We start from the raw sequence: 55,839 nt of genomic DNA on the forward strand, positions 1-55,839 counted from the left end.
CTGCTGGAACTGAGTGAAGAGGTGTGCAGGCGAAGCCGAAACGCTGGGGTAATGGGGCAGACGGTGTCAGTGAGCTGCCGGGGTGCTGATTTTGATTGGCCAACGGGCTTCAACCGGCAAGTGAAGCTGGCGGAGCCGACGAATTCTACCCAGGATGTATATGAGGCTGTATGCCGGCTGTTTCTTACGTTTTGGGACGGGAAGCCTGTCCGCCGCCTCGGGGTCAATCTGTCTCAGCTCTCATCTGATGACATATGGCAGCTCAATTTATTTCAGGATTATGCAAAGAAAATGAGCCTTGGCTATGTGATGGACGGCATTAAAAACCGGTTCGGCGACACAGCCATCATCAGGGCGGCGTCACTGACAGCGGCAGGCCAGGCATTTGAACGTGCGGCTAAAATAGGAGGGCACTATAAATGAATGACCATTTAAAAAGAGGCAACCTGCTGTGGGAAGGGAGCAGGATGTTTCTGCCGGAACATAAACAAAGCCTGCTTGAGAGAAAGCGCCATAAACAGAAGCTGCAAAAGCCGATCCTTGATCCTGATAAGCTGGAGGAAATGAATCAAACGCTTTGCACCGCGATGGAGTTTGCTCAGAATGTCACTGTCAGCTGCTTTCAGGACGGTGAAATTGTCCGCTGCACCGGGAAAATCTGCCGTTATGAAGAGTTTGAAAAAACAGTATGGATAAAAGGAGACGAGGATCAGCTTTATAAGCTGAAACTTAATCAGGTGCTTGATATTGTGCTGTAACGTTTCTCCCTCCTGCATTGGGGGGAGAAATATGTGTAAAAATACCAAACATTGTTCCCTCGGCAATCTGGAAACGTATGATACAGGAAAGAAGGCATTTACAATTCCAGTCAGGCAAAATATAATTTTTATATTGTGAGAAAAAAAGAGCTGACATTCGTTTTGCCAGACGGAGGGAGATCAAATCGTAATGGATATTCGAACAATCACGTCTTCAGATTATGAAATGGTAACGTCTGTAATGAATGAATGGTGGGGCGGCAGACAGCTGAAAGAAAAATTGCCGAGACTATTTTTTGAGCATTTTCAGGACACAAGCTTTATTACATCTGAAGATAACAGCATGACCGGATTTTTAATCGGGTTTCAATCGCAATCGGATCCTGAAACGGCATACATCCATTTTTCCGGTGTGCATCCGGATTTCAGAAAAATGCAAATTGGAAAACAATTATACGATATCTTTATTGAAACGGTAAAACAAAGAGGCTGCACCCGGGTAAAATGCGTCACTTCACCTGTGAATAAGGTATCAATCGCGTATCACACAAAATTGGGATTTGACATTGAAAAGGGCACCAAAACGGTAAATGGCATCTCAGTGTTTGCAAACTACGATGGCCCGGGCCAAGATAAGGTACTGTTTGTCAAAAACATATGAGGAGGAAATATGATGGATTTTTTATCAAAAACACCTGAGCCACCTTACTATGCAGTCATTTTTTCATCTGTCAAAAGCGAAAATGACATAGGATATGGAGAAACAGCGGAGCGGATGGTATCGCTTGCGGCGGATCAGCCGGGATTTTTAGGCGTCGAAAGTGTTCGTGAAGCGGATGGAAGGGGCATAACTGTTTCCTACTGGGACAGTATCGACGCCATTAACCACTGGAAGCATCACAATGAACATCAAGCGGCAAAAGAAAAAGGAAAAAGCGTTTGGTACGAGTTGTATGCAGTCCGCATCGCAAAAGTCGAGAGGCAGCGGCTGTTTTCAGGAGAAGAGAAATGATTGAATTTCTTGAGCATAAGGGAGACATCACAGCGCGTGAGATTATTGCCGTGCAGCAGCCCGCGTACATAAAAGAAGCGGAGCTTATCGGTTTTGACGGTATTCCTGCCTTACAAGAGAAGCCGAAGGATATTCAAGCATCTCATGAACAGTTTGCGGGATATCGGAAAGACGGCAAACTGATCGGTGTCATTTCATATGAGATAAACATGCATCATCTCACCATTTGCAGGCTTGTGGTGCATCCCGACGGTTTTAGAAAAGGGATTGGACGAGCACTTCTGCACTTTGTCATCGATCAAAACGAAGACGCTGAGAAAATCGAAGTAGTCACAGCTGAGAAAAATACACCGGCCGTATCGCTCTATACACAGGCGGGATTTCAAAAGGCAGAAACCGTCAAAGCCGCGGAGGGTCTATTGCTGTCTGTCTTTCATTTGTATCCGGAACGAAAAGTTGAAGTCGTTCTCTACAATGAAAAATGGACGGAATGTTTCGATGAAGAAAAAGAACGGCTGAAGCTTGTGTTCGGACCGGAGATCATTGCTGTTCATCATATCGGAAGCACATCAATCCCGAACATGGCAGCAAAGCCAATCATTGATATATTAATTGAAGTCAGAAGCATTGAAGCGGTGAGCCAATATGATACACAAATGAAGGCTATCGGCTATACACCGAGAGGAGAAAACGGCATAGCTGGCAGACGTTATTTCCAAAAGGGCGGAAATAAACGCACTCATCATGTCCATATGTACGAAAAGGGAAACCCTGCTATTGAAAGGCACCTGTTATTCAGAGATTATCTCAGAGCTCATCCAGAAATAGCGGAAGAATATGCCGTTCTCAAAAAACAGCTGGCTGCCCAGCATCCGGACTGCATCAATCTATACATACAGGGGAAAGATGATTGGATCAAGACTGCAGAAGAAAATGCAAAGCGATGGAAAGAAGGCAGAAACAATGCGAATGGAAGCGTTGTATGCTACAATTGCGAAAATGATGAAAACGGGGGTCTCACCTTATGAACATACATGTGACAGATGCAGCAAAACAGGCACTGCAGCAGGCGTTTGACGCCAACCCGGGAAAAAAAGCCCAGCTTCGTTACGATGCAGAAGGATGCGGCTGTGCGGTAAGCGGTGTACCGACAATCTGGCTGGCTGAAGAATTAACGGGACAGTGCGAGCAGCTGGAAACGAATGGCATCCCGCTGTATATCCAATCATCGCAAAAAGTGTTTTTTGACGATCAAATGACGATCGATTACAATGAAAAAGCCAAAACACTGGCGCTGAAAAGTCCAGCTGAAATGCTCAGCCCCAGAATGAGCATATTAGTAAAGTAGGGAGACACGAAACGTGGAACAAAAGCTGAAGGCAATGAAGAACACAGCACAAAATAAAACGTGGGTATCCTTCCTAAATCAAAACCATCCCTATACTTTGCTCCACTGGTCAATTGGAGGAGCAGAATCCGTCAAAAAAGATGTTTGGCTATTGCAGGATGAAATGACATTCGAAACGCAGGAGTTTACAACGATAGATCTTGCGATTGAATGGATCAGAGAAAATATGGATGGCATTACCGACGTTTTGTGAAATAAAAAAGCGAAGAGCCCGAAGAGGCCTTTCGCTTTTTTATTATGGACAGAAAACCCCGGGCTAGGTCTAAGGTTCCGAGTAGCTTCCAGCGTGGTGCTAGCGATGTTTGCTTAGCCAACCAAAATATCTGCCGTAGGAGTTGTGAAAGAAAAGTTATCGAGATTATCGAAGTAACAGCGTGCAAAGCCACATCCATATGTTCATGGGCACTCTGCCAAAAGAAGAAAAATCATTGGAGTGTCGTAAAAAACTAAGAGGGTTTTGACGTTATAGAGGAAGGAGTGAGAGTTATGGCTCACTCTTTTTTTGTTTAATTGTCAACAACTTCATAGTGGGAAACACTAGGTGTTACGGGCTGTTATGGTTATTCGTTGACATTATGACAACACTTCTATATCATTATACCGTCTTAGTCTTTAGGCTGATAGATTGATAAGTTTTTAGTGTGAAAGGAGAACAGGATTGTGGAGGAACAAAAGAAAAATCAGCTAGGAGCGCTGCTGAAAGAGCATTTACGAAAAAGGTCTTTATCATTAAGGGAATTGAGCGAACGCACACAAATTGATAAAGCGACCATTTCGAGAATCATCAATGGCAAAAGAAAAGCAAACCTGAACCATTTACAAAGGTTTTCAGACAGTCTTGGCGTTTCTTTTGATGAGCTGATGACGGCTGCAGGCTATACAATGGAGAAGAAGCAGGACAACGACCGTCCGGATATTCACTCATCAATTGACGAAATTGAAGACGTTTTGCAAACCTCAAATGTCTATGACCGGTCTTTTACGATGGAAGAGCTGAAAAGCAAATTGATTGAGTACCAGCAATATTCTCAGACAGAGGAAGGGAAGCGTACGATTCAGGACGAGTTTGAACATAAAGTCGAGAAAGTCAGCGGCATCGGTCCTTTCCTGACCCGTTTGCAAGACATGTATTTCAGATTTACTACGGGTTGCGGGACGCCGCGTGAAATGCTGCTGATAGGCGGTGCTTTGCTGTATTTCATTGCTCCTGTTGATGTTATACCGGATTATATTTTTCCGATTGGCTATATCGATGACGCCGCAGCGATTCAACTCGTCTTCAACCAATTGTCACCTAAATCGTAATGGAGCATGTTAAAGATGAAACAAAAACAAACCAACATTGACATCAGTCTTCTGCTCATTTTATTTAGTCTGTTTTGTATCAGTTTACTGGCTGTTTACAGCGGATCGGGGCAGTATGAAACACAGGACCCTTTTTATTTTGCCAAACGGCAGGTCATTTGGTATCTTGTCGGGTTTGGCATAATGGCAGGAACAGCTTATATCGATTACGAGCTGCTCGAACGATTGGCGCTCAGGTTATTTGTAGGAACTGTTTTTCTCCTCATTCTCGTTCATTTTTTTGGAACGTATAAAAATGGTTCACAAAGGTGGATAAGCTTCGGGGTGTTAGAAATCCAGCCTACAGAATTTATGAAGATTATTTTGATTCTTCTGTTGGCTTCGGTACTCAATCAATATCAGCATAAAAGGTTCTCCTTCACAGAGAGCATCATTCCGACGGGTAAAATCATGGTGTACACAATGATTCCGTTTTTCTTCATATTGATTCAGCCTGATTTAGGCTCTGCATTGGTGATTTTGTCGATTGCATTCACGTTAATGCTGGTCTCGGGGATTTCGGGCAGAATGATCATGTCCCTGTCACTTGGATTCATAGCATTAATCGCCTTTTTGACGTTTTTGCACAATTATTACTTTGAGATGTTTTCAAAGATCATTAAACCTCATCAGCTTGATAGGATATATGGCTGGCTCAGCCCTCATGAACATGCATCTACATATGGATACCAGCTGACGCAGTCGTTATTGGCGATAGGATCGGGTCAGCTGACAGGAAGCGGCTTTACCCATGGAGTCCAAGTTCAAGGAGGGAAAATTCCGGAGGCTCATACCGATTTTATATTCGCTGTGATTGGTGAAGAGTTCGGTTTTTTGGGTGCCGTAACATTAATCTGTCTGTATTTTCTGATGATCTACAGAATTATTAGGATTGCAATGCGATCCAACAGTCTGTTCGGTGTTTATATATCTGCGGGGGTTGCAGGTTTAATTATATTCCAAGTGTTTCAAAATATTGGGATGACAATCGGATTAATGCCGGTGACAGGGCTCGCTCTTCCGTTTATCAGCTATGGCGGCAGTGCGCTGTTGACCAATATGATTGCTTTAGGTCTCGTTTTCAGTGTGAATATCAGATCTAAGCATTATATGTTCGGCAGGGGGTGGGATTGAAGATGCTTAAGGTGATTCTTTCCCATCTAAAAAAGCTTGATTATGTTTTGATCGCATCGGTTCTGTTTTTATCTTCGCTTGGTTTGCTGATGGTTTACAGCGCCGGCTACCCCCTCGGATATATAAAGTACGGTAATGGCAGCTATTTTTTTGTGAAGCAGCTGCAATGGCTGCTCATCGGTTTGACCTTTTTTTCGGCTGCCGTCTTTTTCCCTTACAAAGCTTACGGCAAACTCATCCGGTTTTTAGTGAAGCTTTCTTTTTTGATGCTGATTCTCGTTTTGTTGCCGGGGATTGGGGTGGAGAAAAACAATTCTCAAAGGTGGATTCATTTCGGTTCGCTCATCATTCAGCCGTCTGAGGCCGTGAAGCTTGTGATGGTTATTTATTTTGCTTACGTGTATGCAAAAAAGCAGAGATACATTGCCAATTTCGGAAAGGGCGTCATGCCCCCGCTGCTCATTTTGGCGGCCGTGTTCTTTCTAATCTTAAAACAGCCGGACTTGGGCACCGCCGTTTCGATCCTATTAAGCTGCGGAGCTGTTCTGCTGTGCGCCGGCATCAGAAAACGGCATTTATTGCTTCTCGGGACAATGGCCGGGGCCGGCATCGCATATTTTGCTATGACGGCGCCGTACCGGTTAAGAAGGCTGACATCGTTCAGGGATCCTTTTCAGGATGAAAACGGAGACGGCTACCAGTTAATCAATTCCTACCTTGCCATCGATTCGGGCGGGTTCTGGGGAAATGGATTGGGGAACAGCGTTCAAAAGCTGGGATTTCTTCCTGAAGCCCATACGGACTTTATTATGGCGGTCATTACCGAGGAACTCGGCGGGGCCGGGCTCTTGATGATCATCGGGGCTTACCTGTTAATGATGTTCAGAGGCGTGCGGATCGCTGTGCAAATCAATGATCCGTTTGGAAAGCTGCTGGCGATCGGCCTTACCTTCCAGATCATGATTCAAGCGTTATTTAACCTTGGCGCTGTTTTAGGCCTTCTCCCCATTACCGGAATTCCTCTTCCGTTTGTCAGTTATGGCGGTTCTTCGTTAATGTTCATGCTGATTTCAGCCGGGATACTGGTCAACATCTCATCACACGTTAAGCGAAGTAAAAAAAGTGAGGCCTATCTTTTATAGAAGGCCTCATTTTTTGTTAAAAAAACTAGGTAGGGCCTAAGACTTGGGCATTTTTATTTTGTCTAAAAATTCCTGCACCGTTTTTCGGTATGTGTCCCGGTTTTTCGTATACGACATGGCGTGTTCACCGTTATCGGCAATATACAGTGCCTTCGGTCCGGGTTTCTTTTCATAAAGCCGCTCGGTTGAAGAAACGGGAATATAGTCATCATCCTTACTGTGAATAAAGAGGACCGGTTTTTTGATTTTTTCAATGACAGCAAGCGGAGATACTTCGCGTGCGCGATAGCCGCCCCTCAGCTTCAAAAAGAAGTCGGCGATGGGGAGCAGCGGCCAAGACGGGAGCCTGTATTCTGCTTTCAGCCGATAGGCAAGCTGTTCATCAAAACGTGCGAAGGGGCAATCGGCAATATAAAAATCAGCGCCATCATCATGGTGTTCACCAGCGTAAAGCAGGGCAGTCGCAGCTCCCATTGATTCACCGTGAACTCCAATCAATCCGCGATGGCCTGTTTTATTCTTGGCCCAGCTGACAACCTCGCTGAGATCATCCTTTTCATAAAACCCGTAGCTAGTCGTCTTTCCGCCGCTTTGTCCGTGTCGGCGATGGTCATAAACAATCACATTCCAGCCGAGATCAAGAAATAAATGCATATATTTAAGAGAATTCAGCACATTCATCGTCACCCCGTGGCAGATAATAATGGTGTTTGGTGTGTCATGTGGTGCGACATGGTAGCCTTTTATATCATACCCGTAAGCGGATGGTATCACAAAAGCGGTTTTCTTCATTCGTTCAAAGGATTCAAACACATCATGTCCGTCGTCTGTCTCTCTTTTGATAATGTCTTCATCTGTCTTTTTCTTGATAAAGAGAATGATATTTGAAAAAACAATTCCGATTGCGATAACAGCGGTTAAGAGAGCGCCAATGGCCAAAAGGATTTTCTTCAAAAGTCACAGCACCTTTCAACTAAATACAGGAAATTTATACTTGGAATCATTATACCTAAACAGTGCTGTGCTGATCAAAAAAGTTTTCAGAAGAGAGTCCGCTTGTTCGGTCTATATGCTCCGTGATAAACTGGCCTCAAAACAAAACATGGGGGAAGCGTACATGAAAAAACAAAAATCCACTGACAAACATCAGTTAAAAGACGACCTTCAATCCGACATCAAAGCAAAGCTTATGGAGATGAAGAGCCAATTGAAGGAAGAGGATGAAAAGAGGCAAGAAAGAGAAAAAGCAGAACAGATCAGAAAGAAAAAAGAGATAGAAAAAAACAAAAGCTTTGAAGAGCTCCTTAATGAAAGCCAAATAGATTGGCATCAATATAAATAAACCAGCACCCATACAGGTGCTGGTTTTTCTGTTATGAGCGATGTGCTTCGTAAACGTCTTGTTTCGTATGAGATTGGAGCGCTTTGATTTCTTCTTCGCTTAAACGCCGTGCGTTTGCAGCCTGAACGTTTTCCCGTAACTGCTCAATCTTACTGGCGCCTGTAATGACTGAGGTGACAGCCGGTTGTGCTAACAGATATTGCAGCGACTTTTCTGTCAAAGACAGATCGGGCGCGACATTCTCGATCGCTTTGCGGGCATTTGTCAATTCCTCAAACGAATAGGATAAGTACCCGTTTTGTTTGATGCTGTCCGCCACTTGTTTAAGCGGTTTTTCAGTTAAGAGCCCTTTGGCAACCGGACCTCTGGCGACTACGCTGATTTGATGTTCCTCTAAAAACGGAAGCCATTCCTCGGGGCGTCTGTCAAACAGGCTGAACTGCATCATAATACTGACGATGTTTGATTTTTTCACATATTCTTTTATCACATTTGGGCGGATGGAAGAAATACCGTAGTAACGGATCACACCTTCTTGTTTTAATTCCTCAAACGCTTCGATCGTTTCATCAATGTTGTCCTCTATCGTGCCGCCGTGAAGCTGATAAAGGTCGATATAATCCGTTTTCAGCCGTGCAAGACTCTTTTTTACGGCTTCTTTTATGTAAGCTTTTGAAGGGTCCCAATACCAGCCTTCGCTTTCGTCATTCCAGCGGTTTCCCGCTTTCGTTGCCAAAATAATATCTTGGCGTCTGTTTTGGATCGCATCACCGACGATTTCTTCGTTGCGTCCGCGGTCATACAAATCCGCTGTGTCCAAATAGTTGATGCCAAGCTCGATCGCTTCATCCAGGATGGACAAGGCTTTGTTTTTTTCAGTTCCAAGAGACATACAGCCGAGCCCGACTTCGCTTATTTCTAAATCAGATGTACCCAGTTTGCGCTTTTTCATGTGCACACTCCTTTTTTAGGCTTTGTATTGACCGTAATATAAAGGAGCTAAAGTTTCAACTTTTACGGCTTAGAGACCCAATCCTTCACATATTGGAATGTGCGTCCGTACTCCTTTAACTTCGCCCGAATCTCCCATGCTTTTCCGACTAAGACAACACCTTTTGGCATGCGGTGCACTTTCACGAGGAAGCCCCCTTTTTTCTAGTATGATAAAATGTATGGGGCATCATATAGAGACAGAACGGGAGATGAAGAAATGAAATCATTAGAAGAAAAAACAATTGCCAAAGAACAGATCTTTTCAGGTAAAGTCATTGATCTTTATGTAGAGGACGTTGAGCTGCCAAACGGGATAACGAGTAAACGTGAAATTGTAAAACACCCTGGAGCTGCAGCCATATTAGCTGTCACAGATGAAGGGAAAATCATCATGGTGAAACAATTCCGCAAGCCGCTTGAGCGGACGATCGTTGAAATTCCTGCCGGAAAGCTTGAAAAAGGGGAGGAGCCGGAGTACACGGCACTTCGGGAGCTTGAAGAGGAAACGGGGTATACAGCGAAAAAACTGACAAAAATCACTGCGTTTTATACATCGCCCGGCTTTGCTGATGAAATAGTTCACGTGTTTCTTGCTGAAGAGCTTTCTGTACTCGAAGAAAAACGGGAGCTTGATGAGGACGAGTTTGTTGAAGTGATGGAGGTGACGCTTGAAGATGCGCTGAAGCTGGTTGAGTCGCGTGAAGTATATGATGCTAAAACAGCCTATGCGATTCAGTATCTTCAGCTGAAAGAAGCGCTCCAAGCACAAAAATGAAGAAGATTTACGCGGATTTGCACATTCATATCGGCCGGACCTTTACAGGAAGGGCTGTCAAAATAACAGGCGCCAAAACGCTAACGCTAGACCGAATTTTGGTTGAAGCCAGTGAACATAAAGGAATTGAACTTCTTGGTATTATCGACTGTCATTCTCCGGAAGTCATCCTAGAGCTTGAGGAAGGCATTTCATCTGGAAGATATCACGAGCTTGACGGCGGGGGGATTCGTTATCGCAGCACGACTCTTTTATTAGGAAGCGAACTGGAGATTTATGATGAAGCCTGCAGCGGGCCGATCCATGTGCTCGTCTTTATGCCGACGCTGGCTGATATGAAGCTGTTTTCAAACTGGCTGTCAGCGCGGCTGAAAAATATTCACTTAAGCTCACAACGGATTTATGAAACGGGCTTGAAGCTGCAAAAAAAAGTGAAGGAAATGGGCGGGCTGTTTATCCCCGCCCATATCTTTACACCGCATAAAAGCTTATATGGAAAAGGGGTTAAATCAAGTTTAACCGAGGTTTTTGATCCCACTATGATAGATGCGGTGGAGCTCGGATTAAGCTGTGATACAGACATGGCTTCACACGTATCTGAGTTGAATCAGTATACTTTTTTAACAAATTCTGATGCACATTCGTTAGCCAAAATCGGCAGAGAATATAATGAACTATATGTACAGTCAGCTGATTTTACTGAATTTGCTCTTGCATTAAGGGGGCAGGGTGAAAGGACAATTACCGCAAATTACGGCTTGGACCCGCTATTGGGGAAATATTATCAGACGGCTTGCGAAGCGTGCGGGGAACCTGCTGTGAGCGGAGAAACGGCGTGCGCGAATTGCGGAAATGCCAGATTTACTAAGGGAGTCAGCGAAAGATTGCGTGAATTGAGTGATCAGACTGAAGTTCGCGTCTCGCGTCCGCGATATGTTCATCAGATCCCGCTGCAATTTGTTCCGGGTGTCGGTCCGAAAACGCTGGACAAACTAAAAAAAGCCTTCGGAACAGAAATGGCTGTTCTTCATGAGGCTGCAGAAGAAGAGTTGGCTCGCGTTGTCCCGCCGAAAACCGCGGCTCTTATTGTAAAAGCGAGATCCGGAAAGCTGGAGTTGAAAGCCGGAGGAGGAGGAACCTACGGGAAAGTTAAACGGTGAGTTAAAGATTAACTAAGTTCCTCCTGCACTTTTCTTTTTGTCCGGATAAAGGTGATCAGCTGGATGATTTCGTCTTCACTCAGCGGCTTGCCATCAACAGAAATGTTAAAGTCAAGGCTGCTCCACGTGGTCAATTCAATGGTCTGAGGAGCAGTCTGCTTTTGTTTCTCGCGGCCCAAAAGTTCATCGCAGGTTGTGTCAAAGAGGTCAGCCAGCATGGCAAGTGCCTCAAGCGAAGGCCGGCGGTAGCCTGACTCGTAGCCGGCATATGTGCTTTTTGCGATACCCAGAAGGTCAGCTGTATATTGAAGCGACCAATTTTTCTTTTTTCTCAATTCAGTTAAACGATCTAGATTCATGAACTTCCGCTCCTTTTTCACCTTGAGCTGATTATATCATATAGGTATTAGGAAGTGTACGCGAATTGAATAATAATGTCTTGCGTATTTTATTTTCCGTGTCTATAATTGCATTAAAAGTATGCGAAAAGCGAATGCCTTCTCGCAACCCATCTTTAGATACAGTGAAGAGGTGCATGGTATGAAAAAATTATTGATGTTGACAACTGGGGGAACGATTGCTTCAGTTGAAGGGGAAAATGGGCTGGCTCCCGGAGTCAAGGCTGATGAATTATTAAGTTACGTATCAAAACTTGATAACGATTACACGATGGAAACTCAGTCACTTATGAATATAGACAGCACCAATATGCAGCCTGAATACTGGGTGGAAATAGCGGAAGCCGTTAAGGAAAATTATGATGCCTATGACGGATTTGTTATTACACACGGTACAGATACAATGGCCTATACATCTGCCGCACTCTCATATATGCTGCAGCATGCCAAAAAGCCGATTGTCATCACCGGCTCGCAGATTCCGATCACATTCCAAAAAACTGATGCCAAAAAAAATATTACAGACGCGATTCGCTTTGCCTGTGAAGGCGTGGGCGGCGTTTATGTTGTGTTTGACGGCAGAGTCATCCAAGGAACGCGTGCGATCAAATTAAGAACGAAAAGCTACGACGCATTTGAAAGCATCAATTACCCATATATCGCTTTTATCAATGAAGACGGGATCGAATACAACAAACAAGTAACGGAACCTGAGAACGACACCTTCACAGTTGATACTTCACTATGCACTGATGTATGTCTGCTGAAGCTGCATCCAGGCTTAAAGCCTGAAATGTTTGATGCCCTGAAAAGCATGTACAGAGGAATTGTCATTGAGAGTTATGGCAGCGGGGGCGTGCCATTTGAAGGCAGAGACATTTTGTCAAAAGTGAATGAACTGATCGAAAGCGGCATTGTCGTCGTGATCACAACTCAATGTCTGGAAGAAGGCGAAGACATGAGCATTTACGAGGTCGGCCGCAGAGTCAATCAAGACTTAATTATCCGATCCAGAAATATGAACACAGAAGCAATCGTGCCAAAATTGATGTGGGCACTCGGCCAGTCTTCGGATCTTCCAGTCGTCAAGAGAATTATGGAAACACCGATTGCTGATGACGTTGTCCTGTAAAATCACAGAAACTATGACCAACAAAGAGAAAGTGGGTTAAAGATTATGTTAAACGGCCAAAAAGAATACCGCGTGGAAAAAGACTTCCTTGGAGAAAAACAAATTGAAGCTGATGTTTATTACGGAATCCAGACGCTCCGTGCTTCTGAAAACTTTCCGATTACGGGATACAAGATCCATGAAGAAATGATTAACGCGCTGGCGATTGTAAAAAAAGCTGCGGCTCTTGCCAACATGGACGTGAAACGGCTGTATGAAGGAATTGGCCAAGCTATCGTACAAGCAGCTGACGAGATTCTGGAAGGCAAATGGCACGATCAGTTTATCGTCGATCCGATTCAGGGCGGTGCCGGAACTTCTATGAACATGAATGCGAATGAGGTTATCGGAAACCGGGCGCTTGAAATCATGGGACATAAAAAGGGAGACTATATCCATTTAAGCCCAAACACACATGTGAATATGTCACAGTCTACAAACGATGTATTCCCGACCGCTATTCATATTTCTACATTGAAGCTGTTGGAAAAACTGCTGAAAACAATGGAAGATATGCATAGTGTGTTCAAACAAAAAGCACAGGAATTTGATTCTGTTATTAAAATGGGCCGGACACACCTTCAAGACGCTGTTCCGATTCGTCTTGGCCAGGAATTCGAAGCGTACAGCCGTGTTCTGGAGCGTGATATCAAACGGATCAAGCAATCACGCCAGCACCTGTATGAAGTCAACATGGGCGCAACTGCTGTAGGTACAGGCCTGAACGCCGATCCTGAATATATCAAACAGGTTGTAAAGCACCTTGCTGATATCAGCGGTCTTCCCCTTGTCGGAGCTGATCATCTCGTTGATGCGACACAAAATACAGATGCCTATACAGAGGTATCGGCTTCATTAAAGGTCTGCATGATGAACATGTCTAAGATCGCAAACGACCTTCGCTTGATGGCATCAGGCCCGCGCGCCGGACTTGCGGAAATTTCTCTGCCAGCACGTCAGCCGGGATCATCCATTATGCCGGGGAAAGTCAATCCGGTTATGGCCGAGCTAATCAACCAAATTGCATTCCAGGTCATTGGAAACGATAATACAATCTGCCTTGCTTCAGAAGCCGGCCAGCTTGAATTGAACGTTATGGAGCCAGTGCTTGTCTTTAACTTGCTTCAATCCATCAGCATCATGAACAACGGCTTCCGTTCGTTCACTGACTATTGCTTAAAAGGCATCGAAGCCAATGAAAAACGCTTGAAACAATACGTGGAAAAAAGCGCAGGAGTGATCACTGCAGTCAATCCGCACCTTGGGTATGAAGCGGCAGCCCGGATTGCCCGGGAAGCAATAATGACAGGCCAATCAGTCCGTGATCTATGCCTGCAGCATGATGTGCTGACAGAAGAAGAGTTAGATCTTATTCTAAACCCATATGAGATGACAAAACCAGGTATTGCAGGGAAAGAACTATTAGAAAAATAAAATTTAAACAAAATACAGCTTATTCATCTCCGTATAGCCCGGATGAATAAGCTGTTTACAACATAGGGATGAGGAAGTATAGTATACGTGTTGCACTATTTATTGAAAGCGTTTTAGCTTTTTACATGAAGGGGGACTTCTTTTGAAGGATGTAAGACTGCCAACACTATTCGAAATTATTATTGTCCTAGGATCATTTTTAGCACTTGTCATGTCGTTTACAGTCTTTTTAGACTTGCCGATACAGCTCGCGCTCTTCATTTCCTGGTTTATCGCAATGATTCTCGGAATCAGACTCGGTTATTCTTATAAAGATATGCAAAATGCCATCCTGAATGGAATATCAAACGGTCTTGAAGCCGTTCTGATTCTTGTTTCAGTAGGAGCACTTATTGGAACATGGATCGCCGGAGGGATTGTACCGACTCTGATTTACTATGGTTTAGAATTTATTCACCCTAGCATCTTTTTACTTGCAACGTTAATTATTTGTTCAATTATGTCTGTAGCAACAGGAACGTCATGGGGAACAGTCGGAACTGCCGGCATTGCCATGATTGCAATTGGAGAGGGATTAGGCCTTCCGCTTCCTCTTGTAGCTGGAGCTATTCTATCAGGCGCTTATTTCGGGGACAAGCTGTCTCCTCTGTCTGACAGCACAGTTCTGGCTTCTTCGCTATCAAAAGTGGATGTCTTAGATCATGTCAGAGCAATGCTTTTTTTATCTGTGCCAGCATATGTGATTACAGCAATTTTATTTACAATTACCGGCTTTATGTACGGCGGGAAAAATATTGACCTTGATAAAGTTGAATTCTTGAAATCATCTCTGCAAAATACGTTTGACATTCATATTTGGATGCTGATCCCAGCTGTTGTCGTGATTATCTTATTGGCGATGAAAAAGCCGTCAATGCCGGTTATCGTAATTGGCGCTTTGCTTGGCGCTGTCTGGGCTGTTGTTTTCCAAGGCATGAATCCAGCGGATGCGATTGCAACTGCCTACAACGGATTCTCGATTAAAACAGATGTTGAATTCTTGAACGGCCTGTTAAATCGCGGAGGCATCGTTGGAATGCTCGGTTCCCTTGTCGTCATTATCTTTGGTCTCGGATTTGGCGGACTGCTTGAAAAGCTTGGCGTCTTAAAAGTGATCGTCTCTATGTTTGAAAAGAAATTAACATCACCGGGCAACGTCACTTTATCTACGCTGATTGTAGCGTTTTTAGCGAACATTTTCGGCTGTGCGATGTATGTTTCTCTTATTTTGACACCGAAGATTATGGAAAACAGCTATGATCGATTAAATCTCGACAGAAGAGTGCTATCCCGTAATTCAGAGGTCGGAGGAACATTAACTTCAGGTATGGTTCCTTGGTCTGATAACGGTATTTACATGGCGGGGATACTAGGAGTTTCTACCTTCTCTTATCTGCCGTTTATGTGGCTCAGTTTTGTTGCAATAGGTCTTGCTATTATCTATGGTTATACAGGAAAATTTATATGGTATACGAAAAACAATACAGTTAAAGCCGAAAAACTAGGCTAATAGGGGAGGATCACTGAATGATAGCGAAACACATGATTCGGACACTGATGATCGAAACGCCTTCGGTTCCCGGAAATCTTGGAAGGGTAGCTACGGCAATCGGCCTTCTGGGCGGGGATATTGGTGAAGTGGAGACGGTAAAAGTCGGACCCAATTACACAATGCGGAATATTACCGTTCAAGTGGAGAATGAAGAACAGCTTCAGGAAGTGATCGCGGCTGTACAGGCCTTGGGAGAAGGGATCAGGCTTCACACCGTATCTGATGAAGTCCTGTCCGCACATGAAGGCGGAAAAATCCAAATGAAAAGCAAAATGCCGATCCGCTCACTGGCAGAGCTCGGACGTGTCTATACACCAGGTGTAGCAGACGTGTGCAGGCTGATCGAAAAAGAACCTGAAAAAGCGTCTATTTATACAACGATCAGCAATTCTGTGGCGATTGTAACGGATGGAACGGCAATTCTCGGTCTTGGGAATATTGGCTCTGTGGCAGGCATGCCTGTCATGGAAGGAAAGGCTGCTCTGTTTGATCAGCTGGCGGGTATTAGCGGTATTCCGATATTGCTGGATACGAGTGATCCTGAAGAAATCATCAAAACGGTAAAGCATATTTCTCCGGGTTTTAACGGCATCCTGCTTGAAGATATCGGCTCGCCGCATTGCTTCGAAATCGAGGACCGCCTAAAAGAGGAGCTGAACATCCCTGTTATGCATGATGATCAGCACGGTACAGCTGTTGTCACGCTGGCAGCTGCCATCTCGGCATGCAGGAGTGCGGGTGTTGACCTGAAAGAAGCGAAAGTGGGACAAATCGGCCTGGGCGCAGCAGGCGTTGCCATCTGTCGGATGTTTATGGCCTACGGTGTGAAAGCTGTGTACGGAACAGACAAATCGGAGGCAGCAATGAACCGTCTCGAACAATACGGCGGACAGGCAGTTGCCAGCATTGAGAAGCTCATGGAAACGTGTGACATTGTCATTGCCACAACGGGCGTTCCAGGGTTAATTAAACCAGCATTTGTGCGTTCTGGCCAGGTGATTTTGGCTTTATCGAATCCGAAGCCGGAAATTGAGCCGGAGGCCGCGCTGCAGGCTGGCGCCGCATATGCCGCTGACGGGCGTTCTGTTAATAATGTACTCGGTTTCCCGGGGATTTTCAGAGGAGCGCTCAACGCAAAAAGCAAGGAGATTAATCATGATATGCTTGTCGCAGCAGCAGAGGCCATCGCAGCCTGCACAAAACAAGGCGATGTAGTCCCTCAGCCGCTTGATTCAAAAGTCCATCATGAGGTAGCGGCTGCGGTTGAGCACGCCGCTCTTACAGCAGTAAAATAAATGTAGGAAAACAGCACCTGGCATAAACAGGTGCTGTTTTTTCTCATCATATGATGATCTTTGCTATAATTGTTGTGAAAATAAATAAGGGAGTGATCAGAATGGCAAAAAGCCGAGCGAAAAAGAAGCGGGAGCATCTGCTTAGAAATGGCGGACGTGACGTCATATTATCAAGAGGCAGTACACCATCGTTCAGCACACATGAAAGATTGGCAAAAAGCAAAAAAGAGATTTTGAATAAACGGAAGCATAAGAATCCTTATGATCATACGGCAGTTGATGATAAGGATTTTTTTGTGCTCCAAAAAGCCGCCTAGCATTCTTCTCTATCGTTTCTTTTTTGAAAAAGGGCATGTTTTTCCGTTTCTTTCATACAATCTATTAAATCAAATCACTAGAGCGGGCGGGAGGAAACGGTATGCGAAAAATCTCTTATAAGGACATGTTTCTCCGACATGTCAAAGATCATCTCTCTCTTTATATATTTGTCTCAGTCCTGTTTTTCATGGGTGTCATCTTTGGCGCGATTATTGTCAACAGCATGACCATCAGCCAGAAAGAAGATTTATACTACTATTTAAGCCAATTTTTCGGACAGCTTTCGGATGGAAAACAGGCAAGTTCATCTGATATGTTTGGGCAAAGTATCTTTCATAATGCAAAGTATTTAGGGTTGATGTGGATATTGGGAATTTCCGTTATTGGGATGCCGATTATTTTTATCATGATCTTTCTAAAAGGCATCGTCGTCGGCTTTACTGTCGGGTTCCTTGTCAATCAGATGGGAGTCAGCGGTTTTTTCTTATCCTTTGTCTCCGTTTTGCCCCAAAATGTGCTGCTGATTCCGGCTTATCTCATTATGGGTACGTGTGCGATTGCGTTTTCTTTAAAGTTAATCAGGCAGCTGTTCGTGAAACGAAGCCTTCATGACGCGCCGATTCAGTGGTTCGGGCGGTATGCCTTTGTGCTTCTGGTCATTCTGTTTTTAGCGCTGATCTCATCACTCTTTGAAGCATATTTATCTCCAGTTTTAATGGAAAAGCTTACATCGAGACTTTTTTAAAATGATTATTAAAAGAAAATCGTTTTATTTATCAGTTTATAATAATTATAGTTGGAACTCTGCGCGTATTTTGTTATAATGAGTCATGGAATGCGGCGTAGGAGGGAAAGACATGGAAAACCGTATTGATCGAATTAAGAAACAACTGCACTCATCCAGCTACAAACTTACGCCTCAGCGTGAAGCGACAGTAAGAGTGCTGCTTGAAAACGAAGAAGACCATTTAAGCGCAGAAGATGTATACCTCCTCGTAAAAGAGAAATCTCCTGAGATCGGTCTCGCAACAGTATACCGTACGCTTGAATTATTAACTGAATTAAAAGTCGTTGATAAAATTAACTTTGGAGACGGCGTGTCCCGTTACGACCTTCGGAAAGAGGGCGCAGCTCACTTTCATCACCACTTGGTGTGCATGGAGTGCGGAGCCGTTGATGAAATTGAAGAAGATTTGCTTGAAGACGTGGAAGAAATCATTGAACGTGATTGGAAATTTAAGATTAAAGATCATAGATTGACGTTTCACGGCATATGCCACCGCTGTAACGGAAAAGAAACTGAATAAACGGTGCCGAGCGCGAACCTTTTCTCATGGGGAAAGGGTTTTTTGCTGTTTCTATGTATAAAACCTTTCTGATTTGGCATATGGTTTAAATAACTGGAACCATAGGGAAAGGATCGATTAGGACATGGGAAGATTCCTAAAAACAGCTCTCGATGCATTGAAAGTTTTCATCCTGTTTACCGGTTTTACCGCTCTGTTCTATTATGCTATGATATGGGTGAATCAAGAGTATGAAAACTATCATCGGTACGATAAACCGGAAGGCTCCGCTGTAAAAGTTGTTGAAATGGATCAGGATGAAAAAGGCGGATGGTTCGACCGGTTGATCTTTTTTTACCAAAACGGGGAGTAGATCAAGAGTGAAAGATCAAATAAAGGATTTCATCCACTACGTCATGGTAGAGAGAGGGCTTTCCCAAAACACGGTGGTATCCTATGAACGTGACTTGAAAAGCTATTCTCTCTATTTAACAGAAACCCTTCATGTTACAGATTGGAATCACGTAACCCGCATACATATTATCCAATATTTAAAGCACTTGAAGGACTCGGGGAAATCCGGCAAGACATCGGCGCGGCATTTGGCATCGATTCGCTCTTTTCACCAATTTCTGCTCAGGGAAAAGGTGACGGACAAGGATCCTTCCGTTCATATCGAAACACAAAAGACCGAACGGGCGCTTCCGAAGGTGCTCGCGCTCAATGAGGTCGAGCGATTATTGGACACGCCTAAGCTGACAAGCCCTTTCGGCTATCGGGATAAAGCGATGCTAGAGCTGCTTTATGCGACAGGCATACGAGTCAGTGAGATGATTGAATTGAAAACGGCAGATGTTCATTTATCCATGGGTTTTGTCCGCTGCTTCGGGAAAGGAAGAAAAGAACGGATTGTGCCAATCGGAGAAGCCGCCGCTTCCGCTATTGAGGAATATATGACAAAAGCCAGGGGAAAACTGTTAAAGAACAATGTGTCTGACGCTCTCTTTTTAAATCATCACGGCAAACAGATCAGCCGCCAGGGATTTTGGAAAAACCTGAAGAAAATCGCGCTGGAAGCTGGGATCAAAAAAGAGCTGACCCCGCATACCCTCAGGCATTCCTTTGCGACCCATCTGCTTGAGAACGGTGCTGATCTTAGAGCGGTGCAGGAAATGCTCGGCCATGCGGATATATCCACGACGCAAATTTATACGCATGTGACGAAAACAAGGCTGAAGGATGTGTACAAGCAATTTCATCCGCGCGCCTAGCCGCAGGTGGCTGCGGCTTTTTTGTTTAGGGCGACAGAAAATATTGAAGTTTCTCATTATTTCCGAATGCATTGTCAACGGGAATGAAAACGGTTTATACTTGAGTTGTCTGACCTCTTAGCGATACAATAGACGTATAGAAAAAAAGGAGGCTTTCAGGAGATGCCTGCATACAAATATAATCGTGTGTTTTTAATTGTGATGGACTCAGTCGGAATCGGCGAAGCGCCGGATGCCGCTGACTTTAATGACGAAGGCGCCAATACGCTCGGGCATATTGCCGAGCATATGAATGGATTACATATGCCGAATATGGCAAAACTCGGCCTTGGTCTCATCGGAGATATCAAAGGTGTAGAAAAAACAGAACATCCGCTTGCGTATTTTGGAAAAATGCAAGAAGCGTCTAACGGTAAAGATACCATGACTGGCCATTGGGAGATCATGGGCTTGTATATTGATAAACCGTTTAAAGTGTTCCCGGAAGGCTTTCCTGATGAACTGCTTCAGGAGCTGGAAAAGAGATCTGGACGCAAAATTATCGGAAATAAGCCGGCTTCCGGCACAGCGATTTTGGATGAACTTGGCCAGGAGCACATGGAGACAGGGGCTTTAATTGTATACACATCTGCTGACTCTGTTCTGCAAATTGCCGCTCACGAAGAGGTTGTGCCGCTTGAAGAGCTGTACCGCATTTGTGAAACGGCGAGAGAGCTGACGCTTGATCCGAAGTATATGGTAGGCCGCATTATCGCACGGCCGTTCGTCGGAGAGCCGGGACAATTTAAACGGACACCAAACCGTCATGACTATGCGCTTAAGCCATTTGACCGCACTGTCATGAATGAATTGAAAGACAGCGGCTTAGATGTGATCTCAATCGGAAAAATCTCTGATATTTATGACGGAGAAGGCATTACATCTTCACGGAGAACAGTTTCCAATATGGACGGAATGGACAAGGTGATCGATACGCTGGGAGAAGACTTTACTGGTCTGAGCTTTGCGAACCTTGTTGATTTTGACGCTTTATTCGGACATCGCCGTGACCCAGAGGGCTACGGACGTGCGCTTGAAGAATTTGATGCACGTCTTCCGGAAGTGTTTGAGAAAATGAAAGAAGACGATCTGTTAATCATTACAGCTGACCACGGCAATGATCCGATTCATCATGGGACAGACCATACACGCGAGTACGTGCCGATTCTTGCTTACAGCAAAAAACATAAGAAAGCGCAAATGCTGCCGCTTGCAGATACATTTGCTGATATCGGCGCAACGATCGCTGATAATTTCCAAACGAATAAACCGAAATACGGGAAAAGCTTTTTATCTTTATTACAATAGGGGGACTGTTTCTTGAAAGACAGAATCGAACGCGCAGCCGCTTTTATTAAGAAAAACCTGCCGGAATCTCCGAAGATCGGCCTTATTTTAGGCTCAGGTCTTGGTATTTTGGCGGATGAAATCGAAAATCCGGTCAAGCTGAAATATGAAGATATACCTGAATTCCCGGTATCCACTGTTGAGGGACATGCTGGCCAGCTTGTGCTTGGCACCCTTGAAGGAGTTTCCGTCATAGCTATGCAGGGCCGTTTTCATTTTTATGAAGGCTATTCGATGGAGAAAGTCACTTTCCCTGTACGCGTGATGAAAGCGCTCGGCGTGGAAGCATTGATCGTGACAAATGCCGCTGGCGGTGTCAATACTGAATTCCGTGCGGGAGACTTAATGATCATTACTGACCATATCAACTTTATGGGAACAAACCCGCTGATCGGGCCAAATGAAGCCGATTTCGGCGCCAGATTTCCAGATATGTCTTCAGCCTATGACAAAGACCTTTCTAGCTTGGCTGAAAAAATTGCGAAAGACCTTAACATTCCAATTCAAAAAGGCGTTTATACCGCTGTGACAGGACCATCTTACGAAACACCGGCAGAAGTCCGTTTCTTAAGAACAATGGGTTCTGACGCAGTCGGCATGTCTACTGTTCCGGAAGTCATTGTGGCGAATCATGCAGGAATGCGTGTCCTTGGCATTTCCTGCATCTCTAACGCGGCAGCCGGAATTCTGGATCAGCCTTTAAGTCACGATGAAGTAATGGAAGTGACGGAAAAAGTAAAAGCAGGATTCTTGCAGCTTGTAAAAGCAGTCGTCGCTCAGTACGAATAAAAATGGAGTGATAGCAAGATCAAAAGACAGCTGTGTCTGATATGACGCAGCTGTCTTTTTTTATGCCCAAAAAAGATACGAAACATTTTCCATCAGTGGCGTATAAAACCATCCGGCTTGGAAAAAATAAAAAGGATTATGAAATGGAGGGCTTTTGAGATGAAACGTCTTTTATCCACTTTGTTGATTGGTATAATGCTACTTACATTTGCACCGTCTGCATTTGCAAAACAAGACGGAAAAGGCACATCGGAGCTTGCTCATGAAGCGAAGTCTGCGGTGCTGATAGAACGTGACACGGGAAAAGTGCTTTACAACAAGAACAGTAATGAGAGACTGGCGCCTGCAAGCATGACGAAAATTATGACGATGCTTTTAATTATGGAAGCTTTAGATGAAGGCAAAATCAAAATGAGTGATAAGGTCCGTACGAGCGAGCACGCGGCTTCAATGGGCGGCTCGCAGATTTTCCTTGAACCCGGTGAGGAAATGACTGTCAAAGAAATGCTGAAAGGCATCGCAATCGCATCGGGAAATGACGCTTCCGTTGCGATGGCTGAATTCATTTCCGGCTCTGAAGAAGAATTTGTGAAGAAAATGAACAAAAAAGCAAAAGAGCTGGGCTTGAAAAATACATCCTTCAAAAACCCGACCGGACTGACCGAGGAGGGACACTACAGCTCTGCGTATGACATGGCAATCATGGCTAAGGAATTATTGAAATACGAATCAATAACGAAGTTTACCGGCACGTATGAAGACTATTTGCGCGAAAATACAGATAAAAAGTTTTGGCTTGTCAATACGAATCGGCTTATCAAATTTTATCCTGGCGTAGACGGTGTAAAAACAGGCTATACAGGAGAGGCCAAATATTGTCTGACAGCTTCAGCTAAAAAAGGAAACATGCGGGCCATTGCGGTTGTGTTCGGAGCGAGCACACCTAAAGATAGAAACGCGCAAGTGACAAAGATGCTTGATTTCGCTTTTAGTCAATATGAAACACATCCTTTATATAAACGAAATGAAATAGTAGCAAAAGTAAAGGTCAAAAAAGGCAAACAAAAATTTATCGAACTCACTACTTCTGAGCCGATTTCAATATTGACGAAAAAAGGCGAGGATATGAAAAATGTGAAAAAAGAAATCAAATTGAATGACAATGTAAGTGCTCCTGTTCAAAAAGGCCAAGAGCTTGGGACACTCGTTCTGAAAAAGGATGGAGAAGTGCTCGCTGAAAGTCCTGTTGCTGCTAAAGAAGATATGAAGAAAGCCGGGTTCATAACATTCTTGAAGCGGACGATGGGAGACTGGACAAAATTTAAATAATTATGCCGAATGATCACTAGTTTTGTCACGGTGAAGGAATTCATTCCGTCGAAATCGAAACACTCATTATCCGATCATATCAAGGAGGAATGAGCATGAGCCTTGGAATTGACATGCATGTCAAAGAATCTGTGCTTTGTATTCGATTAACAGGCGAACTCGATCACCACACGGCTGAAACCCTGAAACAAAAAGTGACTCAATCATTGGAGAAGGATGATATTCGCCATATCGTGCTGAACCTGGAGGACCTTTCCTTTATGGACAGCTCGGGGCTTGGCGTCATTTTAGGAAGATACAAGCAAATTAAGCAAATTGGCGGGGAAATGGTCGTTTGCGCTATCTCGCCTGCGGTGAAGCGGCTGTTTGATATGTCGGGTCTGTTTAAAATTATCCGTTTTGAACAATCTGAGCAGCAGGCGCTGCTGACGCTGGGGGTGGCATCATGAAAAACGAAATGCATCTTGAATTTTCTGCCCTCAGCCAGAATGAATCGTTCGCCCGTGTCACAGTTGCTTCGTTTATTGCCCAGCTTGACCCGACAATGGACGAACTGACCGAAATCAAAACAGTCGTGTCAGAGGCTGTGACGAATGCTATTATCCATGGATATGAAGAGAACTGTGACGGAAAAGTTTACATTTCAGTGACGCTGGAAGATCATGTCGTATATATGACCATTCGTGATGAAGGCAGGGGCATTACAGATCTTGAAGAAGCCCGCCAGCCTTTATTCACGACTAAGCCTGAGCTTGAGCGTTCTGGAATGGGCTTTACTATTATGGAAAATTTCATGGATGATGTCAGTATCGATTCATCACCTGAGATGGGCACAACGATTCGCTTAACAAAGCACTTATCAAAAAGCAAAGCGCTTTGTAATTAAGGAGATTTGTTATGGATGTGGAGGTTAAGAAAAACGGCAAAAACGCTCAGCTGAAGGATCATGAAGTAAAGGAATTAATCAAACAAAGCCAAGATGGCGACCAGCAGGCAAGAGACCTCCTCATAGAAAAAAACATGCGTCTTGTTTGGTCTGTCGTACAGCGGTTTTTAAACAGAGGATACGAGCCTGACGATCTCTTTCAGATCGGCTGCATCGGGCTGTTAAAATCTGTGGACAAATTTGATTTAACCTATGATGTGCGTTTTTCAACGTATGCAGTGCCAATGATTATCGGTGAAATCCAGCGTTTTATTCGTGATGACGGAACCGTAAAGGTGTCAAGGTCATTAAAAGAGCTCGGAAACAAAATCCGGCGCGCGAAGGATGAGCTTTCAAAAACACTAGGCAGAGTGCCGACGGTGCAGGAGATCGCCGACCATTTGGAAATTGAAGCAGAAGATGTCGTACTCGCCCAAGAGGCGGTAAGGGCTCCGTCTTCGATTCACGAAACCGTTTATGAGAATGACGGAGATCCGATTACCCTGCTTGATCAAATCGCTGACAACTCAGAAGAAAAATGGTTTGAGAAGATTGCGCTGAAAGAAGCGATCAGCGATTTGGAGGAAAGGGAAAAACTAATCGTCTATCTCAGATATTATAAAGACCAGACGCAGTCCGAGGTGGCTGAGCGGCTTGGGATCTCTCAAGTTCAGGTTTCCAGGCTTGAAAAGAAAATATTAAAACAGATCAAGGTTCAAATGGATCATACGGATAGCTAGTCTGCAATGCAGGCTAGCTTTTTTGTGTGCAAAAGCATGGTAATTTATGGTCTTTTCGAGCAGATGAATGAGAACAAAATCGAACCACATACTACATATATAACCACCGAAAGATGGTGATCAATGATGGAACGACGTATATTTATCCGACTTCGCCACAGGGTGCTGGCCCATCCGGGAGATATCATCACGGTTGGAGATGCCGCGCAAATTGAAGGACAGCTTCAGCTGAAAAAAAAACTGTCGGCTATGCCGCTTTATCAGGTGAGCGAAAAAGATAAAAATATTGTAATTCTGGATATCATACAAGTCCTCAAAGCCATTCATTTACAAGATCCGACACTTGATGTTCAAACGGTAGGAGGAGCAGAAACCATTGTTGAAATTCAGTATCGGAAACGGCAGTTATCAACGGTTCTGTTTATCGGTGTCTGGCTGCTTCTGTTTATCGGATCGTGTCTTGCCATTATGAACTTTCATGAGGATGTAAGCATGAGAGATGTTCATATCGCACTATATGAAATCATAACCGGAGAGAGAAATGACTATCCATATTTGCTTCAAATCCCATACAGCATCGGTTTGGGACTGGGGATGATTGTGTTTTTTAACCACATATTTAAAAAGCGCCTTAATGAAGAGCCCAGCCCGTTGGAGGTTGAGATGTTTAACTACCAGCTTGATCTCGACCAATATGTGGCCATGCATGAGAATCAAGAAACAATAAAGGACTTGCATGATCGTTAGTATATTGTTCATTATTTTTGTCGGGCTCGGCGGAGGCATCACGGTAGGGGCTGGCTTCGTTGCTTTTTTAACCGTAATGGGAATCATTCCGCGGCTGATGCAGCTCACCAAAACGATGAGATTTGTTCAAGCTTATGAAGCGGCTGTTATTCTTGGCGCGGTATGCGGGGGATGGGAGACGCTTCATATGAACCATCTTTTTTTAACAAAATGGATTGCCGTGCCGGTCGGGCTGCTGGCAGGTTTGTTTGTCGGGATGCTTGCAGCTGCCCTTACAGAGGTTTTAAATGTCTTGCCGATTTTAGCAAAACGAATCGGACTCAGAAGTAAAATCATTATTCTCTTAATGGCCATCGTGATTGGGAAAATCGCGGGATCTTTATTTCACTGGCTGTATTTTATTGATCATTCATAAGGAGGTTTCAAGATGACAAACATAAAAGAAAACTACAAATCAAAAGTGAAAACATATCAGCCTAAGCCGCCTTACGTCTGGAACTGTGTAAAAGCCTTTCTGGTAGGCGGTCTGATCTGTGCGATCGGGCAAGGTCTGCAGAATTTTTATATCCATTTTTTTGATTTTAATGAAAAAACAGCGGGAAATCCAACGGCGGCAACACTGATATTAATTTCAGCCCTGCTGACCGGGTTCGGTATCTATGACAGAATCGGACAGTTTGCAGGCGCCGGTTCAGCTGTACCGGTCACAGGTTTCGCCAACAGCATGGCAAGCGCGGCTCTTGAATATAAAAGCGAAGGGTTTGTGCTCGGAGTAGCGACAAATATGTTTAAACTGGCGGGAAATGTCATCGTTTTTGGTGTTGTGGCTGCTTACATCGTCGGAATGATTCGGTTTGCTTTTGAGAAACTGATGTCATAGGAGGAGAAGAAAATGAAATTAACAGGAAAGCAAACCTGGGTATTTGAACATCCCTTATTTGTCAACTCGGCGGGAACGGCAGCCGGACCAAAGGAAAAAGACGGGCCGCTCGGCTCTTTATATGATAAAACCTATGACGAGATGCACTGTAATCAAAAAAGCTGGGAAATGGCTGAACGCCAGTTAATGGAAGATGCTATTACTTCAGCGCTTCAAAAAAATAATCTGACAAAAGATGATATTGATCTATTGCTGGCAGGCGACTTGCTGAATCAAAACGTGACGGCCAACTATGTGGCAAGACACTTGAACATTCCGTTTCTTTGTATGTTTGGCGCCTGTTCAACATCAATGGAAACAGTGGCTGTCGCATCAGCCCTAGTTGACGGCGGGTTTGCGAAGAGGGCGCTCGCTGCCACCAGCAGTCATAATGCCACAGCGGAAAGACAGTTTCGTTATCCCACAGAATACGGAGGCCAAAAACCGGACACTGCCACCTCTACTGTCACCGGAAGCGGAGCAGTTGTCATCAGCCAGACACCGGGTGATATCCAAATCACAAGCGCGACTGTCGGAAAGGTTTCTGACTTAGGAATTACAGATCCGTTTGATATGGGATCGGCCATGGCTCCGGCTGCAGCTGATACGATTAAGCAGCACTTTAAAGACCTCAACCGGACAGCGGATGACTATGATCTGATCCTGACAGGTGACCTATCCGGCGTCGGATCTCCCATCGTAAAAGACATCTTAAAAGAAGATGGCTATCCGGTCGGCACAAAGCATGATGATTGCGGGCTTCTGGTTTATACGCCGGATCAGCAGGTCTTTGCCGGAGGGAGCGGCTGCGCATGTTCAGCGGTCGTTACTTACTCTCACATTTTTAAGCAGCTGAGAGAAGGAAAATTAAACCGTGTATTTGTCGTGGCGACCGGGGCGCTGTTAAGCCCGACAATGGTCCAGCAAAAAGAAACCATCCCTACCATCGCCCACGGGGTTGTATTTGAGCGTGCAGGAGGTGCATCTTAACATGGACTACCTTTTGGCTTTTGTATGCGGCGGGGCCATTTGTATTGTTGGCCAGCTGCTGTTAGACGTATTTAAATTGACGCCAGCCCACGTCATGACGTCCTTTGTCGTTATAGGGGCGATTTTAGATGGTTTCGGGATTTACGATAAATTTATTGAATTTGCCGGAGGGGGCGCCACTGTTCCGATCGTCAGCTTTGGCCACAGTCTTCTGCATGGTGCCATGCATCAGGCGCATATACACGGATTTATCGGGATCGGCATGGGGATTTTTGAGCTGACATCTGCCGGTATCTCAGCCGCCATTCTCTTCGCCTTTCTCGTAGCTGTTATTTTCAAACCGAAAGGATAATGTCAACATGACGACAAAGCGAAAGGTCATACTGGTAACAGACGGGGACGTGTATGCCGCTAAAACAATTGAATACGCCGCAAGCCAAGTGGGAGGCCGATGTATTTCACAATCAAAAGGCAACCCTTCCATCCGCAGCGGCGCGGAGCTTGTCAAGCTGATCACCTCTGCACCGTATGATCCTGTCTTTGTCATGTTTGACGACTCAGGCCTTCAAGGAGAGGGTCCGGGAGAAGCCGCTCTTACCTATGTCGCCACCCATCCGTCAATTGAAGTGCTCGGTGTGATTGCGGTCGCGTCAAAAACACATCAGGCTGAATGGACCAGAGTTGATGTAAGCATTGACCGCAATGGAGAAATAACAGAATACGGCGTGGATAAAGTCGGAGAAAGGGAATTTGATGAACACAGAATGAGCGGAGATACTGTCTATTGCCTTGATAAACTTGATCTCCCGCTTATTGTCGGCATCGGGGATATCGGCAAAATGGGCAGAAAAGACGATATCTCAAAAGGGTCGCCAATCACCATGAAAGCGGTCGAGTTTATTTTAGAAAGGAGCGGGTATCATGCCGGACCAAAAGGAAGAGAAAATCCGGGTTTATCGAGATCCAGCCAAAAATGAAGCGTATTTTAAAAATCGGGTCGGAATGGGAATTAGCTATGATGTGGGGGTTCGCAAGCTTAATATCTTAGACAAGGAAATACAGCTTTACTATCTGAATGGATTATCCGACACCGCTTATATCATTCATTTAATGAGAGAACTTGTTTTCATTAACAATCGGGATGAGGATCCAGATAATCTGGTTGATATTGTCGAAAACAGGCTTCTTAATGCCCAGGTTGAAAAAGTAAAAACGCTGGATGAAACAACTGACCAAGTGCTGTCCGGATTAGTTGCAGTCATTGTTGAAGGCGCAGGCTTCGCATTTATTATTGATGTCAGAAGCTATCCGGGCAGAAATCCGGAAGAGCCTGATACAGAAAAGGTGGTCAGGGGAGCCAGAGACGGATTTGTTGAGAACATCGTTGTCAATACGGCGCTTCTCAGACGGCGGATCAGAGACGAACGTCTTCGCATCAAGATGACAAAGGTTGGCGAGCGATCAAAAACGGACCTGAGTATTTGTTATATAGAAGATATTGCAGATCCGGATCTGGTTGACATCGTGGAAAAAGAAATTGCTGCCATTGATGTTGACGGATTAACAATGGCAGACAAAACAGTAGAGGAATTTATCATTAAACAAAGCTACAACCCGTACCCGCTCGTCCGCTATACAGAAAGGCCGGATGTGGCGGCTAATCATGTACTTGAAGGGCATGTCATCATTATGGTTGATACATCACCGAGTGTGATTATCACCCCGACGACTTTGTTCCACCATGTTCAGCATGCTGAAGAATACAGGCAGGCGCCTGCAGTCGGCACTTTTTTAAGATGGGTAAGATTTTTCGGTATCATTGCATCCACTATATTTCTTCCGATTTGGTTTCTCTTTGTCCTGCAGCCGGACCTGCTTCCTGAGAATATGGAATTTATTGGTTTGAATAAGAATACGCATATTCCGATCATCCTGCAGATATTCTTAGCTGATTTAGGGGTCGAGTTTCTCAGAATGGCTGCCATTCATACCCCGACAGCTTTATCCACGGCGATGGGTATCATTGCCGCTGTGCTGATCGGACAAATTGCCATTGAGGTCGGCCTGTTTTCGCCAGAGGTTATTCTTTACGTTTCACTTGCAGCAATTGGAACCTTTGCCACGCCTAGTTATGAATTAAGTTTGGCAAACAAAATGGGCCGTCTCACTCTCATGATACTCGTTGCTATATTTCATGTAAAAGGGCTCGTTATCGGATTTACAGTGTTAATTATTGCCATGGCCAGCATCAAATCTCTCCAGACACCGTACTTGTGGCCGCTGATTCCCTTTAACGGCAAGGCGCTGTGGCAGGTGCTGATCCGTACAGCGAAACCTGGTGCAAAAGTAAGACCAAGTATCGTTCACCCAAGAAATCGCTTAAGACAGCCTACCAATTCATAATCGCATTGAAACTGCCTGAAGAGTATGATAATGTATGTCTTAATTATGAAGGGACAGTCCATAAAACTGTCCTTTTCACCCATAAGCGGAGAAAGAGGGAATGACATTGTTCTTACATGGCACAAGCAGACAAAATCAACATGGGCATTTAGAAATCGGAGGTGTGGACGCTCTCTATTTAGCAGAAAAATATGGCACACCTCTTTACGTATATGATGTGGCTTTAATACGTGAGCGTGCTAAAAGCTTTAAGCAGGCATTTATTACTGCAGGGCTGAAAGCACAGGTGGCATATGCGAGCAAAGCGTTCTCATCAGTTGCAATGATTCAGCTCGCTGAGGAAGAGGGACTTTCTTTAGATGTTGTGTCCGGGGGAGAGCTTTATACAGCTGTTGCCGCAGGCTTTCCGGCAGAACGCATTCACTTTCATGGGAATAACAAGAGCAGGGAAGAACTGCGGATGGCACTTGAGCATCGCATCGGCTGCATTGTGGTGGATAATTTCTATGAAATTTCGCTTTTGGAAGACCTATGTGAAGAAACGGGACATTCCATCGATGTTCTTCTTCGGATCACACCCGGAGTAGAAGCGCATACGCATGACTACATTACAACTGGTCAGGAAGATTCAAAGTTCGGTTTCGACCTTCATAACGGACAAACTGAACGGGCGATTGAGCAAGTATTGCAATCAGAACACATTCAGCTGCTCGGTGTCCATTGCCATATCGGTTCGCAAATTTTTGATACGGCCGGTTTTGTGTTAGCCGCGGAAAAAATCTTCAAAAAACTGGACGAGTGGAGAGAATCATATTCGTTTGTATCCAAGGTATTGAATCTTGGAGGAGGTTTTGGCATCCGTTATACGGAAGACGATGAACCGCTCCACGCAACTGAATACGTTGAAAAAATTATCGAAGCTGTGAAAGAAAATGCTGCCCGTTACGGTTTTAACATTCCGGAAATTTGGATCGAACCGGGACGCTCTCTCGTGGGAGACGCGGGCACAACCCTTTATACGGTTGGTTCTCAAAAAGAAGTGCCGGGCGTCCGCCAGTATGTAGCTGTAGACGGAGGCATGAACGACAATATTCGTCCTGCACTTTATCAGGCTAAGTATGAAGCTGCGACAGCCAACCGTATCGGAGAAGCGCATGACAAAACGGTTTCGATTGCCGGAAAGTGCTGTGAAAGCGGCGATATGCTGATTTGGGATATTGACCTGCCGGAAGTAAAAGAAGGCGATCTTCTTGCTGTTTTTTGTACAGGCGCTTACGGATACAGCATGGCCAACAATTACAATCGAATTCCGAGACCTGCCGTTGTATTTGTAGAAAATGGCGAGGATCACTTAGTCGTGAAGCGAGAAACATACGAGGATATTGTGAAACTTGACCTGCCCTTTAAAACGAGTGTAAAGCAATAAAAAAGCGCCGATTTCTCGGCGCTTTTTCTTATTTGAATATAGAAACAATCGCATTCCAGATAGATACGAAGAAATCAATGACTTTCTGGATGAAGTTTTTGCCCTCATCTGATTCTATGAATTTCGTAATCTTATCTTTCGCTTTATCAAGCTGGTCACCGACCTGTCCCCAGTCGATGTCAACATTTTTCATTTTATTGAATAGGGAGACAAGCTGATCTTTTTGGCTGTCTGTAAGTGTGACGTTTAAATCAGAAGCTGCATCGTCCACTTGTTTTTCAATGTCAGCTTTATTGTCAGGCACACCGTTTTTAGCAAACTCTTCTTTGATTTTTGCAATCAGCGCAGCTGCATTTTCGTTACCGATTTTGTCTCCAAGCTCTGATGTCGTAACAAGCTCTTGGTTGGCTACTTGCTTAACATCTTCCGAGATCGCTTCATCAGAAGAAACTTCATACGCCTTAATCAATCCAGTTAAAGCCGCAGTCCCGGATACTTCAAACGGTGCTGTAACATACACCTTCGCATCTTTAACACCGGCAGTCATCAGCGCATTCAGGTACATTTCATCTGTAATGCCGCTGATATTATGTGTTTCAACATTCAGTCCAGAGCCTTTTTTGGCAATGGTTATCGATGATGAAGAAATCGCTCTTGATCCGATTTGAGCGCTCGATATATATTTTCCTAAATATTCATGTTCTTCCTTATTGGTCACAGTTACCGTTGTGGCATTATCAGGGACATTCATTTCATCAAGCACTTTTTGTTTATCAGATTCTGATAAATCAGCACCTAGTGTTACAATGACATCTCCAACTGCGGCATCCGCGAGACTGACTTTCGGAATCGTCAGCAGCAAAACGGCCGCCGCCAGCATTCCAATCCATATTTTTTTCAAAGCAGTTTGACCTCCTTCAATTTCACAAGCAGCTGGATAGAGCTGCTTTGCGAGGACCTGAATCATGATGAAAATACAGTTCCGTTAGGTTAGACGGAGATAAAGAGATCCAGGTTTCATTTTTATTTTTTGTAAAGCCGGGAGATTCGTTTTCCCCCGAAAGGTGTGGTATAATAGCCGCGACAAGGAGAGACAGGCTATAACCTATCATACATAATCTCCTTTGAAAATTAAAATAAAGAAAGTAGGCATACAATTGAAAACAGGTTACTTTTTATTAGAAGACGGCAACAAAATTGAATTTGAACTTTATCCTGAAGCTGCACCGGGTACTGTCGCAAACTTTGAAAAGCTTGCGAACGAAGGCTTTTATGACGGGCTTACATTCCACCGAGTGATTCCAGGCTTCGTGAGCCAAGGCGGCTGCCCTCACGGAACTGGCACAGGCGGTCCGGGATACACAATCAAATGTGAAACAGAAGGAAACCCGCATACACATGAAGCGGGCGCACTTTCTATGGCACACGCTGGAAAAGACACTGGCGGCAGCCAATTTTTCATCGTCCATGAGCCGCAGCCTCATTTGAACGGTGTTCACACTGTATTCGGTAAAGTAACAAGCGGATTAGAATTCGCGAAAAACATGTCTAATGGCGACGTCATGAAAGAAGTTCGTGTAGAAGGCTAATAGGCAGGCAGAAGGCTTTCCCATCTCGGGGAAGCTTTTTTATTTGCAAAAAATGATCCAATAGAAAACCGCCTGAGTGCTAGAGGCGGTGAACAAAAAGACATTTATCCGGTTAAAGAGGAGAGTTTTGTCTCACTTAAAAGCAGACAGGAATTACAATATTTTAGTCACATTCTGATCGGAAAATTGACTGTTAATCATTTTGGATTGGCTTACAAAATTGTTTTCAATGACAATTCCCGTATTCGAGCCGCCGGAACCAAACACAGATTTGGACACAGTTAATGGACTGATCGTAAAAGCACCGCCTACGTTTACTACACTGTTCCCGGAAACGTTGTTTATATTAATAGGATAATCAATCATTTACGGAGTCTCCTTTCAAATTCACTATTTTTTATATGTATTATTGCTAGAGTCAATAAGCGTAAACTTATTGGTAAAAATACTTATCTTTTATATGATGTCGCGAAAAGGGGTAGATTCTTCAATCATTGCATCTTTTTTAGCCAGTCACGTCAAGTCAAGCAGGCAGAATTGGCTTTTATTTCTGTGGACTTCATATATAAAATTAAGAAAACTTTAAAGTTACATGGTTCATTGAAAATGGGATTTTGTAGTAAAATGAATCAAAACAAACGTGATGTTATGAAAAGGAGCTTGGCGTTATGAACAACAAAGGCTGTATAAAATGCGGAAGTACTGAAGCGGGACAAAAAGAAATAGCCACAACCGGTACGGGATTATCGAAGTTGTTTGATGTGCAGCACAACCGTTTTCTTGTGGTGTACTGCAAGAATTGCGGATATTCAGAGTTTTATAATAAAGAATCTTCAACCGCCGGCAATATATTGGATTTGTTTTTTGGAGGCTGATCCATGTTTTCGGGCTTCAATGATTTTAAACATATCATGAAAGCAAAGCGGGATGCCGGTTATGTCACCTGTGAAATAGGCTGCCGCAAACATTCCAGTAACCTTCATGACGTGAATCATTTTGTCAAGCGCCATGGGTATCATGAGCTGGGCGATCAATGGAATGCGGTAGATGAACAGACTGCCCGTAACCTCATGACTTATATACGATCTAAAGATTTAGCATACGAGTGCTCTCTTTCTTCCGAGCCCATCGCTTCTGAACTATGCGATTATTTCTTACGTTATTTTCGGATGATCATGTGTATGATACGAGTGCTGATGTCGATGTTCAGCCCGATTATGTTGAACTAATCAGCTGGAGTCCAATTTCCCAAGCGACATTTGATGCAGGACTGGTTGTGATCGACAAGAAAAAGATAGGCATGATTTGGGCAGAAGATGAAGATGAACAGATTGTAAAATCACTTCAATGGTCCTGATGGGATTTCTTTTTGATTCGTGATAACATAAATTGAAGATCGTTGTTTATTGGAGGAAATCAGTTGAAATCAGAAAATGTTTCGAAGAAAAAAACAATGTTAGAATGGGCAAAAGCAATTGTGATTGCTGTCGTCCTCGCTCTGCTCATCCGCAATTTTATTTTTGCGCCGTATGTCGTTGACGGAGACTCTATGTATCCTACACTTCATGACCGTGAAAGGGTTTTTGTCAATATGACAGTCAAATACATCGGCGAGTTTGATAGAGGAGACATCGTCGTATTAAACGGGGATGATGTTCACTATGTCAAACGGATTATCGGCCTGCCTGGAGATACTGTTGAAATGAAGAACGACCAGCTTTATATCAACGGGAAAAAGGTGCCCGAGCCTTATTTGGCAGCCAATAAAAAGAGAGCGAAGCAGGACGGTTATGACCATTTGACCGATGATTTCGGCCCGGTTAAAGTGCCTGATGACAAGTATTTTGTGATGGGTGACAACCGGCGGAACTCAATGGACAGCCGAAACGGGCTTGGCCTCTTCACGAAAAAACAAATTGCGGGCAAGTCTAAGTTTGTTTTCTTCCCGTTTAACGAAATGCGCAAAACAAATTAGGATCAAGCAGCTTCCTGAACAGGAGGCTGCTTTTTTTTATTTCTTTTTTCGTTCATCCCCCAAAACCAGAACATAAATTCGTATAACTATAGAAAAGAATTTTTTGCAGAAATGTGAAACATATTCCCGTTATGCATCGTTATATTAATAATTTACGAGACTTTACGGTTTTTTATTCATGAAAAAAAGGAATAACTCATATGAATGAATAGATTCATATTGGCTGGAGGTTTAAAAATGGGAAGAATAAAAACCAAGATTACCATTCTGTTAGTGCTTTTGCTTTTACTTGCAGGCGGTTATATGTACATAAATGATGTTGAGCTGAAGGATGTTCCGACAGCAATTGGACAAACCTTGTCCTCGGAAGAAGAGGAATACACCATCCAGGAATATAAAGTGACGGAAATTGATGGCTCAGAGTATCATGGCGAAGCAGAAAACGGCACGAAAATCATCTTCAACGGAAAAAAATTAAATCAGGATTTGTCTGATATAAAAGAAGGCGACAAGATTAAGGCATACTTCAGCAAATCAAAGCGGATCGATGGTTTAATCAAGGTTGCCAAAGTGAATGATTAACAAAACATCACCTTTCGGATCGAAGGGTGATGTTTTGTTTTTCTCAAATTGTAAGTTTATTTCATTGCGTACTTTAAAAAGGATCGCTATAATAGCCAATAAGGACAAATGAATAAAGATTGTATCCTTCGGGGCAGGGTGGAAATCCCGACCGGCGGTAGTAAAGCGAATTCGCTTTAGAGCCCGTGACCCGTGTGCATAAGCGTGCGGTGGATTCAGTTTAAGCTGAAGCCGACAGTGAAAGTCTGGATGGGAGAAGGATGATGAGCCGCTATGCAATTGTATCAAAAATGCATAGTGTTATTTCCTATTGCGTAAAATACCTAAAGCCCCGGATTTTTCATAAATTCGGGGCTTTTTTGACGGTAAATAACAAAAGAGGGGAGGGAAACAAATGGAAGAGTATTATATGAAGCTGGCATTAGATCTTGCGAAGCAGGGCGAAGGACAGACCGAATCCAATCCGCTCGTCGGCGCTGTTGTGGTAAAGGACGGACAAATTGTCGGAATGGGCGCCCATTTAAAATATGGCGAAGCTCATGCAGAAGTTCATGCCATCCATATGGCCGGATCCCATGCAAAGGGTGCGGATATTTACGTTACACTCGAACCGTGCAGCCATTACGGAAAAACACCGCCATGTGCAGAACTGATTATCAACTCTGGCATCAAAAGAGTGTTCGTGGCGATGAGAGATCCTAACCCGCTTGTGGCCGGAAGAGGGATCAGCATGATTGAAAAAGCCGGTATTGCAGTAGAGGAAGGCATCCTGGCTGACCAGGCGGAGAAGCTGAATGAAAAATTTCTGCACTTCATGAGGACAGGCCTTCCTTACGTCACACTAAAAGCTGCCGCAAGCCTTGACGGAAAGACAGCTACCAGCACGGGCGACAGCAAATGGATCACGTCAGAGGCTGCAAGACAGGATGCTCAGCAATACAGGAAAACACACCAAAGCATTTTAGTCGGAGTTGGCACTGTGATAGCTGACAATCCGAGTTTAACTTGCAGGCTGCCGGATGTGACAAAACAGCCGGTTCGGGTGATACTTGATACCGCACTCTCGATTCCTGAGGACACTCAAGTGATTTGCGATCAAGCAGCGCCGACATGGATTTTTACAACAACGCGCGCAGACGAGGAAAAGAAAAAACGGCTTTCAGCTTTAGGTGTGAACATATTTACGCTTGAAACTGAGCGCATTCAAGTTCCCGATGTTTTGAAAATCCTTGCGGAAGAAGGCATCATGTCGGTGTACGTGGAAGGCGGTTCAGCTGTTCACGGAAGCTTTGTAAAAGAAGGCTGTTTTCAAGAAATCATCTTCTATTTTGCCCCTAAACTAATCGGAGGAACGCATGCTCCCAGCTTAATCTCCGGTGAAGGTTTTCAATCAATGAAAGATGTCCCCTTATTACAATTCACTGATATAACCCAAATCGGCCGTGATATCAAACTGACGGCAAAACCGATAAACGAGTAGGATGGTGACCATGTTTACAGGAATTATTGAAGAAACAGGCACAATCGAATCCATGAAAAAAGCAGGGCATTCAATGGCCTTAACAATCAAATGCTCAAAGATTTTAGAGGATGTTCATCTGGGCGATAGCATTGCGGTGAACGGCATTTGTCTGACTGTCACTGATTTTACAAGAAATCAATTCACAGTGGATGTTATGCCTGAAACAGTCAAAGCTACGTCACTAAATGATTTATCAAAAGGAAGCAAAGTAAATCTGGAAAGAGCGATGGCGGCAAACGGCCGTTTCGGAGGCCATTTCGTCTCAGGGCATGTCGACGGAACTGCTGAAATTGCACGAATTGATGAGAAAAGCAACGCTGTTTACTATGATTTAAAGATGGACCCGTCTTTAACAAAAACACTGGTCTTAAAAGGATCAATTACCGTGGACGGCGTGAGCTTAACCATATTCGGGCTGACAGAAGACACAGTGACAATTTCTTTAATACCGCATACGATCAGCGAAACGATTTTTTCAGAAAAAACGATCGGCTCTAAAGTGAATATCGAATGCGATATGATCGGAAAATACATGTATCGATTTTTGCATAAATCCAATGAAAATAAGACCCAACAAACCATAACAAAAGCCTTCTTAAGCGAAAACGGCTTTTAGAGAGGAAGATTTGCATGTTTCATCCGATAGAAGAAGCACTAGATGCTTTAAAAAAAGGCGAAGTCATCATAGTTGTAGATGATGAAGACAGAGAAAATGAAGGAGACTTTGTGGCTCTTGCCGAGCATGCAACTCCAGAAGTCATTAACTTTATGGCTACACACGGAAGAGGGCTGATTTGCACGCCGCTCAGTGAGGAAATCGCAGACAAGCTTGATCTTCACCCTATGGTTGAGCATAATACAGATTCTCACCATACTGCATTTACGGTAAGCATTGACCACCGTAAAACGAAAACGGGTATCAGCGCTCAAGAAAGATCCTTTACCGTTCAAGCATTGCTGGACAGCAAATCCGTGCCGTCTGATTTTCAGCGTCCCGGGCACATTTTTCCGCTGATTGCGAAAAAAGGAGGTGTCCTGAAAAGAGCGGGTCATACAGAAGCTGCTGTTGATCTTGCCGAAGCCTGCGGATCTCAAGGAGCCGGCGTCATTTGTGAAATTATGAATGAAGACGGAACGATGGCGAGAGTGCCTGAGCTCATTGAAATTGCGAAAAAGCATCAATTAAAAATGATCACCATTAAAGATTTGATTCAATACCGTTACAATCTAACAACACTTGTCGAGCGTGAAGTCGACATTACGCTGCCTACTGATTTTGGCACATTCAAGGTTTACGGATACACAAATGAGGTAGACGGAAAAGAGCATGTCGCATTTGTGATGGGAGATGTGCCGTTCGGTGAAGAACCGGTATTGGTCCGGGTGCATTCAGAATGTCTCACAGGTGACGTGTTTGGATCTCATCGCTGTGACTGCGGCCCGCAGCTGCACGCCGCGCTGACGCAAATTGCCGCAGAAGGCCGGGGAGTGCTCTTGTATTTGCGCCAAGAAGGCCGAGGCATCGGTTTAATCAATAAATTAAAAGCTTATAAGCTTCAGGAACAAGGCTATGACACCGTAGAAGCCAATGAGGCGCTTGGATTCTTGCCTGACCTTCGCAACTATGGCATCGGTGCACAAATGTTACGCGACCTCGGTGTGCGGAATATGAAGCTTTTGACGAATAATCCGCGAAAAATCGCCGGCCTTGAAGGCTATGGGCTCAGCATTTCAGAAAGAGTGCCTCTTCAAATGGAAGCAAAAGAGCACAATAAAAAATATTTGCAAACCAAAATGAACAAGCTGGGTCATTTACTTCATTTCTAATCACAAATATCACAAAAAAGGATGGGAATCATATGAATATCATACAAGGAAATTTAGTTGGTACAGGTCTTAAAATCGGAATCGTAGTAGGAAGATTTAATGATTTTATTACAAGCAAGCTGCTGAGCGGTGCAGAAGATGCGTTGCTCAGACACGGTGTAGACACAAATGATATCGATGTGGCTTGGGTTCCAGGCGCATTTGAAATTCCGTTTGCTGCGAAAAAAATGGCGGAAACAAAAAAATATGACGCTATTATCACATTGGGCACTGTCATCAGAGGCGCGACGACACATTACGATTATGTCTGCAATGAAGCTGCAAAAGGCATCGCGCAAGCAGCAAACACTACTGGTGTACCTGTCATCTTTGGTATTGTGACAACTGAAAATATCGAACAGGCGATCGAGCGTGCCGGCACAAAAGCGGGCAACAAAGGTGTAGATTGTGCTGTTTCTGCCATAGAAATGGCAAATTTAAACCGTTCATTTGAATAATTTGCTGAAAACAGTTTAAAAATATGGCGAAAATGATATAATGTGAGAAAACGGATCACCTATTCGTATCCGTTAATAGCAGACTGGACATTTTGATATAGAGGGGTTTTTATGTTAATTCGTTATAAAAAATCGTTTGAAAAGATTGCGATGGGACTTCTTTCGTTCATGCCGAATGAAAAAGACCTTAAGCAGCTTCAGCAGACAATTAAGGACTACGAAACGGATACAGACCGCCAGCTCTTTCTTTGGAAAGAGGACGAGGATATCGTCGGAGCAATCGGAGTCGAAAAAAAGGATTCTGAAGTTGAGATCCGGCATATCAGTGTAAATCCTTCTCATCGCCATCAAGGAATCGGAAAACAGATGATGGATGCTTTAAAGCATTTATTCAAAACGCAGGTACTGGTTCCAAATGAATTAACGCAGAGCTTTTTCGAACGTTGTCAAGGTCAGCAAGATCAAGACATTTCATACAATAATTAAGCAGAGGCTGAAATCAGCCTCTGCTTTTTTTTCTCCGTTCTATTTCTTTTTCACGTTCAAGGATGACGTCAGTCCGATCCCGCAAACGGTGCTTGTCGATAAGAAACGTATCGGTGAGTGTGCTGGGCTGCCCCCATGTGTACTCTTTTTTCTTGCATTCAATTCGGCATGCTTCCTCCAGCTTCTCATCTTTGATCGGCAGCATAATGCTTTCATAGGAAGAGCCCGTTTCAATTTGTTCGTAAACCGACTGCATAAGCTCGAGTAAGCGACTATGATCAAGCCCCAAGCCTTCGACCGCTTGTTTTTCCGCTTGAAGAATTCGGATGCTGTTCGCCATCAGTCTTTTTGCCCCGGCTGTATTTTGCCTTCTGTGATGATACAAAGCAACCGCAAGCTGAATAAAGCCGACCCAATAAACTTTTCGATTGTTTGGCGGATCTTCCTTCCAATATTCTTCTAATATTTCATGGCATTCAAAATAATCCCGTGTCGCGTGAAATTCAACGAGATAATCGATATAAGCTTTCGGATACAAGATGCTTCCTCCTTTAATCTGCCTTTAGTGTAACACAGGAAGGAGAGAAGGAAAAAGAACGCTTAGCCCGACATTGAAAGGGGAACCGCCGCTAAGACTTTTTTCTCCTGCCTCCTTTGTTATAGTCTGAGCGAACGCCTTTTTTGTTTTGAATATTCTGTACAAACCGCTTTAAAACAGGAAATGAAATAGTATTGGACGAGAGCTTTTTGGTGGCTTATACTAAAGGATAGCCAGTTTATCTGGCAATGAGAGTGATACTTGAAAATGGTGAGATGATGGAAGAATATCAAGTGAAAATTGATACGTTTGAAGGCCCATTGGACCTTCTGCTTCATTTAATCAATCGTCTTGAAATTGACATATATGATATACCTGTGGCGAAGATCACTGAACAATATTTATTATATGTACATACGATGCGTGTGCTTGAGCTCGATATTGCCAGCGAATATTTGGTCATGGCTGCCACGCTGCTCAGCATTAAAAGCAGAATGCTGCTCCCGAAGCAAGAGGAGGAGCTTTTTGAAGATGAATTACTTGAAGAAGAAGATCCACGGGAAGAATTGATTGAAAAGCTGATCGAGTATAGAAAATATAAAGATGCGGCGAAGGATTTAAAAGAACGGGAAGAAGAAAGACAAAAATCGTTCACAAAACCGCCGAGTGATTTGAGCGAATATGCAAAAGAAGTAAAACAGTCTGAGCAAAAGCTCTCTGTCACGGTCTATGATATGATCGGGGCTTTTCAAAAAGTGCTGAAACGCAAAAAAATAACTAGGCCGATGGAAACAACAATTACCAGACAGGAAATACCAATCGAAGACAGAATGAACGAAATCGTGCACAGCCTGAAATCAAGAGGAACGAGAATCAACTTTATGGACCTGTTTCCATTTGAGCAAAAAGACCATTTGGTTGTGACTTTTCTAGCCGTTCTCGAGCTGATGAAAAATCAGCTGGTTCTCATTGAACAGGAACACAATTTTTCAGATATTTACATTACGGGGAGTGAATCCATTCATGGGGCTTGATATCGTGAATTGGAAAGCTATTGTGGAGGCCCTTCTTTATGCGGCAGGCGATGAAGGGCTCACAAAAAAGCAGCTGTTAACAGTGCTTGAAATCGAAGAGCCAGAACTGAACACCATCATGGCGGATGTGGCGGACGAATACCGCGGGGATACAAGGGGCATTGAACTTATTGAATATGCAGATACGTACATGCTCTCTACTAAAAAAGACTTTGCGCCATACTTGAAAAAACTGATTGAAGTGCCATCAAAGGGCCTTTCTCAAGCATCTTTAGAAGTGTTGGCCATTGTTTCATATAAACAGCCGATTACGAGAGCAGAAATTGAAGAAATCAGAGGTGTAAAATCAGAGCGGATTTTACACAGCCTTGTCGCGAAGGCGCTATTGTGTGAAGTCGGACGGGCTGACGGTCCGGGCCGGGCTATTTTATACGGCACAACGCCGACTTTTCTTGAACAATTTGGTCTGAAAACGCTGGACGAGCTTCCGCCGCTGCCCGAAAATGCGGAAGAAGACGTTCTTCAAGAAGAAGCAGATTTATTTTTTGAAAACTTTAACCAAACCTTCGAAGATATAAAATAGAAGTTTAATGAATCGCGCTTTTTCATCATCATAAGATATAAGGAAGAAGCTATCATGAAAGAAGCAAAATGTGAGAGACAAAGACATGAGGGGAAGATACCAAACGAAATGGGACATTCGATTGTGCGAGCGCAGACTCAAAAAACAGGCGAATTCTTATCAATGGTTGTCAATACCGTTAACGATTACCTAAATCAAACGACGCTGGAGTCCTTACAGGCTGAATTGCCTACTGAGAAAGGATACTGCTGTGATGTGCTGAGCACTCTGAGAAGAATGACAGTATTTTGTGAAGGAGGCGCAGAAGCGTGCCGCCGTCTCCTGATGCAGGAGCCTTTTCAGGAAGCCAGAGCGGAAAAAACACTTTATAATGTGTATCACCAATGCATCGAAGAGTTCTTTATGCCGAAAAAAGACACGTGGTGTGAAAATAGCCGGGCATCTTATACCGGGGTCAGCGCAATTGAGTTTTACCATGCTGTTCCTGCGTCGCTTGAGCAATTATTATTGCCGCTGAGCGCAGCCTTTCTGAAGATGAGGGAAGAGCTGGCCCATTACGAAACGTCCGGATCAAGCATGGCTCCAATCAGATAACTTTTACTCTCCCTTTTTCAGGGAGAGTTTTTTTTATGTTTACCTGCAGATATATAATTGTTATTCATAACTGGTGGACATGCGCATAAACTTGTACAAACCACCACAAGGACGTGAGCAAACATGCGCATTTTCAAAAAAGCAGTATTCATGGTCATGATTTCTTTTCTTATTGCAAATGTAAATGTGAACACAGCACATGCTGCTATAGATGTCAGTGCAAAAAGCGCGATCGTTATTGACGGAGCGTCAGGCAGAGTGTTATTTGCCAAGGATGAGCATGAAAAAAGGCGGATTGCAAGCATCACAAAAATCATGACGGCCGTTCTCGCCATCGAATCCGGCAAAATGGATGAAACGGTGACAGTGTCCGCAAATGCTGTCAGAACAGAAGGCTCTGCCATTTATTTAACAGAGGGGCAAAAAGTGAAATTAAAAGATCTTGTGTATGGCCTGATGCTGAGATCGGGAAACGACGCCGCTGTCGCAATTGCTGAACATGTCGGTGGAAGCCTCGATGGATTTGTTTATATGATGAATCAAAAAGCTGAGCAGCTTGGCATGGAGAATACCCGTTTTCAAAACCCGCACGGATTGGACGACCATGAAAATCATTATTCAACAGCTTATGACATGGCCATTTTAACCAAATATGCTATGAAGCTGAAAGACTATCAAAAGATTTCTGGTACGAAAATATACAAAGCAGAAACGATGGAAAGCGTCTGGAAAAACAAAAATAAACTGCTGACCATGCTTTATCGATACAGCACAGGAGGAAAAACAGGATATACAAAACTTGCAAAACGGACACTGGTCTCAACAGCTTCAAAGGACGGCATTGACCTGATAGCCGTCACCATAAATGACCCTAACGATTGGGATGATCATATGAAGATGTTTAACTATGTGTTTGATCATTATCAAACCTATTTAATCGCGAAAAAAGGGGACATTCCAAAGCTGAAAGGCACATTTTATGAATCGAAGGCTTTTATCAAACGTGATATCACCTATTTGCTAACCGAAGAGGAAAAAGAAGATGTCAACATTAAAACCACGCTCCTTAAGCCGAAAAAAACATGGGAAAAAGACGCCTCAAAAATTCCCGACATCGTAGGGCATATGAAGATCATGTTCAACGATGAAACGATCGCAAAAGTGCCGATCTATTATGAAAATGAACGACATCAAAAACCGAAAAAACAATTTTTTGAAACGTTTAAATCAATCTTTCTGAATGCAGCTGGCGGGGCAAAATGGTCAATATAATTTGGGTCAGCTTAACTGTGATCGGACTTGTTTTTGCGATGTGCAACGGAACTCTGCAAGATGTAAATGAAGCCGTATTTAAGGGTGCGAAGGAAGCTGTTACGATTTCATTCGGACTGATGAGCGTGCTTGTTTTCTGGCTTGGTTTAATGAAAATAGCCGAGCAGTCAGGGCTTTTGGATATTTTCAGCCGGATGTGCAGGCCTTTTATATCTAAGCTGTTCCCTGATATACCACCGGATCACCCGGCGATGGGCTACATTTTATCGAATCTCATGGCGAACTTCTTCGGTCTCGGGAATGCAGCAACTCCGCTTGGCATTAAAGCAATGGAGCAAATGAAAAAGCTGAATGGAAACCGAACGGAAGCAAGCCGGTCGATGATTACTTTTTTAGCGGTGAATACGTCCTGCATCACCCTCATTCCGACAACCGTAATCGCTGTTCGAATGGCTTATTCCTCCAAAACGCCGACAGATATCGTCGGACCTAGTATTTTAGCGACACTTATTTCCGGAATCGGCGCCATTATCATTGACCGGTATTTTTATTACCGCCGCAAAAAGAAGGGAAGGTGAGCGGATGGAAATCATCAACTGGCTGTCTTTAGCCATGATTCCGATCATAATTGCCGGAATTCTTCTTTATGGAACTATTAAAAAGGTTCCCACATATGAATCGTTCGTCGAAGGCGGAAAAGAAGGGATAGAAATCGCCTTTTCCATTATCCCCTACTTAGTCGGAATGCTTGTCGCCATAACTGTTTTCAGATCATCAGGCGCGCTTGATTTTATAATGGACCTTTTAAAACCGGTTTTCTCTGCTATCGGCATCCCCGCTGAAGTAGTGCCGCTTGCGCTGATCCGCCCGATTTCCGGTACGGCCGCACTCGGCATGACGACAGATTTAATTGCAGTATACGGACCCGATTCCTTTATCGGCAGGCTGGCTTCGGTCATGCAGGGATCAACAGATACAACGCTTTACGTACTGACTGTGTATTTCGGAGCGGTCGGCATCAAAAAAATGGGTGATGCATTAAAGGTGGGACTTCTGGCTGATTTAATCGGCGTAGTTGCATCTATCATCATCGTTACGTTATTATTTGGGAGCGCCTGAAAACGGCGTTTTTTTTGGATTTGGCATAGGAATTTGAAAAAGCTTGTTTGTTAAGGTTGAAAAAAGTAAGATAATACTTGAGGTGAAAGACATGGAAAGACTGCAAAAAGTGATTGCTCATGCCGGAGTTGCATCGCGCAGAAAGGCAGAAGAGCTGATTAAAGAAGGAAAAGTAAAGGTGAATGGCAAAGTAGTAACAGAGCTTGGTGTAAAGGTTACCGGTTCTGATCAGATTGAGGTAAACGGGTTAAAGGTTGAACGCGAAGAGCCGGTTTACTTTCTCTTATATAAACCAAGAGGCGTTATTTCTGCAGCCCAAGATGACAAAGGGCGCAAAGTCGTGACGGACTTTTTTAAAGAAGTCCCGCAGCGCATTTACCCGATTGGGCGTCTGGATTATGATACGAGCGGTCTTTTGCTTTTAACCAATGACGGCGAGTTTGCCAATAAGCTGATGCACCCTAAGTATGAAATAGACAAAACATACGTGGCGAAGGTGAAAGGCATCCCGCCTAAAGAGCTGCTCAGAAAGCTGGAGCGCGGCATCAGGCTTGAAGAAGGCAAAACGGCGCCTGCTAAAGCGAAGCTGCTGTCTTTGGATAAGAAAAAGCAAACAAGCATTATTCAGCTGACGATTCATGAAGGACGCAACAGACAGGTGCGCCGCATGTTCGAAGCGATCGGGCATGAGGTAATCAAGCTGAAGCGTGAAGAATACGCGTTTTTAAACCTGCGAGGCTTGCACACGGGAGATGCCAGAGAGCTAACACCGCATGAAGTCAAAAGGCTCAGAGCGCTGGCGGATCACGGTAAAAACGCTTTCTAAATTTCACATAACCTTCAAAAAGTAAGAAATGTGAAATGAACGTGCAATGATATAATTGAATGGATCTGCAATAGGGGGAAGGGGGCAGTGGACAATGAAGAAGAAAAAAAGGCGTTTATTCATTCGGACCGGCATCCTTCTCGTTTTAATCTGTGCACTTGGCTATACCATTTACAACGCTGTATTTGCCGGTAAAGAGAGTATATCCGAAGGGTCCGATGCACCGAATTTTGTCCTAGAAGATACGAATGGGAAACGTGTCGAGCTCAGTGACTTAAAGGGGAAAGGTGTTTTTTTGAATTTCTGGGGTACATGGTGTGAACCGTGCAAAAAAGAATTTCCTTATATGGCGAACCAATATAAGCATTTTAAAGACCAAGGTGTTGAAATTGTCGCGGTAAATGTTGGGGAGTCAAAGATAGCAGTACATAATTTTATGAAATCCTACGGAGTCAATTTTCCGGTTGTTCTGGATACAGATCGCCAAGTGCTTGATGCCTATGACGTATCTCCGCTTCCGACAACCTTTTTAATCAATCCGGAAGGAAAAGTTGTCAAGGTGGTGACCGGCACTATGACAGAAAGCATGATACACGATTATATGAATCTGATTAAACCCGGAGAGACTTCGGGATGAAGCAAGTCAAATGTGAATGCGGACATGTAAACCCGGTCGGAACCGTTCTATGTGAATCGTGCGGAAGAGCTCTCCAAGAAACTCAGCCTCCGCTTGCTGATATGAGATATGACGGAAGTGCAAGACGTTCACAAACCTATAACAAAACGATCATCGATAAAATTTGGAATTTCTTTTCTTCGGTTAAGGTGGGAATATGGCTTATCGTCATAACCCTTGCCGCATCAGCGTTCGGCACCATTTTTCCCCAAGAAGCTTATTTGCCTCCGGGCGCACAGGCTGATACTTATTACAAAGAGCAGTACGGCACGTTCGGCCAGCTTTATTATTTGCTCGGGTTTCATCATTTATATGGATCTTGGTGGTACCTGTTGCTCATTGCCTCGATCGGCATTTCACTTGTGATTTGCAGCCTCGACCGGGTCATTCCATTATACAGAGCGTTAAAAAACCAAGGTGTCAGAAGGAGTCCTGCTTTTTTAAGAAGGCAGCGCTTGTTCAGTGAAACGGATACTGTACTAGACGGGGAAGCAAAAGAAAAGATTGCTGCTCTCTTAAAGAAAAAGCATTATAGAATCAGAGAAAAAGAGGGCAGCATTCTTGCCGAAAAAGGGCGTTTTTCTCGCTGGGGCCCGTATGTCAACCACATTGGATTGATTATCTTTCTGATCGGTGCGATGCTGAGATTTGTGCCTGGCATGTACGTCGATGAGACGCTTTGGGTCAGAGAAGGCGAAACTGCAGCAATTCCGGGAACAGACGGAAAATATTATTTGAAAAACAATCAATTCAGCGTAGAGACCTATAACAGTAAAACAGAAAAAAAGGTATTCGCAGATGCCATTGACAGAGTCGGGGACGGGAGAGTAGCAAAGAACTTTCAAACAGATGCCGTACTTTACAAGAGAGAAGGAAAAATTGTTTATGGCGAGAAACCGAAGCTGAAAAAAGTAACAGAAGAGGACATCCGTGTCAATCAGCCGCTGCGTTTTGATTCCTTTTCCGTTTACCAGGTGGATTATAAAGAGAATCAGCTTGATCAAATGGTGTTCCAGTTAATAGACAAAAAAACAAAAAAATCCTTTGGGAGCTTGAAGATCAACCTTCTGGATCCAGATTCGGTTTATGATCTTGGTAACGGTTACAAAGTTGAAATTGCCAGCTACCTGCCAGACTTCTATTTTAATCAGGATGGAGAGCCTAGCACAAAAACAAAAATCCCTAACAACCCGGCTTTTGTCTTTAATATCATAACGCCAGACAAACCGAAGGGTGAAAAAAGCTTTGTTGCCATCCAAGAAACGATCGAAGGCTCCGGCAGCAATAAATACAAGCTGAAATTTGACCATGTTGAAACGAAAAACATTACCGGACTTACAGTCAGAAAGGATCTGACACTCTGGGTGCTTGCCGTCGGCGGAGCCATTTTTATGATCGGTGTCATTCAAGGTATGTACTGGCAGCACCGAAGAATCTGGCTGCACTCGCAGGACGGCGCAGTCATGGTGGCGGGGCATACGAATAAAAACTGGTATGGCCTGAAGAAGGATTTAGCCTTTGTATTGGCTGATTCCGGACTGACTGAACCGGAAGACCAAAAAGAATTAATCAAAACACAGAAATAGGCGAAAAGGGAGTGATGTCATGGCAGAGCTGAGCGGAAATTTTCTTTATGCGGCCTTTCTTGTGTATTTAATCGCTGTCCCGATTTTCGGCGGGGCCATACGCGGAAATAAAGATAAAAAGGGCAAGCCAAACCGATGGGCCAATATTGGAATCACTCTTTCTATTATCGGTTTTCTCTGCCACTTGGGATATTTCATCACTAGGTGGGCTGCCAGCGGCCATGCGCCTGTCAGCAATATGTTTGAATTCACCACCGCCTTTGGCATGATGCTTGTTTTGGCGTTTATTATTTTATATTTTATCTATAGATTGCCTTCATTGGGCCTGTTTACGCTGTCAATCGCTTTATTGCTGATCGCTTATGCAAGCATGTTTCCGACGGATATCTCACCCTTAATTCCGTCACTGCAGAGCAATTGGCTGTATATTCACGTAACAACAGCCGCGCTTGGGCAAGCTATACTTGCCATCAGCTTTGTCGCAGGTGTCATCTTTCTTTTAAAGCATGTAGACCAGACAAAACCAAGCAAAAAAACGTTCTGGCTTGAAGCGATTATGTTTATCCTGGTCACAACTGTCGCCTTTATTGCGATCACATCAGCATTTCGTATTGCAGGCTATGAAGCGGAGTTTAACTGGGTGGATAAAAATAAAGAAAAAAGCGTGATGGTGTACGAAATGCCTGCGCTTGTCGGCCCGCATCAGGGGGAGCTTTTGACCGAGGGGAGAATGGAGCCGCTTGCTGAGCTGCCTGCCCTTTTCTCAGGCAGAAAGGTGAACACCGTCATTTGGTCATTTGGAGCAGGGCTTGTTTTGTATGGCGCGCTTCGTCTGATCATCAGAAAAAGAATCAGCGCTCTGTTACATCCGCTGGTGAAAAACGTCAATCTTGATCTGGTGGATGAGGTTGGGTACAGGGCCGTTTCAATCGGGTTTCCAATCTTTACGCTCGGCGCGCTGATCTTTGCGATGATTTGGGCTCAGCTCGCGTGGACCAGATTTTGGGGCTGGGACCCGAAGGAAGTATGGGCGCTGATCACGTTTTTGTTCTATGCCGCTTACTTGCATTTAAGACTGTCAAGAGGCTGGCACGGTGAGAAGTCAGCATGGCTGGCCGTAATCGGTTTTGCTATTATTATGTTTAATTTAATATTCGTAAATCTAGTGCTTGCCGGACTTCATTCTTATGCATAGTCCTTAGAAAGCGACACAGTTCTCAAACTTTCTCATGATTTGATAAAATGAAAGTAACAGAAGGAAAGCAGGGGGAAAACGATGGACCAAACGAACGAAACCAAAATATTAGTAGTTGATGACGAAGCCAGAATTCGCCGCCTTTTAAGAATGTACCTTGAACGTGAAAATTATGTCATAGACGAAGCGGAAAATGGTGATGAAGCCATTGCCAAAGGGCTTGAAGCCAATTATGACTTAATTTTGCTTGATCTGATGATGCCGGGGACTGACGGAATTGAAGTGTGCCGGCAAGTTCGGGAAAAAAAAGCGACACCAATCATCATGCTGACTGCAAAAGGAGAAGAAGCAAACCGGGTGCAGGGATTTGAAGCGGGAACAGATGATTATATTGTCAAGCCATTCAGCCCGAGAGAAGTCGTGTTGCGGGTAAAAGCCCTTTTGAGAAGAGCATCCCAAACCTCTTATTTGAATGCCAATACACCGACGAAAAATGTGCTAGTGTTTTCACATCTGTCCATTGACCATGATGCCCATCGCGTAACGGCTGATGGAACAGAAGTAAGCCTGACGCCGAAAGAGTATGAGCTCCTATACTTCTTAGCAAAAACACCTGACAAAGTGTATGATCGGGAAAAGCTTCTGAAAGAAGTGTGGCAATATGAGTTTTTTGGTGATCTGCGGACAGTAGACACTCACGTCAAACGCCTGAGAGAGAAGCTGAACAAGGTATCTCCGGAAGCTGCGAAAAAAATTGTCACCGTATGGGGCGTGGGCTATAAATTCGAGGTAGGCACTGAATGAAATTTTGGAAAAGCGTAGTAGGCAAGCTGTGGTTTACGATCCTTTCACTTGTCTTGATCGTATTGTTCATTTTAACGGTTCTTTTGCTGGAATTTATTGAGAATTATCACGTGGAAGAAGCCGAGAATGATTTAACACAGCTTGCGAATAAAGTTGCTGTCATCCTAGAAAATCACGAGGATCAGGCACTGGCAAGATCAATCACTTGGGAGCTCGCTGATAACTTAACAAGCATTGCCATTATTCAGGATGAGAAAAAGTACTGGTATTCTCCGAATGATAAAAATCGCCTGTCGTCCATTACGGTTGAACAAATACAGCATGACAAAGACTTAAATAAAGCTCTCCAAGACCATAAAAAAGTAAGCAAACGAACGGGGTTGAGCGATACAGACACGGATAATGAACGTCTGATTGTAGGTGTCCCGTATGAAAAAGACGGAAAGAAAGGCATGGTCTTTTTATCTCAGTCTTTGCTTGCCGTTAAAGATACAACAAAACACACGACCCGCTATATTTTCCTGGCCGCGGGGATTGCGATTGTACTGACCACGTTTTTCGCTTTCTTCTTATCAAGCAGGGTCACGTATCCGCTCCGAAAAATGAGAGAAGGCGCACAGGATTTGGCGAAGGGCAAGTTCGATACAAAAATCCCGATTTTAACCCAGGATGAAATCGGTGAACTGGCAACCGCTTTTAATCAAATGGGCCGGCAGCTTAACTTTCATATTAATGCGCTCAATCAAGAAAAAGAGCAGCTATCTAACATTTTGAGCAGTATGGCTGACGGGGTCATTACCATTAATATCGACGGTACAATTCTTGTGACAAACCCTCCGGCTGAACGTTTTCTTCAGGCTTGGTATTATGAGCAGAATATGAATATCAAAGAAGGCGATAACCTTCCGCCTGAAGCAAAAGAGCTGTTTCAAAACGCTGTCAGCACTGAAAAAGAACAAATGATTGAGATGACACTGCAAGGCAGATCATGGGTGCTCTTGATGTCGCCGCTTTATGCGGAATCGCATGTCAGAGGGGCGGTTGCCGTGCTGCGCGACATGACTGAAGAACGCCGCCTAGATAAGCTGCGTGAGGACTTTATCGCAAATGTCAGCCATGAGTTGAGAACACCGATCTCTATGCTCCAGGGATACAGTGAAGCAATTGTCGATGACATTGCAAGCTCCGAAGAAGATCGGAAAGAAATTGCTCAAATCATTTATGACGAATCGTTGCGAATGGGCCGTCTAGTCAATGATTTGCTTGATTTAGCCCGAATGGAATCAGGCCATACAGGCTTGCATTATGAAAAAATCAATGTCAATGAATTTTTAGAGAAGATCATTCGGAAGTTTTCCGGTGTTGCTAAAGAAAAAAATATAAGTTTACATCAAGACATTTCTCTCACAGAAGAGGAATTTATGTTTGATGAGGACAAGATGGAACAGGTATTTACCAACTTGATCGATAACGCGCTGCGGCATACTTCATCCGGCGGCAGTGTTTCCATTGCAGTCCATTCTGTGAAGGATGGATTGAAAATTGATATCAAAGACTCTGGATCCGGCATTCCGGAAGAAGATCTGCCATTTATCTTTGAGCGGTTCTATAAAGCAGATAAAGCGCGAACAAGAGGCAGAGCAGGAACCGGGCTTGGGCTGGCTATCGTTAAAAATATCGTGGAAGCCCACAACGGATCGATTACGGTGCACAGTCGAATGGATAAAGGAACGACATTTACATTTTATATTCCGACAAAACCATAAAATCGAGTCTGAATTTGCCGAAGAATCTTGTTCCATAAGAAACACCCGCTAATCGAGCGGGTGTTTTTTTAAAAGCCAACATTAATAAAATTTAAGGATATGTTAATATAAATTCCCTTCCAAATTCCAGTTTCTCGTAATATAGTTGTAATGTAACTTTTCAAGCTATTAATACGACAAAAAAGTGAACGGAGGGGTTTCAAATGGAAGAAACCTTTCAATTGTTATATGACACATATCATCAAGATTTGTACCAATTTTTATTTTATATGGTAAAGGATAAAAGCCAGGCAGAAGATCTTCTTCAGGAGGTTTATATCCGGGTATTAAATTCTTATCATACGTTTGAAGGAAGAAGCAGTGAAAAAACATGGCTTTTGTCGATCGCGCGCCATGTTGCGATAGACTGGTTCCGTAAACAGCAGACGATCAGACAGCGTATACTCGGCACATTTGATTGGGATACACAAGATGTCAGAGATCAGCAATTGCTTCCGGACGAACTTGCGGTTCAACATGAAAATGTTCGGGAAATTTATGCTGCGCTTGATCAATGCACGATCGATCAAAGAGCTGTGATTATCTTGCGGTTTATTCAGGGATATTCAATTCAGGAAACAGCCAATGCTCTGCGCTTCTCGGAAAGCAAAGTCAAAACGACCCAACACAGAGGGCTCAAAGTACTTCGGAAACATATGGAGCTTTTGAGGGAGGAGCTAATGGATGATGAAGTCAGAATGGAACGAAGAACAGATAAAGGAGTTGTTAAGTCAACTTCCGGCAGTTAAAGACCATCGTTCGCCTCAGGATATTTACAAGCGGCTGACGATGGCAAAAAGCAAAAAAAAGCCCGCTGTTAGGTGGATTGGCCCCGCGTGTGCCGCTGCAATTGCGGTTTTTATCGCCTTCATTATTTCTCCTCATTTCTTTGACCAGGCACAGCCTCAACAAAAAGAAGCGTCCCAAGAGAACGCTGTAACGAAAACTGAGACAGCAGACAGCCCAAAAGCTGCTTCATCCCTGGATCAGACTTCATTTGTTGTTCCTGAAAAGGAACAGAACAATTACATCACTGTAGCGATTGCTGATGCCGAAACATCTGCAATTATACCCATCAGCATCAAAAAAACAAACGCAGACCAAACGATACAGGATATGCTGTTTGAAAGTGGTGAACTGGGTATCCTTGATCATGCCATTACGATCCCCTCCTTCATAGATGAAGTGGAGGTAAAGGAAAATCAAAGGCAAAAGGAATTAAGTATACGAGTCCATCAGCCCATTGAGGCTTTTTCAGTAAAAGATGATACACTGTTAAAAAAAATGTTGAAAGAATCCTTAAAATGGAGTCCTTATGAAAAAGTCAAATTTTTATCGGATCAAAATGAGGGCGGTGCAATCATTGGCTCATATGGAACTTACACGGAAATCCGTATTCCAAAACAGTCGAAAAGAGCCTATTACTTGTACCAAAATAAACAAGGACAAGACTTTCTCGTTCCGTCAGACAAAACATTTGATACAGTAAAAGAAGCGATTAAGGATATGGAATCGAGCAGCCAAAAAGAGACAACACCTCTAATTCAAGCGGGTGCAGTCCAATCTGTAACGAAGAAACAGAAACACTTATATATCCGTTTCTCAAAAGACTCAGAAGTTGACGATTCTATTGCCGGTATCTTAATGCTTGAGGGACTTCTTTTAACAGCTAAAGAGTTTGGCTTTACAGAAGTGACTTTTACGGAAACCAGAACAAGAAAAATCGGCAGATATGACGTATCAGATGCAATTTCGGTACCAGCTGCTCCAAATCCGATTTCCTTAAACTAAAAAAGGGCCTTTTCAGGCTCTTTTTTAGTTGTGATTCATATAATAGAAATTTTCAAAAAAATAGTTGTGCGTGTATAATAAAACAAGGTAACGATTGAAAGGATTTGAGACAAGTGAACGTGTTAACAATCAAAGGAGTTTCCATCGGAGAAGGGATGCCGAAAATCATCGTTCCGCTGATGGGAAAAACGGAAAAACAAATTTTGAACGAAGCAGAAGCTGTAAAATTACTCAATCCGGACATTGTAGAGTGGCGAGTCGACGTATTTGAAAAAGCAAATGACAGAGAAGCCGTCACAAAGATGATTTCTAAGCTTCGGGTGTCTTTAGCGGACAAGCTGTTTCTATTCACATTCAGAACTCATAAAGAGGGCGGGAGCATGGAAATGGATGAAAGCTCATACATTGCTTTGCTGGAAGCGGCAGTCCAAACAAAAGACATCGATCTTATTGACATTGAATTATTTTCAGGAGATGAAAATGTCAAAGCGTTAGTATCACTGGCGGAAGAAAACAATGTCTATGTGGTGATATCAAATCATGATTTTGAGAAAACGCCTGCGAAAGATGAGATTCTTTCAAGACTTCGGAAAATGCAGGATTTAGGGGCGCATATTCCAAAAATGGCTGTCATGCCGAATGATACAGGAGATCTCTTAACGCTGCTTGATGCGACGTATACAATGAAAACAGTATATGCAGACCGTCCGATTATTACAATGTCAATGGCTGAAACAGGGCTGATCAGCAGGCTGAGCGGTGAGGTTTTTGGATCAGCTTGCACTTTTGGCGCGGGAGAAGAGGCATCGGCACCTGGTCAAATACCTGTTTCTGAGCTGAGGAATGTCTTAGAGATTTTGCATAAAAACACACGAAAATAGAACAATAAAAAAACTCAAGCTTATAAAGCTTGAGTTTTTTGGGATTATGGAAGATCAATGAGCTTCACAGACACAATATCAGGAACATCTGTTAGTTCTTTCACAATTTTATCTTCAAGATGTCTGTCAAAGGAAAGCATCATGATGGCTTCTCCGCCTTTTTCTTTACGGCCAACCTGCATGGTTGCAATGTTAATATCGTTATCTCCGAGAATACGTCCTACTCGGCCGATGACACCTGTTGTATCCTGGTGCTGGATATATACAAGGTGACCCGTCGGATAAAAATCGATATTAAATCCGTTGATCTCGACAATACGTTCTCCGAAATGAGGAATATACGTAGCCGTTACAGTAAAGGTGCTGCGGTCTCCTGTCACTTTTACGCTGATGCAGTTATCGTATCCAGATTCAGAAGAGGAAATTTTTTCACTGAAGCTGATGCCGCGTTCTTTTGCGACACCCCCGGCATTGACTTCGTTAACAGTTGAGTCCACGCGCGGTTTTAAAAAGCCTGACAGAAGACTTTTTGTAATGAACGATGTTTCAAGTTTGGCAATTGTGCCTTCGTATTGAATGGCAACATCCTGTACCGGCTCTTTCATGCATTGGGATACTAGGCTGCCAATTTTTCCTGCGATTTGATGGTAAGGCTTAATTTTAGCGAATTCATCTTTTGTCATGGCAGGCAGGTTGATAGCTGACATGACAGGTAGACCTTTTGCGAACTGTAGAACTTCTTCTGATACTTGAGCCGCGACATTCAGCTGAGCTTCTTTCGTCGATGCTCCCAAGTGAGGAGTCGCAATGACTAATGGATGATCAACTAGTTTATTGTCTACTGGCGGTTCAACTTCAAAAACGTCAAGCGCTGCACCGGCAACATGTCCGCTTTCCAAAGCTTCGAGAAGCGCTGCTTCATCGATAATACCGCCTCGCGCACAGTTAATTAAGCGAACACCTTTTTTCGTTTTTGCAATCGTTTCTTTGTTCAATAAGCCTTTTGTTTCTTTTGTTAAAGGCGTGTGAACGGTAATAATATCCGCGCTTTCAAGCACTTCTTCAAATGAACGGCTGTTTACGCCGATTTTTTTCGCTCTTTCTTCAGTTAGGAAAGGATCAAAAACGTGAACGGTCATACCGAACGCTCTCGCACGCTGTGCAATTTCGC

General features: G+C 43.8%; 68 protein-coding genes, 2 pseudogenes and 1 riboswitch (2 of these 71 running past the window's edge). Of the genes and pseudogenes, 61 read left to right on the forward strand and 9 right to left on the reverse strand.

The features are described 5' to 3' along the window. The 10 genes and pseudogenes from AC0DBE_RS03395 to ftsW form a co-directional block, all read left to right on the forward strand. On the forward strand, positions 1 to 423 hold the final stretch of the coding sequence (locus AC0DBE_RS03395) for a DNA polymerase IV (protein ID WP_072566514.1). The gene continues 816 nt to the left of window position 1, outside the view; 423 of the gene's 1,239 nt are visible here — the last part of the coding sequence; its start codon lies off the left edge, out of view; the stop codon is at positions 421 to 423. After that, positions 420 to 758: a YolD-like family protein gene (locus tag AC0DBE_RS03400; protein ID WP_014114291.1), complete on the forward strand. Its 339-nt coding sequence runs from the start codon at positions 420 to 422 to the stop codon at positions 756 to 758. The genes AC0DBE_RS03395 and AC0DBE_RS03400 overlap by 4 nt, the downstream gene beginning before the upstream one ends. Before the next feature lie 190 nt (positions 759 to 948). Continuing rightward, the gene (locus tag AC0DBE_RS03405; protein ID WP_072566513.1) at positions 949 to 1,419 is read left to right on the forward strand and encodes a GNAT family N-acetyltransferase; all 471 of its coding nucleotides are present in this window, start codon (positions 949 to 951) and stop codon (positions 1,417 to 1,419) included. Positions 1,420 to 1,428: 9 nt separating this feature from the next. Beyond that, positions 1,429 to 1,774 (forward strand): annotated as a pseudogene (locus tag AC0DBE_RS03410) (antibiotic biosynthesis monooxygenase family protein). Beyond that, a complete protein-coding gene (locus tag AC0DBE_RS03415; RefSeq protein WP_472961080.1) occupies positions 1,767 to 2,798 on the forward strand; it encodes a GNAT family N-acetyltransferase in 1,032 nt (343 codons plus the stop codon). The pseudogene AC0DBE_RS03410 and the gene AC0DBE_RS03415 overlap by 8 nt, the downstream one beginning before the upstream one ends. Continuing rightward, positions 2,795 to 3,118, forward strand: coding sequence for an iron-sulfur cluster biosynthesis family protein (locus AC0DBE_RS03420; protein ID WP_003226552.1), 324 nt, complete (start codon positions 2,795 to 2,797; stop codon positions 3,116 to 3,118). The genes AC0DBE_RS03415 and AC0DBE_RS03420 overlap by 4 nt, the downstream gene beginning before the upstream one ends. Positions 3,119 to 3,131: 13 nt before the next feature. Then, complete coding sequence (locus AC0DBE_RS03425) at positions 3,132 to 3,371, forward strand: YqkC family protein (RefSeq protein ID WP_003226554.1); 240 nt, start codon at positions 3,132 to 3,134, stop codon at positions 3,369 to 3,371. 467 nt (positions 3,372 to 3,838) lie between these two features. Further along, complete coding sequence (locus AC0DBE_RS03430) at positions 3,839 to 4,483, forward strand: helix-turn-helix domain-containing protein (protein WP_472961083.1); 645 nt, start codon at positions 3,839 to 3,841, stop codon at positions 4,481 to 4,483. 15 nt (positions 4,484 to 4,498) lie between these two features. After that, positions 4,499 to 5,656, forward strand: a complete 1,158-nt coding sequence (gene rodA, locus AC0DBE_RS03435) for a rod shape-determining protein RodA (protein ID WP_326198297.1) — start codon at positions 4,499 to 4,501, stop codon at positions 5,654 to 5,656. Continuing rightward, a complete protein-coding gene (gene ftsW / locus AC0DBE_RS03440; protein ID WP_061187598.1) occupies positions 5,653 to 6,798 on the forward strand; it encodes a putative lipid II flippase FtsW in 1,146 nt (381 codons plus the stop codon). The genes rodA and ftsW overlap by 4 nt, the downstream gene beginning before the upstream one ends. A 36-nt stretch (positions 6,799 to 6,834) precedes the next feature. Here ftsW and AC0DBE_RS03445 read toward each other — a convergent pair whose 3' ends face one another. Continuing rightward, on the reverse strand, positions 6,835 to 7,752 hold the full coding sequence (locus tag AC0DBE_RS03445; protein WP_087986919.1) for an alpha/beta hydrolase: 918 nt from the start codon (positions 7,750 to 7,752) through the stop codon (positions 6,835 to 6,837). A 163-nt stretch (positions 7,753 to 7,915) separates the two neighbouring features. On the opposite strand from AC0DBE_RS03445, the gene AC0DBE_RS03450 reads away from it, so the two are divergent. Then, positions 7,916 to 8,140: a YqkE family protein gene (locus AC0DBE_RS03450; RefSeq protein ID WP_061187820.1), complete on the forward strand. Its 225-nt coding sequence runs from the start codon at positions 7,916 to 7,918 to the stop codon at positions 8,138 to 8,140. A gap of 31 nt (positions 8,141 to 8,171) precedes the next feature. On the opposite strand, the gene AC0DBE_RS03455 is transcribed toward AC0DBE_RS03450, so the two are convergent. Both AC0DBE_RS03455 and mciZ read right to left on the reverse strand, forming a co-directional pair. Further along, complete coding sequence (locus AC0DBE_RS03455; protein ID WP_114150404.1) at positions 8,172 to 9,092, reverse strand: aldo/keto reductase; 921 nt, start codon at positions 9,090 to 9,092, stop codon at positions 8,172 to 8,174. Positions 9,093 to 9,154: 62 nt separating this feature from the next. Further along, complete coding sequence (gene mciZ / locus AC0DBE_RS03460) at positions 9,155 to 9,277, reverse strand: Z-ring formation inhibitor MciZ (protein WP_014114281.1); 123 nt, start codon at positions 9,275 to 9,277, stop codon at positions 9,155 to 9,157. Between the two features lie 73 nt (positions 9,278 to 9,350). On the opposite strand from mciZ, the gene nudF reads away from it, so the two are divergent. Next, positions 9,351 to 9,908 (forward strand): ADP-ribose pyrophosphatase, encoded by a 558-nt coding sequence (gene nudF / locus AC0DBE_RS03465; RefSeq protein WP_472961088.1) that lies wholly within the window; start codon positions 9,351 to 9,353, stop codon positions 9,906 to 9,908. After that, positions 9,905 to 11,068 (forward strand): TIGR00375 family protein, encoded by a 1,164-nt coding sequence (locus AC0DBE_RS03470; RefSeq protein ID WP_268455924.1) that lies wholly within the window; start codon positions 9,905 to 9,907, stop codon positions 11,066 to 11,068. The genes nudF and AC0DBE_RS03470 overlap by 4 nt, the downstream gene beginning before the upstream one ends. 8 nt (positions 11,069 to 11,076) lie before the next feature. Here AC0DBE_RS03470 and ansR read toward each other — a convergent pair whose 3' ends face one another. Further along, entirely contained in the window at positions 11,077 to 11,427 is a 351-nt protein-coding gene (gene ansR, locus AC0DBE_RS03475) for an HTH-type transcriptional regulator AnsR (protein WP_014114278.1), read from the reverse strand. Between the two features lie 181 nt (positions 11,428 to 11,608). On the opposite strand from ansR, the gene ansA reads away from it, so the two are divergent. From ansA to lysA, 23 genes are all read left to right on the forward strand, one after another. Next, positions 11,609 to 12,598, forward strand: a complete 990-nt coding sequence (ansA, locus tag AC0DBE_RS03480; RefSeq protein ID WP_003223983.1) for an asparaginase — start codon at positions 11,609 to 11,611, stop codon at positions 12,596 to 12,598. A gap of 45 nt (positions 12,599 to 12,643) precedes the next feature. After that, on the forward strand, positions 12,644 to 14,071 hold the full coding sequence (gene aspA, locus AC0DBE_RS03485) for an aspartate ammonia-lyase (RefSeq protein ID WP_014114276.1): 1,428 nt from the start codon (positions 12,644 to 12,646) through the stop codon (positions 14,069 to 14,071). Positions 14,072 to 14,213: 142 nt separating this feature from the next. Then, positions 14,214 to 15,620: a malate-H+/Na+-lactate antiporter MleN gene (gene mleN, locus AC0DBE_RS03490; RefSeq protein ID WP_061187604.1), complete on the forward strand. Its 1,407-nt coding sequence runs from the start codon at positions 14,214 to 14,216 to the stop codon at positions 15,618 to 15,620. Positions 15,621 to 15,637: 17 nt separating this feature from the next. Further along, entirely contained in the window at positions 15,638 to 16,957 is a 1,320-nt protein-coding gene (locus AC0DBE_RS03495; protein ID WP_014114274.1) for a malic enzyme-like NAD(P)-binding protein, read from the forward strand. Positions 16,958 to 17,058: 101 nt separating this feature from the next. Further along, positions 17,059 to 17,274, forward strand: a complete 216-nt coding sequence (locus tag AC0DBE_RS03500; protein ID WP_061187606.1) for a hypothetical protein — start codon at positions 17,059 to 17,061, stop codon at positions 17,272 to 17,274. Between the two features lie 101 nt (positions 17,275 to 17,375). Then, positions 17,376 to 18,020, forward strand: coding sequence for a stage II sporulation protein M (gene spoIIM / locus AC0DBE_RS03505; RefSeq protein WP_014114272.1), 645 nt, complete (start codon positions 17,376 to 17,378; stop codon positions 18,018 to 18,020). 112 nt (positions 18,021 to 18,132) lie between these two features. Further along, entirely contained in the window at positions 18,133 to 18,582 is a 450-nt protein-coding gene (gene fur, locus AC0DBE_RS03510) for a ferric iron uptake transcriptional regulator (RefSeq protein WP_003223972.1), read from the forward strand. A 124-nt stretch (positions 18,583 to 18,706) separates the two neighbouring features. After that, on the forward strand, positions 18,707 to 18,934 hold the full coding sequence (locus tag AC0DBE_RS03515; RefSeq protein ID WP_003223970.1) for a YqzK family protein: 228 nt from the start codon (positions 18,707 to 18,709) through the stop codon (positions 18,932 to 18,934). Positions 18,935 to 18,941: 7 nt separating this feature from the next. Continuing rightward, positions 18,942 to 19,832, forward strand: coding sequence for a site-specific tyrosine recombinase XerD (gene xerD / locus AC0DBE_RS03520; protein ID WP_003236743.1), 891 nt, complete (start codon positions 18,942 to 18,944; stop codon positions 19,830 to 19,832). 162 nt (positions 19,833 to 19,994) lie between these two features. Continuing rightward, complete coding sequence (gene deoB, locus AC0DBE_RS03525) at positions 19,995 to 21,179, forward strand: phosphopentomutase (RefSeq protein WP_061187609.1); 1,185 nt, start codon at positions 19,995 to 19,997, stop codon at positions 21,177 to 21,179. Between the two features lie 12 nt (positions 21,180 to 21,191). Continuing rightward, on the forward strand, positions 21,192 to 22,007 hold the full coding sequence (locus AC0DBE_RS03530) for a purine nucleoside phosphorylase I, inosine and guanosine-specific (RefSeq protein ID WP_014114270.1): 816 nt from the start codon (positions 21,192 to 21,194) through the stop codon (positions 22,005 to 22,007). A gap of 159 nt (positions 22,008 to 22,166) precedes the next feature. Continuing rightward, positions 22,167 to 23,336 carry a D-alanyl-D-alanine carboxypeptidase DacF gene (gene dacF, locus AC0DBE_RS03535; protein WP_041520991.1) on the forward strand — a complete coding sequence of 390 codons (1,170 nt, stop codon included), beginning with the start codon at positions 22,167 to 22,169 and terminating at the stop codon, positions 23,334 to 23,336. A 95-nt stretch (positions 23,337 to 23,431) separates the two neighbouring features. Continuing rightward, the gene (gene spoIIAA / locus AC0DBE_RS03540) at positions 23,432 to 23,785 is read left to right on the forward strand and encodes an anti-sigma F factor antagonist (protein ID WP_003223957.1); all 354 of its coding nucleotides are present in this window, start codon (positions 23,432 to 23,434) and stop codon (positions 23,783 to 23,785) included. Next, entirely contained in the window at positions 23,782 to 24,222 is a 441-nt protein-coding gene (spoIIAB, locus tag AC0DBE_RS03545) for an anti-sigma F factor (protein WP_003223955.1), read from the forward strand. Before spoIIAA ends, spoIIAB begins: the two co-directional genes overlap by 4 nt. A gap of 11 nt (positions 24,223 to 24,233) precedes the next feature. Beyond that, the gene (gene sigF / locus AC0DBE_RS03550; RefSeq protein ID WP_014114268.1) at positions 24,234 to 25,001 is read left to right on the forward strand and encodes an RNA polymerase sporulation sigma factor SigF; all 768 of its coding nucleotides are present in this window, start codon (positions 24,234 to 24,236) and stop codon (positions 24,999 to 25,001) included. A 126-nt stretch (positions 25,002 to 25,127) separates the two neighbouring features. Beyond that, entirely contained in the window at positions 25,128 to 25,748 is a 621-nt protein-coding gene (gene spoVAA, locus AC0DBE_RS03555; protein WP_003223950.1) for a stage V sporulation protein SpoVAA, read from the forward strand. After that, positions 25,738 to 26,163 (forward strand): stage V sporulation protein SpoVAB, encoded by a 426-nt coding sequence (gene spoVAB / locus AC0DBE_RS03560; RefSeq protein WP_072566502.1) that lies wholly within the window; start codon positions 25,738 to 25,740, stop codon positions 26,161 to 26,163. Before spoVAA ends, spoVAB begins: the two co-directional genes overlap by 11 nt. Before the next feature lie 12 nt (positions 26,164 to 26,175). Then, positions 26,176 to 26,628 carry a stage V sporulation protein AC gene (spoVAC, locus tag AC0DBE_RS03565; RefSeq protein ID WP_014114265.1) on the forward strand — a complete coding sequence of 151 codons (453 nt, stop codon included), beginning with the start codon at positions 26,176 to 26,178 and terminating at the stop codon, positions 26,626 to 26,628. A 12-nt stretch (positions 26,629 to 26,640) separates the two neighbouring features. Then, positions 26,641 to 27,657 carry a stage V sporulation protein AD gene (spoVAD, locus tag AC0DBE_RS03570; RefSeq protein ID WP_014114264.1) on the forward strand — a complete coding sequence of 339 codons (1,017 nt, stop codon included), beginning with the start codon at positions 26,641 to 26,643 and terminating at the stop codon, positions 27,655 to 27,657. A gap of 1 nt (position 27,658) precedes the next feature. Further along, on the forward strand, positions 27,659 to 28,009 hold the full coding sequence (gene spoVAE / locus AC0DBE_RS03575; protein ID WP_003236718.1) for a stage V sporulation protein AE: 351 nt from the start codon (positions 27,659 to 27,661) through the stop codon (positions 28,007 to 28,009). Between the two features lie 7 nt (positions 28,010 to 28,016). Then, a complete protein-coding gene (gene spoVAEA, locus AC0DBE_RS03580; protein WP_041520990.1) occupies positions 28,017 to 28,634 on the forward strand; it encodes a stage V sporulation protein SpoVABEA in 618 nt (205 codons plus the stop codon). Further along, positions 28,579 to 30,060, forward strand: a complete 1,482-nt coding sequence (locus tag AC0DBE_RS03585) for a spore germination protein (RefSeq protein WP_041520989.1) — start codon at positions 28,579 to 28,581, stop codon at positions 30,058 to 30,060. The genes spoVAEA and AC0DBE_RS03585 overlap by 56 nt, the downstream gene beginning before the upstream one ends. 106 nt (positions 30,061 to 30,166) lie before the next feature. After that, positions 30,167 to 31,486, forward strand: coding sequence for a diaminopimelate decarboxylase (gene lysA / locus AC0DBE_RS03590; RefSeq protein WP_072183508.1), 1,320 nt, complete (start codon positions 30,167 to 30,169; stop codon positions 31,484 to 31,486). 28 nt (positions 31,487 to 31,514) lie between these two features. Here the strand turns inward: lysA and AC0DBE_RS03595 are convergent, their stop codons facing one another. Next, on the reverse strand, positions 31,515 to 32,387 hold the full coding sequence (locus tag AC0DBE_RS03595) for a DUF1002 domain-containing protein (RefSeq protein ID WP_014114262.1): 873 nt from the start codon (positions 32,385 to 32,387) through the stop codon (positions 31,515 to 31,517). A 256-nt stretch (positions 32,388 to 32,643) separates the two neighbouring features. Here AC0DBE_RS03595 and AC0DBE_RS03600 point away from each other — a divergent pair, with 256 nt between their 5' ends. Further along, positions 32,644 to 33,075, forward strand: coding sequence for a peptidylprolyl isomerase (locus AC0DBE_RS03600; RefSeq protein ID WP_003223931.1), 432 nt, complete (start codon positions 32,644 to 32,646; stop codon positions 33,073 to 33,075). Between the two features lie 153 nt (positions 33,076 to 33,228). Here the strand turns inward: AC0DBE_RS03600 and AC0DBE_RS03605 are convergent, their stop codons facing one another. Then, entirely contained in the window at positions 33,229 to 33,441 is a 213-nt protein-coding gene (locus AC0DBE_RS03605; RefSeq protein WP_014114261.1) for a spore germination protein, read from the reverse strand. Between the two features lie 302 nt (positions 33,442 to 33,743). Here AC0DBE_RS03605 and AC0DBE_RS03610 point away from each other — a divergent pair, with 302 nt between their 5' ends. Further along, the gene (locus tag AC0DBE_RS03610) at positions 33,744 to 33,950 is read left to right on the forward strand and encodes a zinc ribbon domain-containing protein (RefSeq protein ID WP_003223929.1); all 207 of its coding nucleotides are present in this window, start codon (positions 33,744 to 33,746) and stop codon (positions 33,948 to 33,950) included. Here the strand turns inward: AC0DBE_RS03610 and AC0DBE_RS03615 are convergent. Then, positions 33,893 to 34,130, reverse strand: a pseudogene (locus AC0DBE_RS03615) (hypothetical protein). The gene AC0DBE_RS03610 and the pseudogene AC0DBE_RS03615 overlap by 58 nt on opposite strands. Before the next feature lie 122 nt (positions 34,131 to 34,252). Between AC0DBE_RS03615 and AC0DBE_RS03620 the strand changes: the two are divergent. From AC0DBE_RS03620 to ribT, 8 genes are all read left to right on the forward strand, one after another. Beyond that, a complete protein-coding gene (locus AC0DBE_RS03620; RefSeq protein WP_240508116.1) occupies positions 34,253 to 34,432 on the forward strand; it encodes a hypothetical protein in 180 nt (59 codons plus the stop codon). A 63-nt stretch (positions 34,433 to 34,495) separates the two neighbouring features. Further along, positions 34,496 to 35,050: a signal peptidase I sipS gene (gene sipS, locus AC0DBE_RS03625; RefSeq protein WP_072183498.1), complete on the forward strand. Its 555-nt coding sequence runs from the start codon at positions 34,496 to 34,498 to the stop codon at positions 35,048 to 35,050. A gap of 237 nt (positions 35,051 to 35,287) precedes the next feature. Further along, a complete protein-coding gene (locus AC0DBE_RS03630; RefSeq protein WP_003223922.1) occupies positions 35,288 to 35,632 on the forward strand; it encodes a hypothetical protein in 345 nt (114 codons plus the stop codon). Between the two features lie 120 nt (positions 35,633 to 35,752). Next, positions 35,753 to 35,897, forward strand: a riboswitch (FMN riboswitch). A gap of 129 nt (positions 35,898 to 36,026) precedes the next feature. Then, positions 36,027 to 37,112 carry a bifunctional diaminohydroxyphosphoribosylaminopyrimidine deaminase/5-amino-6-(5-phosphoribosylamino)uracil reductase RibD gene (gene ribD / locus AC0DBE_RS03635; RefSeq protein ID WP_014114256.1) on the forward strand — a complete coding sequence of 362 codons (1,086 nt, stop codon included), beginning with the start codon at positions 36,027 to 36,029 and terminating at the stop codon, positions 37,110 to 37,112. A gap of 10 nt (positions 37,113 to 37,122) precedes the next feature. Next, complete coding sequence (gene ribE, locus AC0DBE_RS03640; RefSeq protein WP_014114255.1) at positions 37,123 to 37,770, forward strand: riboflavin synthase subunit alpha; 648 nt, start codon at positions 37,123 to 37,125, stop codon at positions 37,768 to 37,770. A 14-nt stretch (positions 37,771 to 37,784) separates the two neighbouring features. Beyond that, positions 37,785 to 38,981: a bifunctional 3,4-dihydroxy-2-butanone-4-phosphate synthase/GTP cyclohydrolase II gene (locus tag AC0DBE_RS03645; RefSeq protein WP_014114254.1), complete on the forward strand. Its 1,197-nt coding sequence runs from the start codon at positions 37,785 to 37,787 to the stop codon at positions 38,979 to 38,981. Positions 38,982 to 39,013: 32 nt separating this feature from the next. Beyond that, positions 39,014 to 39,478 (forward strand): 6,7-dimethyl-8-ribityllumazine synthase, encoded by a 465-nt coding sequence (gene ribH, locus AC0DBE_RS03650; RefSeq protein ID WP_003223915.1) that lies wholly within the window; start codon positions 39,014 to 39,016, stop codon positions 39,476 to 39,478. Between the two features lie 111 nt (positions 39,479 to 39,589). Continuing rightward, positions 39,590 to 39,964, forward strand: coding sequence for a GNAT family N-acetyltransferase RibT (gene ribT, locus AC0DBE_RS03655; RefSeq protein ID WP_003223910.1), 375 nt, complete (start codon positions 39,590 to 39,592; stop codon positions 39,962 to 39,964). A 13-nt stretch (positions 39,965 to 39,977) separates the two neighbouring features. Here ribT and AC0DBE_RS03660 read toward each other — a convergent pair whose 3' ends face one another. Then, the gene (locus AC0DBE_RS03660) at positions 39,978 to 40,502 is read right to left on the reverse strand and encodes a DUF309 domain-containing protein (RefSeq protein ID WP_014114253.1); all 525 of its coding nucleotides are present in this window, start codon (positions 40,500 to 40,502) and stop codon (positions 39,978 to 39,980) included. Between the two features lie 278 nt (positions 40,503 to 40,780). Here AC0DBE_RS03660 and scpA point away from each other — a divergent pair, with 278 nt between their 5' ends. The 15 genes from scpA to aroD all read left to right on the forward strand — a co-directional run bounded on the left by scpA (position 40,781) and on the right by aroD (position 54,668). Beyond that, a complete protein-coding gene (gene scpA, locus AC0DBE_RS03665; RefSeq protein WP_041521175.1) occupies positions 40,781 to 41,536 on the forward strand; it encodes a segregation/condensation protein A in 756 nt (251 codons plus the stop codon). Then, on the forward strand, positions 41,526 to 42,119 hold the full coding sequence (gene scpB / locus AC0DBE_RS03670) for an SMC-Scp complex subunit ScpB (protein WP_003223904.1): 594 nt from the start codon (positions 41,526 to 41,528) through the stop codon (positions 42,117 to 42,119). Before scpA ends, scpB begins: the two co-directional genes overlap by 11 nt. 54 nt (positions 42,120 to 42,173) lie before the next feature. Then, the gene (locus AC0DBE_RS03675; RefSeq protein WP_014114251.1) at positions 42,174 to 42,713 is read left to right on the forward strand and encodes a YpuI family protein; all 540 of its coding nucleotides are present in this window, start codon (positions 42,174 to 42,176) and stop codon (positions 42,711 to 42,713) included. Positions 42,714 to 42,836: 123 nt separating this feature from the next. Next, positions 42,837 to 43,985: a D-alanyl-D-alanine carboxypeptidase DacB gene (gene dacB, locus AC0DBE_RS03680; RefSeq protein WP_061187615.1), complete on the forward strand. Its 1,149-nt coding sequence runs from the start codon at positions 42,837 to 42,839 to the stop codon at positions 43,983 to 43,985. Then, positions 43,973 to 44,563, forward strand: a complete 591-nt coding sequence (gene spmA, locus AC0DBE_RS03685) for a spore maturation protein SpmA (protein ID WP_014114249.1) — start codon at positions 43,973 to 43,975, stop codon at positions 44,561 to 44,563. The genes dacB and spmA overlap by 13 nt, the downstream gene beginning before the upstream one ends. A 4-nt stretch (positions 44,564 to 44,567) precedes the next feature. After that, entirely contained in the window at positions 44,568 to 45,104 is a 537-nt protein-coding gene (spmB, locus tag AC0DBE_RS03690; protein ID WP_003223896.1) for a spore maturation protein SpmB, read from the forward strand. Positions 45,105 to 45,195: 91 nt separating this feature from the next. Beyond that, a complete protein-coding gene (rluB, locus tag AC0DBE_RS03695; RefSeq protein ID WP_003223894.1) occupies positions 45,196 to 45,930 on the forward strand; it encodes a 23S rRNA pseudouridine(2605) synthase RluB in 735 nt (244 codons plus the stop codon). A 94-nt stretch (positions 45,931 to 46,024) separates the two neighbouring features. After that, positions 46,025 to 46,567, forward strand: a complete 543-nt coding sequence (gene resA, locus AC0DBE_RS03700) for a thiol-disulfide oxidoreductase ResA (RefSeq protein WP_472961110.1) — start codon at positions 46,025 to 46,027, stop codon at positions 46,565 to 46,567. After that, on the forward strand, positions 46,564 to 48,192 hold the full coding sequence (gene resB / locus AC0DBE_RS03705; RefSeq protein ID WP_014114246.1) for a cytochrome c biogenesis protein ResB: 1,629 nt from the start codon (positions 46,564 to 46,566) through the stop codon (positions 48,190 to 48,192). Before resA ends, resB begins: the two co-directional genes overlap by 4 nt. Before the next feature lie 19 nt (positions 48,193 to 48,211). Further along, positions 48,212 to 49,387 (forward strand): cytochrome c biogenesis protein ResC, encoded by a 1,176-nt coding sequence (resC, locus tag AC0DBE_RS03710; protein ID WP_014114245.1) that lies wholly within the window; start codon positions 48,212 to 48,214, stop codon positions 49,385 to 49,387. An 81-nt stretch (positions 49,388 to 49,468) separates the two neighbouring features. Further along, on the forward strand, positions 49,469 to 50,191 hold the full coding sequence (gene resD / locus AC0DBE_RS03715) for a DNA-binding response regulator ResD (protein WP_014114244.1): 723 nt from the start codon (positions 49,469 to 49,471) through the stop codon (positions 50,189 to 50,191). Continuing rightward, on the forward strand, positions 50,188 to 51,957 hold the full coding sequence (gene resE, locus AC0DBE_RS03720; RefSeq protein ID WP_014114243.1) for a sensor histidine kinase ResE: 1,770 nt from the start codon (positions 50,188 to 50,190) through the stop codon (positions 51,955 to 51,957). The genes resD and resE overlap by 4 nt, the downstream gene beginning before the upstream one ends. A 203-nt stretch (positions 51,958 to 52,160) precedes the next feature. Then, positions 52,161 to 52,745 carry an RNA polymerase sigma factor SigX gene (sigX, locus tag AC0DBE_RS03725; RefSeq protein ID WP_003223881.1) on the forward strand — a complete coding sequence of 195 codons (585 nt, stop codon included), beginning with the start codon at positions 52,161 to 52,163 and terminating at the stop codon, positions 52,743 to 52,745. Continuing rightward, entirely contained in the window at positions 52,681 to 53,787 is a 1,107-nt protein-coding gene (locus tag AC0DBE_RS03730; protein ID WP_041520988.1) for an Ig-like domain-containing protein, read from the forward strand. The genes sigX and AC0DBE_RS03730 overlap by 65 nt, the downstream gene beginning before the upstream one ends. Positions 53,788 to 53,900: 113 nt before the next feature. After that, positions 53,901 to 54,668, forward strand: a complete 768-nt coding sequence (gene aroD, locus AC0DBE_RS03735) for a type I 3-dehydroquinate dehydratase (protein ID WP_061187619.1) — start codon at positions 53,901 to 53,903, stop codon at positions 54,666 to 54,668. Between the two features lie 44 nt (positions 54,669 to 54,712). Here the strand turns inward: aroD and serA are convergent, their stop codons facing one another. Next, positions 54,713 to 55,839 carry the 3' portion of a phosphoglycerate dehydrogenase gene (gene serA / locus AC0DBE_RS03740; protein WP_014114240.1) on the reverse strand. It continues 451 nt past the right edge of the window, so only the last 1,127 of its 1,578 coding nucleotides appear in the window; the start codon falls outside the window, past its right edge; the stop codon is at positions 54,713 to 54,715.

It is taken from the genome of Bacillus sp. VA15 (assembly GCF_055721145.1).

Coding starts and splice junctions, on each gene's coding strand:
- AC0DBE_RS03400 (WP_014114291.1), top strand. CDS start 420: ATGAATGACCATTTAAAAAGAGGCAACCTGCTGTGGGAAGGGAGCAGG.
- AC0DBE_RS03405 (WP_072566513.1), top strand. CDS start 949: ATGGATATTCGAACAATCACGTCTTCAGATTATGAAATGGTAACGTCT.
- AC0DBE_RS03415 (WP_472961080.1), top strand. CDS start 1,767: ATGATTGAATTTCTTGAGCATAAGGGAGACATCACAGCGCGTGAGATT.
- AC0DBE_RS03420 (WP_003226552.1), top strand. CDS start 2,795: ATGAACATACATGTGACAGATGCAGCAAAACAGGCACTGCAGCAGGCG.
- rodA (WP_326198297.1), top strand. CDS start 4,499: ATGAAACAAAAACAAACCAACATTGACATCAGTCTTCTGCTCATTTTA.
- AC0DBE_RS03450 (WP_061187820.1), top strand. CDS start 7,916: ATGAAAAAACAAAAATCCACTGACAAACATCAGTTAAAAGACGACCTT.
- AC0DBE_RS03455 (WP_114150404.1), bottom strand. CDS start 9,092: ATGAAAAAGCGCAAACTGGGTACATCTGATTTAGAAATAAGCGAAGTC.
- nudF (WP_472961088.1), top strand. CDS start 9,351: ATGAAATCATTAGAAGAAAAAACAATTGCCAAAGAACAGATCTTTTCA.
- AC0DBE_RS03470 (WP_268455924.1), top strand. CDS start 9,905: ATGAAGAAGATTTACGCGGATTTGCACATTCATATCGGCCGGACCTTT.
- ansR (WP_014114278.1), bottom strand. CDS start 11,427: ATGAATCTAGATCGTTTAACTGAATTGAGAAAAAAGAAAAATTGGTCG.
- ansA (WP_003223983.1), top strand. CDS start 11,609: ATGAAAAAATTATTGATGTTGACAACTGGGGGAACGATTGCTTCAGTT.
- aspA (WP_014114276.1), top strand. CDS start 12,644: ATGTTAAACGGCCAAAAAGAATACCGCGTGGAAAAAGACTTCCTTGGA.
- AC0DBE_RS03495 (WP_014114274.1), top strand. CDS start 15,638: ATGATAGCGAAACACATGATTCGGACACTGATGATCGAAACGCCTTCG.
- AC0DBE_RS03500 (WP_061187606.1), top strand. CDS start 17,059: ATGGCAAAAAGCCGAGCGAAAAAGAAGCGGGAGCATCTGCTTAGAAAT.
- spoIIM (WP_014114272.1), top strand. CDS start 17,376: ATGCGAAAAATCTCTTATAAGGACATGTTTCTCCGACATGTCAAAGAT.
- fur (WP_003223972.1), top strand. CDS start 18,133: ATGGAAAACCGTATTGATCGAATTAAGAAACAACTGCACTCATCCAGC.
- AC0DBE_RS03515 (WP_003223970.1), top strand. CDS start 18,707: ATGGGAAGATTCCTAAAAACAGCTCTCGATGCATTGAAAGTTTTCATC.
- deoB (WP_061187609.1), top strand. CDS start 19,995: ATGCCTGCATACAAATATAATCGTGTGTTTTTAATTGTGATGGACTCA.
- dacF (WP_041520991.1), top strand. CDS start 22,167: ATGAAACGTCTTTTATCCACTTTGTTGATTGGTATAATGCTACTTACA.
- spoIIAA (WP_003223957.1), top strand. CDS start 23,432: ATGAGCCTTGGAATTGACATGCATGTCAAAGAATCTGTGCTTTGTATT.
- spoIIAB (WP_003223955.1), top strand. CDS start 23,782: ATGAAAAACGAAATGCATCTTGAATTTTCTGCCCTCAGCCAGAATGAA.
- sigF (WP_014114268.1), top strand. CDS start 24,234: ATGGATGTGGAGGTTAAGAAAAACGGCAAAAACGCTCAGCTGAAGGAT.
- spoVAA (WP_003223950.1), top strand. CDS start 25,128: ATGGAACGACGTATATTTATCCGACTTCGCCACAGGGTGCTGGCCCAT.
- spoVAB (WP_072566502.1), top strand. CDS start 25,738: ATGATCGTTAGTATATTGTTCATTATTTTTGTCGGGCTCGGCGGAGGC.
- spoVAC (WP_014114265.1), top strand. CDS start 26,176: ATGACAAACATAAAAGAAAACTACAAATCAAAAGTGAAAACATATCAG.
- spoVAD (WP_014114264.1), top strand. CDS start 26,641: ATGAAATTAACAGGAAAGCAAACCTGGGTATTTGAACATCCCTTATTT.
- spoVAE (WP_003236718.1), top strand. CDS start 27,659: ATGGACTACCTTTTGGCTTTTGTATGCGGCGGGGCCATTTGTATTGTT.
- spoVAEA (WP_041520990.1), top strand. CDS start 28,017: ATGACGACAAAGCGAAAGGTCATACTGGTAACAGACGGGGACGTGTAT.
- AC0DBE_RS03585 (WP_041520989.1), top strand. CDS start 28,579: ATGCCGGACCAAAAGGAAGAGAAAATCCGGGTTTATCGAGATCCAGCC.
- AC0DBE_RS03605 (WP_014114261.1), bottom strand. CDS start 33,441: ATGATTGATTATCCTATTAATATAAACAACGTTTCCGGGAACAGTGTA.
- AC0DBE_RS03610 (WP_003223929.1), top strand. CDS start 33,744: ATGAACAACAAAGGCTGTATAAAATGCGGAAGTACTGAAGCGGGACAA.
- AC0DBE_RS03630 (WP_003223922.1), top strand. CDS start 35,288: ATGGGAAGAATAAAAACCAAGATTACCATTCTGTTAGTGCTTTTGCTT.
- ribD (WP_014114256.1), top strand. CDS start 36,027: ATGGAAGAGTATTATATGAAGCTGGCATTAGATCTTGCGAAGCAGGGC.
- ribE (WP_014114255.1), top strand. CDS start 37,123: ATGTTTACAGGAATTATTGAAGAAACAGGCACAATCGAATCCATGAAA.
- AC0DBE_RS03645 (WP_014114254.1), top strand. CDS start 37,785: ATGTTTCATCCGATAGAAGAAGCACTAGATGCTTTAAAAAAAGGCGAA.
- ribH (WP_003223915.1), top strand. CDS start 39,014: ATGAATATCATACAAGGAAATTTAGTTGGTACAGGTCTTAAAATCGGA.
- ribT (WP_003223910.1), top strand. CDS start 39,590: ATGTTAATTCGTTATAAAAAATCGTTTGAAAAGATTGCGATGGGACTT.
- scpA (WP_041521175.1), top strand. CDS start 40,781: ATGGAAGAATATCAAGTGAAAATTGATACGTTTGAAGGCCCATTGGAC.
- scpB (WP_003223904.1), top strand. CDS start 41,526: ATGGGGCTTGATATCGTGAATTGGAAAGCTATTGTGGAGGCCCTTCTT.
- AC0DBE_RS03675 (WP_014114251.1), top strand. CDS start 42,174: ATGAAAGAAGCAAAATGTGAGAGACAAAGACATGAGGGGAAGATACCA.
- dacB (WP_061187615.1), top strand. CDS start 42,837: ATGCGCATTTTCAAAAAAGCAGTATTCATGGTCATGATTTCTTTTCTT.
- spmA (WP_014114249.1), top strand. CDS start 43,973: ATGGTCAATATAATTTGGGTCAGCTTAACTGTGATCGGACTTGTTTTT.
- spmB (WP_003223896.1), top strand. CDS start 44,568: ATGGAAATCATCAACTGGCTGTCTTTAGCCATGATTCCGATCATAATT.
- rluB (WP_003223894.1), top strand. CDS start 45,196: ATGGAAAGACTGCAAAAAGTGATTGCTCATGCCGGAGTTGCATCGCGC.
- resA (WP_472961110.1), top strand. CDS start 46,025: ATGAAGAAGAAAAAAAGGCGTTTATTCATTCGGACCGGCATCCTTCTC.
- resB (WP_014114246.1), top strand. CDS start 46,564: ATGAAGCAAGTCAAATGTGAATGCGGACATGTAAACCCGGTCGGAACC.
- resC (WP_014114245.1), top strand. CDS start 48,212: ATGGCAGAGCTGAGCGGAAATTTTCTTTATGCGGCCTTTCTTGTGTAT.
- resD (WP_014114244.1), top strand. CDS start 49,469: ATGGACCAAACGAACGAAACCAAAATATTAGTAGTTGATGACGAAGCC.
- resE (WP_014114243.1), top strand. CDS start 50,188: ATGAAATTTTGGAAAAGCGTAGTAGGCAAGCTGTGGTTTACGATCCTT.
- sigX (WP_003223881.1), top strand. CDS start 52,161: ATGGAAGAAACCTTTCAATTGTTATATGACACATATCATCAAGATTTG.
- AC0DBE_RS03730 (WP_041520988.1), top strand. CDS start 52,681: ATGATGAAGTCAGAATGGAACGAAGAACAGATAAAGGAGTTGTTAAGT.